The sequence below is a fragment of the Cryobacterium sp. N21 genome (assembly GCF_002929575.1).
Classification (GTDB): Bacteria; Actinomycetota; Actinomycetes; order Actinomycetales; family Microbacteriaceae; genus Cryobacterium; species Cryobacterium flavum.
Map to the genome: position 1 here is coordinate 1 of NZ_PJJQ01000034.1, position 57,671 is coordinate 57,671.

At 66.1% G+C, this 57,671-nt stretch carries 51 protein-coding genes and 1 pseudogene (1 of these 52 running past the window's edge); 28 read left to right on the forward strand and 24 right to left on the reverse strand.

What is annotated here, in order from left to right; genetic code table 11:
- Positions 1–215: 215 nt before the first annotated feature.
- Entirely contained in the window at positions 216–1,070 is an 855-nt protein-coding gene (locus CXY77_RS12175) for an RDD family protein (RefSeq protein WP_104130135.1), read from the reverse strand.
- Between the two features lie 17 nt (positions 1,071–1,087).
- Here CXY77_RS12175 and CXY77_RS12180 point away from each other — a divergent pair, with 17 nt between their 5' ends.
- Positions 1,088–2,083, forward strand: a complete 996-nt coding sequence (locus CXY77_RS12180; RefSeq protein WP_092340539.1) for a stage II sporulation protein M — start codon at positions 1,088–1,090, stop codon at positions 2,081–2,083.
- A 1-nt stretch (position 2,084) separates the two neighbouring features.
- Here the strand turns inward: CXY77_RS12180 and CXY77_RS12185 are convergent, their stop codons facing one another.
- The 5 genes from CXY77_RS12185 to CXY77_RS12205 are packed head-to-tail and all read right to left on the reverse strand — an operon-like array spanning position 2,085 to position 7,582.
- On the reverse strand, positions 2,085–3,392 hold the full coding sequence (locus tag CXY77_RS12185) for a DUF58 domain-containing protein (protein ID WP_104089429.1): 1,308 nt from the start codon (positions 3,390–3,392) through the stop codon (positions 2,085–2,087).
- A gap of 2 nt (positions 3,393–3,394) precedes the next feature.
- A complete protein-coding gene (locus tag CXY77_RS12190; RefSeq protein WP_104130136.1) occupies positions 3,395–4,396 on the reverse strand; it encodes a MoxR family ATPase in 1,002 nt (333 codons plus the stop codon).
- Positions 4,393–5,700, reverse strand: a complete 1,308-nt coding sequence (locus CXY77_RS12195; RefSeq protein ID WP_174774948.1) for a DUF4350 domain-containing protein — start codon at positions 5,698–5,700, stop codon at positions 4,393–4,395. The genes CXY77_RS12190 and CXY77_RS12195 overlap by 4 nt, the downstream gene beginning before the upstream one ends.
- Positions 5,697–6,404, reverse strand: coding sequence for a DUF4129 domain-containing protein (locus tag CXY77_RS12200; RefSeq protein WP_104130137.1), 708 nt, complete (start codon positions 6,402–6,404; stop codon positions 5,697–5,699). The genes CXY77_RS12195 and CXY77_RS12200 overlap by 4 nt, the downstream gene beginning before the upstream one ends.
- Complete coding sequence (locus tag CXY77_RS12205; RefSeq protein WP_104130138.1) at positions 6,401–7,582, reverse strand: hypothetical protein; 1,182 nt, start codon at positions 7,580–7,582, stop codon at positions 6,401–6,403. The genes CXY77_RS12200 and CXY77_RS12205 overlap by 4 nt, the downstream gene beginning before the upstream one ends.
- Before the next feature lie 156 nt (positions 7,583–7,738).
- Here CXY77_RS12205 and mtrA point away from each other — a divergent pair, with 156 nt between their 5' ends.
- The 6 genes from mtrA (at position 7,739) to secA (ending at position 16,360) form a co-directional block, all read left to right on the forward strand.
- On the forward strand, positions 7,739–8,419 hold the full coding sequence (gene mtrA, locus CXY77_RS12210; RefSeq protein ID WP_092340544.1) for an MtrAB system response regulator MtrA: 681 nt from the start codon (positions 7,739–7,741) through the stop codon (positions 8,417–8,419).
- Positions 8,420–8,476: 57 nt separating this feature from the next.
- Positions 8,477–10,117 carry an MtrAB system histidine kinase MtrB gene (mtrB, locus tag CXY77_RS12215; protein WP_199181919.1) on the forward strand — a complete coding sequence of 547 codons (1,641 nt, stop codon included), beginning with the start codon at positions 8,477–8,479 and terminating at the stop codon, positions 10,115–10,117.
- Positions 10,110–11,807, forward strand: coding sequence for an LpqB family beta-propeller domain-containing protein (locus CXY77_RS12220; protein WP_158252829.1), 1,698 nt, complete (start codon positions 10,110–10,112; stop codon positions 11,805–11,807). Before mtrB ends, CXY77_RS12220 begins: the two co-directional genes overlap by 8 nt.
- Positions 11,808–11,897: 90 nt before the next feature.
- The gene (locus CXY77_RS12225) at positions 11,898–12,599 is read left to right on the forward strand and encodes a ComF family protein (protein ID WP_092340546.1); all 702 of its coding nucleotides are present in this window, start codon (positions 11,898–11,900) and stop codon (positions 12,597–12,599) included.
- 111 nt (positions 12,600–12,710) lie between these two features.
- Positions 12,711–13,415 carry a ribosome hibernation-promoting factor, HPF/YfiA family gene (hpf, locus tag CXY77_RS12230; RefSeq protein ID WP_104089423.1) on the forward strand — a complete coding sequence of 235 codons (705 nt, stop codon included), beginning with the start codon at positions 12,711–12,713 and terminating at the stop codon, positions 13,413–13,415.
- Between the two features lie 137 nt (positions 13,416–13,552).
- Positions 13,553–16,360 carry a preprotein translocase subunit SecA gene (secA, locus tag CXY77_RS12235; protein WP_104130139.1) on the forward strand — a complete coding sequence of 936 codons (2,808 nt, stop codon included), beginning with the start codon at positions 13,553–13,555 and terminating at the stop codon, positions 16,358–16,360.
- 93 nt (positions 16,361–16,453) lie between these two features.
- Here the strand turns inward: secA and CXY77_RS12240 are convergent, their stop codons facing one another.
- Positions 16,454–16,909: an Rv3235 family protein gene (locus CXY77_RS12240; protein WP_104130140.1), complete on the reverse strand. Its 456-nt coding sequence runs from the start codon at positions 16,907–16,909 to the stop codon at positions 16,454–16,456.
- A 132-nt stretch (positions 16,910–17,041) separates the two neighbouring features.
- Here CXY77_RS12240 and CXY77_RS12245 point away from each other — a divergent pair, with 132 nt between their 5' ends.
- From CXY77_RS12245 to CXY77_RS12265, 5 genes are all read left to right on the forward strand, one after another.
- Positions 17,042–17,641, forward strand: a complete 600-nt coding sequence (locus CXY77_RS12245; protein ID WP_104130141.1) for a hypothetical protein — start codon at positions 17,042–17,044, stop codon at positions 17,639–17,641.
- Between the two features lie 88 nt (positions 17,642–17,729).
- A complete protein-coding gene (locus tag CXY77_RS12250) occupies positions 17,730–18,365 on the forward strand; it encodes a hypothetical protein (protein WP_092340551.1) in 636 nt (211 codons plus the stop codon).
- Positions 18,365–19,144 (forward strand): hypothetical protein, encoded by a 780-nt coding sequence (locus tag CXY77_RS12255; RefSeq protein ID WP_104130142.1) that lies wholly within the window; start codon positions 18,365–18,367, stop codon positions 19,142–19,144. The genes CXY77_RS12250 and CXY77_RS12255 overlap by 1 nt, the downstream gene beginning before the upstream one ends.
- Positions 19,102–19,605: a hypothetical protein gene (locus CXY77_RS12260; RefSeq protein WP_140425525.1), complete on the forward strand. Its 504-nt coding sequence runs from the start codon at positions 19,102–19,104 to the stop codon at positions 19,603–19,605. Before CXY77_RS12255 ends, CXY77_RS12260 begins: the two co-directional genes overlap by 43 nt.
- A gap of 28 nt (positions 19,606–19,633) precedes the next feature.
- Complete coding sequence (locus tag CXY77_RS12265) at positions 19,634–21,127, forward strand: sensor histidine kinase (protein WP_092340553.1); 1,494 nt, start codon at positions 19,634–19,636, stop codon at positions 21,125–21,127.
- 223 nt (positions 21,128–21,350) lie between these two features.
- Here CXY77_RS12265 and CXY77_RS12270 read toward each other — a convergent pair whose 3' ends face one another.
- On the reverse strand, positions 21,351–21,599 hold the full coding sequence (locus tag CXY77_RS12270) for a WhiB family transcriptional regulator (RefSeq protein WP_035837005.1): 249 nt from the start codon (positions 21,597–21,599) through the stop codon (positions 21,351–21,353).
- A gap of 268 nt (positions 21,600–21,867) precedes the next feature.
- Here CXY77_RS12270 and CXY77_RS12275 point away from each other — a divergent pair, with 268 nt between their 5' ends.
- On the forward strand, positions 21,868–22,242 hold the full coding sequence (locus CXY77_RS12275) for a hypothetical protein (RefSeq protein WP_369831303.1): 375 nt from the start codon (positions 21,868–21,870) through the stop codon (positions 22,240–22,242).
- 41 nt (positions 22,243–22,283) lie between these two features.
- Here the strand turns inward: CXY77_RS12275 and bcp are convergent, their stop codons facing one another.
- From bcp to aroA, 3 genes are read right to left on the reverse strand one after another with little or no spacing between them, the layout of a single operon-like run.
- The gene (gene bcp, locus CXY77_RS12280; RefSeq protein ID WP_104089415.1) at positions 22,284–22,763 is read right to left on the reverse strand and encodes a thioredoxin-dependent thiol peroxidase; all 480 of its coding nucleotides are present in this window, start codon (positions 22,761–22,763) and stop codon (positions 22,284–22,286) included.
- Between the two features lie 25 nt (positions 22,764–22,788).
- The gene (gene rsgA, locus CXY77_RS12285) at positions 22,789–23,931 is read right to left on the reverse strand and encodes a ribosome small subunit-dependent GTPase A (RefSeq protein WP_092340556.1); all 1,143 of its coding nucleotides are present in this window, start codon (positions 23,929–23,931) and stop codon (positions 22,789–22,791) included.
- Positions 23,932–25,293, reverse strand: coding sequence for a 3-phosphoshikimate 1-carboxyvinyltransferase (gene aroA / locus CXY77_RS12290; RefSeq protein WP_092340557.1), 1,362 nt, complete (start codon positions 25,291–25,293; stop codon positions 23,932–23,934).
- A 105-nt stretch (positions 25,294–25,398) separates the two neighbouring features.
- Here aroA and CXY77_RS12295 point away from each other — a divergent pair, with 105 nt between their 5' ends.
- Complete coding sequence (locus tag CXY77_RS12295) at positions 25,399–26,079, forward strand: sigma-70 family RNA polymerase sigma factor (protein ID WP_104089411.1); 681 nt, start codon at positions 25,399–25,401, stop codon at positions 26,077–26,079.
- A complete protein-coding gene (locus tag CXY77_RS12300) occupies positions 26,076–26,318 on the forward strand; it encodes a zf-HC2 domain-containing protein (protein WP_092340559.1) in 243 nt (80 codons plus the stop codon). Before CXY77_RS12295 ends, CXY77_RS12300 begins: the two co-directional genes overlap by 4 nt.
- Positions 26,319–26,337: 19 nt before the next feature.
- Here CXY77_RS12300 and CXY77_RS12305 read toward each other — a convergent pair whose 3' ends face one another.
- Complete coding sequence (locus tag CXY77_RS12305; protein WP_104130145.1) at positions 26,338–27,123, reverse strand: VOC family protein; 786 nt, start codon at positions 27,121–27,123, stop codon at positions 26,338–26,340.
- A gap of 180 nt (positions 27,124–27,303) precedes the next feature.
- Positions 27,304–31,077, reverse strand: coding sequence for a multifunctional oxoglutarate decarboxylase/oxoglutarate dehydrogenase thiamine pyrophosphate-binding subunit/dihydrolipoyllysine-residue succinyltransferase subunit (locus CXY77_RS12310; RefSeq protein WP_092340768.1), 3,774 nt, complete (start codon positions 31,075–31,077; stop codon positions 27,304–27,306).
- 181 nt (positions 31,078–31,258) lie between these two features.
- On the opposite strand from CXY77_RS12310, the gene CXY77_RS12315 reads away from it, so the two are divergent.
- The 8 genes from CXY77_RS12315 (at position 31,259) to CXY77_RS12350 (ending at position 41,516) form a co-directional block, all read left to right on the forward strand.
- Complete coding sequence (locus CXY77_RS12315) at positions 31,259–32,698, forward strand: GuaB1 family IMP dehydrogenase-related protein (protein ID WP_092340561.1); 1,440 nt, start codon at positions 31,259–31,261, stop codon at positions 32,696–32,698.
- Between the two features lie 184 nt (positions 32,699–32,882).
- Positions 32,883–34,220 carry a hemolysin family protein gene (locus CXY77_RS12320; protein ID WP_104130295.1) on the forward strand — a complete coding sequence of 446 codons (1,338 nt, stop codon included), beginning with the start codon at positions 32,883–32,885 and terminating at the stop codon, positions 34,218–34,220.
- Positions 34,217–35,293, forward strand: a complete 1,077-nt coding sequence (locus tag CXY77_RS12325; RefSeq protein ID WP_104089406.1) for a hemolysin family protein — start codon at positions 34,217–34,219, stop codon at positions 35,291–35,293. The genes CXY77_RS12320 and CXY77_RS12325 overlap by 4 nt, the downstream gene beginning before the upstream one ends.
- Positions 35,294–35,434: 141 nt before the next feature.
- A complete protein-coding gene (locus tag CXY77_RS12330; protein ID WP_369831304.1) occupies positions 35,435–35,782 on the forward strand; it encodes a VOC family protein in 348 nt (115 codons plus the stop codon).
- A gap of 48 nt (positions 35,783–35,830) precedes the next feature.
- Positions 35,831–36,697, forward strand: coding sequence for an ADP/ATP-dependent (S)-NAD(P)H-hydrate dehydratase (locus CXY77_RS12335; RefSeq protein WP_104130146.1), 867 nt, complete (start codon positions 35,831–35,833; stop codon positions 36,695–36,697).
- Positions 36,698–36,931: 234 nt separating this feature from the next.
- The gene (locus CXY77_RS12340) at positions 36,932–38,164 is read left to right on the forward strand and encodes a glycosyltransferase 87 family protein (RefSeq protein ID WP_233197381.1); all 1,233 of its coding nucleotides are present in this window, start codon (positions 36,932–36,934) and stop codon (positions 38,162–38,164) included.
- A 247-nt stretch (positions 38,165–38,411) separates the two neighbouring features.
- Entirely contained in the window at positions 38,412–41,192 is a 2,781-nt protein-coding gene (locus CXY77_RS12345; RefSeq protein WP_233197382.1) for a cation-transporting P-type ATPase, read from the forward strand.
- Positions 41,193–41,201: 9 nt separating this feature from the next.
- Complete coding sequence (locus CXY77_RS12350; RefSeq protein WP_092340565.1) at positions 41,202–41,516, forward strand: thiamine-binding protein; 315 nt, start codon at positions 41,202–41,204, stop codon at positions 41,514–41,516.
- A gap of 38 nt (positions 41,517–41,554) precedes the next feature.
- Here CXY77_RS12350 and CXY77_RS12355 read toward each other — a convergent pair whose 3' ends face one another.
- Positions 41,555–41,911: a hypothetical protein gene (locus CXY77_RS12355; RefSeq protein ID WP_104130148.1), complete on the reverse strand. Its 357-nt coding sequence runs from the start codon at positions 41,909–41,911 to the stop codon at positions 41,555–41,557.
- Between the two features lie 302 nt (positions 41,912–42,213).
- Here CXY77_RS12355 and CXY77_RS20670 point away from each other — a divergent pair.
- Positions 42,214–42,519, forward strand: a pseudogene (locus CXY77_RS20670) (universal stress protein); the annotation flags it as partial.
- On the opposite strand, the gene CXY77_RS12365 reads toward CXY77_RS20670, so the two are convergent.
- Positions 42,457–43,248, reverse strand: a complete 792-nt coding sequence (locus tag CXY77_RS12365; protein WP_233197383.1) for a sodium-dependent bicarbonate transport family permease — start codon at positions 43,246–43,248, stop codon at positions 42,457–42,459. The pseudogene CXY77_RS20670 and the gene CXY77_RS12365 sit on opposite strands and share 63 nt — an antisense overlap.
- 140 nt (positions 43,249–43,388) lie before the next feature.
- On the opposite strand from CXY77_RS12365, the gene CXY77_RS12370 reads away from it, so the two are divergent.
- Both CXY77_RS12370 and CXY77_RS12375 read left to right on the forward strand, forming a co-directional pair.
- On the forward strand, positions 43,389–43,667 hold the full coding sequence (locus tag CXY77_RS12370) for a helix-turn-helix domain-containing protein (RefSeq protein ID WP_092340567.1): 279 nt from the start codon (positions 43,389–43,391) through the stop codon (positions 43,665–43,667).
- A gap of 206 nt (positions 43,668–43,873) precedes the next feature.
- Positions 43,874–45,151, forward strand: coding sequence for an MFS transporter (locus CXY77_RS12375; protein ID WP_092340568.1), 1,278 nt, complete (start codon positions 43,874–43,876; stop codon positions 45,149–45,151).
- Positions 45,152–45,227: 76 nt separating this feature from the next.
- Here CXY77_RS12375 and CXY77_RS12380 read toward each other — a convergent pair whose 3' ends face one another.
- The 6 genes from CXY77_RS12380 to CXY77_RS12405 form a co-directional block, all read right to left on the reverse strand.
- On the reverse strand, positions 45,228–45,884 hold the full coding sequence (locus CXY77_RS12380) for a response regulator transcription factor (RefSeq protein WP_092111590.1): 657 nt from the start codon (positions 45,882–45,884) through the stop codon (positions 45,228–45,230).
- A gap of 45 nt (positions 45,885–45,929) precedes the next feature.
- Positions 45,930–47,267, reverse strand: coding sequence for a hypothetical protein (locus CXY77_RS12385; protein ID WP_092340569.1), 1,338 nt, complete (start codon positions 47,265–47,267; stop codon positions 45,930–45,932).
- Positions 47,264–48,433, reverse strand: a complete 1,170-nt coding sequence (locus tag CXY77_RS12390) for a sensor histidine kinase (protein WP_092340570.1) — start codon at positions 48,431–48,433, stop codon at positions 47,264–47,266. The genes CXY77_RS12385 and CXY77_RS12390 overlap by 4 nt, the downstream gene beginning before the upstream one ends.
- 72 nt (positions 48,434–48,505) lie before the next feature.
- Positions 48,506–49,708, reverse strand: a complete 1,203-nt coding sequence (locus CXY77_RS12395) for a homoserine O-acetyltransferase (RefSeq protein ID WP_092340571.1) — start codon at positions 49,706–49,708, stop codon at positions 48,506–48,508.
- Positions 49,709–49,783: 75 nt separating this feature from the next.
- Positions 49,784–51,115, reverse strand: coding sequence for a bifunctional o-acetylhomoserine/o-acetylserine sulfhydrylase (locus tag CXY77_RS12400; RefSeq protein WP_092340572.1), 1,332 nt, complete (start codon positions 51,113–51,115; stop codon positions 49,784–49,786).
- A gap of 113 nt (positions 51,116–51,228) precedes the next feature.
- Complete coding sequence (locus CXY77_RS12405; protein ID WP_233197384.1) at positions 51,229–52,326, reverse strand: acyltransferase family protein; 1,098 nt, start codon at positions 52,324–52,326, stop codon at positions 51,229–51,231.
- Between the two features lie 29 nt (positions 52,327–52,355).
- On the opposite strand from CXY77_RS12405, the gene CXY77_RS12410 reads away from it, so the two are divergent.
- The gene (locus CXY77_RS12410; RefSeq protein ID WP_174774950.1) at positions 52,356–53,138 is read left to right on the forward strand and encodes an SDR family NAD(P)-dependent oxidoreductase; all 783 of its coding nucleotides are present in this window, start codon (positions 52,356–52,358) and stop codon (positions 53,136–53,138) included.
- 213 nt (positions 53,139–53,351) lie between these two features.
- Here the strand turns inward: CXY77_RS12410 and CXY77_RS12415 are convergent, their stop codons facing one another.
- From CXY77_RS12415 to CXY77_RS12425, 3 genes are all read right to left on the reverse strand, one after another.
- Positions 53,352–54,968: a cation acetate symporter gene (locus CXY77_RS12415; RefSeq protein ID WP_092340575.1), complete on the reverse strand. Its 1,617-nt coding sequence runs from the start codon at positions 54,966–54,968 to the stop codon at positions 53,352–53,354.
- A complete protein-coding gene (locus tag CXY77_RS12420; RefSeq protein ID WP_092340576.1) occupies positions 54,965–55,312 on the reverse strand; it encodes a DUF485 domain-containing protein in 348 nt (115 codons plus the stop codon). The genes CXY77_RS12415 and CXY77_RS12420 overlap by 4 nt, the downstream gene beginning before the upstream one ends.
- Before the next feature lie 88 nt (positions 55,313–55,400).
- Positions 55,401–57,320, reverse strand: coding sequence for an AMP-binding protein (locus CXY77_RS12425; RefSeq protein ID WP_104130150.1), 1,920 nt, complete (start codon positions 57,318–57,320; stop codon positions 55,401–55,403).
- A 106-nt stretch (positions 57,321–57,426) separates the two neighbouring features.
- Between CXY77_RS12425 and CXY77_RS12430 the strand changes: the two genes are divergently transcribed.
- Positions 57,427–57,671 carry the beginning of a GntR family transcriptional regulator gene (locus CXY77_RS12430; RefSeq protein ID WP_104130151.1) on the forward strand. 451 nt of this gene lie beyond the right edge of the window, so 245 of the gene's 696 nt are visible here — the first part of the coding sequence; the start codon lies at positions 57,427–57,429; its stop codon lies beyond the right edge, outside the window.

The following is a 57,671-nucleotide window of genomic DNA, read 5'->3' on the forward strand; positions in this document are numbered from 1 at the left end:
CGAATACCCCGACACCCCGCCCACAACGTAGACGCTGTGCGAGCTGCGACGTGCTCCAGCCGCGGTAAGAGCGGGCGTCTGCGAGCCGGGAGCTTACGGGACTGTGGCTATCTAGGAGGTCGTCCATCTGCTTGCTATAGCAAGCATCCTTTGCTTTGGCTCCCCATACTTAATGGGACGGGCCACGCAACCGGTGCTTTGCCCCTGTCGGTGAATCAGCGGTTGGGGAAGCCGTGGGGGAGACCGGTCAGAACGGGCGCGAGCCGGGCCAGACGCTCGCGCTCGAGGATGAGGGCGGTGTACTCACGTTCGCGGCGCACGGCGGCTACGCCGACGAGGAAATACTCGGCCGGAGCGTCAGGCAGCGGCCAGACGAAGGGGGCGACCTCGGCGGCGAGGGACTGAGCCAGATGTTCGCGGGTCACGGGGGTCAGATGGGACGACTGGCGCAGGTACTGGGCAACACGACGGGCGAGGCGGTCGGGCAGGCGCGCGATATCGACCGTCTGCGACCAGGGCAGCAAGGCGTCTGGTAGGGGGCGCGGGACCTCTTTATTGCGCTGCACACGTTCGTGCTGGCTGTAGGTACCGGCCAGCAGGTCGCCGAGGCGCTTGGAACGCCCATTGAGCAGGGCAGTGATGGCGGCGAGACCTCCGACGGTCATGATGATCTCGAGCACGCCGGTCAGGGCGCGAATGAACGCGTGACGCAGGGAGATCGCTCCGCCGTCGTCTCGTACGATGCGGGCGCCGATGGCGAACTTGCCAAGCGAGCGGCCGTGCGTGAGGGTTTCGACCAGGACCGGCACGACCACCAGCGAGAAGACGAGGGCAACAACGTTCAGTGCCTGGGTGAGCGCGGCGTCGGTATAGGCCGCGAAACTCAGATAGAAGCCCAGAAGAATGAGCAGGTACAGGGCCAGATAGGCGATCGCGTCGATGATCGCCCCGGCGCCGCGGAGGATGACGCTGGCCGGCCGCACGTCGAGCGCGACCGCCTCACCGGTGACGAGTTCATCGTCACTGTCAAAATCAGCGGCACGGTCGGTGGGACGCGCGGTCTCCTTCATGTCTACTATTGAACCAGATGGATCTCGACGCATATACGGCCGCGCACCGCGCCGACTGGGACCGCCTGACCGAGCTCGGTGCCCGGCGGGGTCTGTCCGGTGCCCAGTCGGATGAGCTGATCGAGCGATATCAGGCCGGGGCCACTCAGCTCTCCGCGATCAAATCGACCGCCGGCTCTACCCTGGAAGGCGACCGGCTGTCGGTCGGCCTGTCCCGCGCCCGGCTGCGCTTCACCGGCGTGAGCGTCAATGTGTTGGCGCAGCTTCCCCGGTTTTTCGTTGCCCAGCTCCCCGCGGCTTTATATCGGCTCCGCTGGCTCACCCTCGCGGTCGCCGTGGTCACGGTCGTCGTCGCTGGACTGTACGCCGTGTGGGCCTACAACGATCCAAGGGTCTTGGCCAACCTGGGAACAGAGGCGCAACTCGCGCAACTGGCCAACGAGGACTTCGTGGGGTATTACTCCGCGAACCCGGCGGCCTCCTTCGCCGGATTCGTCTCGACCAACAACGCCTGGATCGCCGCGCAGTGCATCGCCTTCGGCATCACCGGGGTCTACGTGCCATTCATCATTCTGCAGAACGCCATGAACCTCGGCACCACGGCCGCCATCATGTTCGCCTACGACAAGGGCGACGTGTTCTTTCTCTACATTGCTCCGCACGGGCTGCTCGAGCTCACGGCGATCTTCGTTGCGGCTGCCGGCGGACTGCTCATTTTCTGGGCCTGGATCGCCCCCGGCGCACGTACCCGAGGTCAGGCACTCGCCGAAGACGGCCGAGCGCTGTTCACCGTGGCGATCGGACTGGTGTTCGTGCTGTTGGTGTCGGGCATTATTGAGGGCTTCGTCACCTCGCAGCCCTGGCCGTGGCCGATCAAGATCGGCATCGGAGCGGTGGCGCTCGGCGCGTTCCTGTTCTACATGATCGTGGTCGGCGGGCGCGCAAGCAGGGCCGGAGAAACCGGCGACCTCAGTGAGTTCGAAGCGGGGAGTACGCGCATTTACAGCGCGTGAGTCAGAGCCGCCCGGCCGCCTTCAGCGCGATGTAGCGGTCAGCCAGGGCGGGCGGAAGCTGCGCGGGGGAGGCGGTGACGACATCCGCTCCCAGCTGGCGGATGGCGGCCGACACGCGCGCCACGTCGAGCAGGGCCCGCTCAGCGGCCGCCGCGCGGTAGATCTCGTCGCGTCCGCCGCGGGTGGCCGCCGCGAGCACGGTAGCTGGGTCGAGCACGGAGGCCACGACCACCGTGTGCCGCTTGGTGAGCTGCGGCAGCACCGACAGCAGCCCGGTCGACGCTCCCGCAGCGTCGATGGAGGTGAGGAGCACGACCAGGGCATGCTGGCTCGTGACCGCGCGCACCTGGCCGGGAACGGCCGCCCAGTCCATTTCGATGAGCTCCGGGTCGATCAGCGCCATGGAATCGACCATCTGCGACAGCAGGGCCGCGCCGGTCGCTCCCTGCACCCGGCCGCGCACCCGGCGGTCGAAGGCGAGAAAGTCAACCCGGTCGCCGGCCACCGAGGTGAGGGCTGCGAGCAGCAGGGCCGCTTCGAAGGCGGTGTCCAGCCGGGGCTCGTTGTCGACGCGGGCTGCGGACGTGCGGCCGGTGTCGAGCAGAATCACGATCCGACGGTCGCGCTCCGGCCGCCAGGTGCGCACCATGACGTCGCCCCGCCGGGCCGTGGCCCGCCAGTCGATCGAGCGCACATCGTCACCGCGCACATATTCGCGCAGCGAGTCGAACTCGGTGCCCTGCCCGCGCACCATCACGCTCGTGCGTCCGTCGAGCTCCTTGAGTCGTGCGATACGGGAGGGCAGGTGTTTGCGGGCGTGAAACGGCGGCAGAACCCGGATGCGCCCCGGCGCGTTCAGTGTCGCCTGACGGTTCCACAAACCCAGCGGCCCCAGGGAGCGCACCGTCACCTGTTCGACCCGGCGCTCCCCCCGCCGAAACGGAGTGAGCGTCAGCGAGACCAGCCGCCGTTCGCCGCGCACAATCACCACCCGGCCGCGCACGAGGCCGGCACCCGCCGACGGCTGCCAGGCATCCCGCACCACGGCGTTCAGGCGCCGACGACCGGTATTCGTCAGGTACAACTCGCTCGTGGCCGATTCGCCGAGGCGAACGCGGGCGGGCAGCATCCGTTCGACCGAAACGGCGCGCGGCGACGCGGCCAGCGCCAGGTCGAGACTGCCGAGCAGAAGCACGAAGACCAGCCAGAGGGCGAGCACGCCGGCCGCCGCCTCCACGGAGGGCCCGAACAGCACGATGGGCACCGCGCCGAGGGCGAGGAGAAGAACGAACCGTCCGCTGAGCGTCATCGTTAGATCGGAACCTGAACCTGCTGCAGCACTCCGCGCAGAATCGCATCGACCGAGACGCCTTCGAGTTCGGCTTCGGGGCGCAGCTGCACACGGTGCCGCCAGACCGGCAGCGCCATGGCCTGCACGTGGTCGGGGGTGATCGAGTCGTAGCCGCTCAGCCAGGCCCACGCCTTGGTAGCGGCGAGCAGGGCGGTCGTGCCGCGAGGGCTGACCCCGAGCTTGACCGAGGGGCTCGTGCGGGTGGCGCGGGCCAGGTCCACGATGTAGGCGAGCACATCGGCGCTCGACCTGACCCGAGCGACGGCATCCTGCGCCGCGGCGAGTTCGGCCGCGCCGAGAACCGCGCTCACACCGGCACCGGCCAGATCGCGCGGATTGAAGCCGGCCGCGTGGCGGCGCAGCACCTCGATCTCATCGACCCGCTGAGGCACTTCGAGCACGAGCTTGAGCAGAAACCGGTCGAGCTGTGCCTCGGGCAGCGTATAAGTGCCCTCGTATTCGATCGGGTTCATGGTCGCCGCCACGATGAACGGCTCTGGCAGCTTCAGCGACTCGCCGTCGACGCTGACCTGACGCTCCTCCATCGCCTCGAGCAGCGCGGACTGCGTCTTCGGCGGCGTGCGGTTGATCTCGTCGGCGAGGCAGATGTTCGTGAATACCGGCCCCTGCCGAAACTCGAATTCGCCGGCCTTGGTGTCGTAAATGAGCGACCCGGTCACGTCGCCGGGCATCAGGTCGGGCGTGAACTGGATTCGTTTGGTGTCGAGACTGAGTGCGTGGCTGAGGGTGCGCACGAGCAGGGTTTTCGCTACGCCCGGCACGCCCTCGAGCAGCACGTGGCCGCGCGCGAGCAGCGCGATGATCAGCCCGGTGACCGCGCCGTCCTGCCCGACGACGGCCTTGCCGACCTCGGTGCGCACCCGGTTGAGGGCGGCCCGCAGCGCGGCGGCATCCGCTGCGTTGGTCGGCGCGGTGTCGATCTGATCAGTGGGAGTCGTCATGGGTCCATTCTCTCGGCTGGAGGGGGGAAGATTTCAGAAGAAGCGGATGCCGGCGCCCCGGCCCGCACGGCCTGGCTGGTCGCCGTTTCGAGGGCCTGCAGGGCGACTCCGAGCTCCATCAGCTGGGCATCGGAGACGGGGATGGCACCCACGAGAACCCGGCGAACCTCGTCGGGGGCGCGGCCGGTGATAAGCGCCACCGTGGCGATGACCTCGTCCAGGTGGGCGAGCCGGCCGAGGCCGACGGTTCGGGCGAGGCGTTGCACGGCGCCCACGCGCAGGGCGTCGATCGCCCGCAGGCGGGCGTTACTGCGCGCATAGAGTCGGGCTCGACCCTCCAAAGTCTCGCTCGCCTTCACCGTGACCGGCAGATTCTCGGCTACGAGCGGCCCGAAGCGCCGGCCGCGCCAGACTGCGGCGGCGACGCCGACGAGCGCGAGCAGCATGAGCACCGGGGTGACCCAGCCGGGCGTCAGGTCGGCGAGTGAGGGTGGCCCCGTGCGGGGCAGGTCGGCCAGGGTCGGCAGGTACCAGACCAGCGAGTCGCTCGGCCCGAGCAGGCCGAGGGCGAACGCCGCATTGCCGTAGCCGGTCACGTTCTCGTTGTTGAACACGCGCGGGTCGGGCACAAGCGAGACGAGGTCGCCGGTTAGTTCGTTCTGCACCTGCACCAGCGAGAAGGTGTCGGTGCCGCTCGGAAAGCAGCCGGTGACCAGCGGATGCTCGCCCTGCGGAATCGACAGGGTGTCGCCGCCCGGCACCAGCTCCCCGGCCCGGCTTGCGGCCGGAACCGAGCAGTCGGCCGTCAGCGTCTCCGCATCGGAGACACCGCCGAAGCCCACGGTGGGCGCCAGCGCCTGCAACGCCAAGAAATCCGGTGCAACGACCACCGTGCGCGCGGCGAGGTCGCCGAGTTCGCTCAGCTGCGACTGGTCGAGGTAGCTGTTCTCGTCATAGAGCAGCACGGTGGAATCCGCGCCGACCGCCCCGCGCACCTCGGCCAGGGAACCGGCCAGAGTCACGGTGACGCCCTGCTGGCGAAGCACTTCGACCAGGGCCATCGACCCGGCCGGAGCCGCGTTGTCCCCGGCCAGTGCCCTGCCGGCAGCCTGGCTGCCACCCGAGACGAGCACGGCGATGATGGCGATGGCCAGTATGCAGGCAGCGGCGATCACCCAGAACGAGGAGCGGCGAAGCAGCGCGCGCAGGGTCGGCGTTGCCACGGTCGTGGCGCTCGCAGGGCCACCACCGGCGCGGGCGCCGGGCGCAGCGGCATCCTCTGGAGACGTCAGCGTCGCGCTCATGACCGACCCGCCTCGGCCAGCGGGGTCAGCACGACGGGCATCGCAGAGCGCAACTCGGCCTCGAGCGCGGCCAGAGCGCGATAGTCGGGCTCGGTGCCGGCCTGCTCCAGATAGCGCACCCGGTCGAAGGTATCGGCGGCGAGAGCCAGGGCCGGGCCATGCACCGGAAAGACCTGCCGGGCTCGGGTGACGAAATCGTGCGCGGTCGTGCCGGGCGAGACAGCGAGCACCGTGCGTTCGGCGAGGCCGCGGGCCAGGGCGCGAAAAATTTCCTCGCAGGCCAGGCTCCAGTCGCCTGCGCTCGCCGCTGCCTCGGCGGCCGTGCGCATCTCGGCGCTGCTGCGCTGGTCGATCGTGCCGAACAGGTCGAGAGCGGCGCGGCGTCGCCTGGCCAACCTGGGGGCGCCGAACAGCAGCCAGCCGGCCACAAGCGCCGCGAGCACAAGCACGACCGCGACAATCGGCAGCCAGTCTTTCAAATTGCCGTCGCCGCTGATGGTCAGGGACTGGAGCCAGTCCAAAAAGGCCTGGGACGCCCGGTCGAACCAGGTGGGCCGGGCGGCGGCGTACGGGGCTTTGGCGAGTTCCTCGCGAAGCCACTGGCGGGCCTCTGGCGCGTCGGGAACCACCGGTACATCACGCGGCACGCCGAACGTGATGCGGTCAACCAGCGATCCGAGCTGCGCCAGGCCCAGAGCCGTCATGCCGCCGGATACCCCGTGCCGGGAGCGGTCGATACCAGATACGGGTCGGGAACATCGCCGCCCTGCGCCGCCGATTCCACGTAGCGCGCCAGCTCGAGGTCGAGCCCCTCCTTGCGCATGCGCAGGTCGAGGTAGATCAGCGCTATGGCCGCCGACTGCACGACGGCCGCCACTGCGGCCACCGGAATAGCGATGATCAGGCTGAGGGCGGTGATGATGTAGGTCGTCTCGTCGGTGAATGCCCCGTTCGGGTCGATCAGCGACGCGCCGATTCCCATGAGCAGTGATACGGGCGTGGTAATGATCTGGGTGATCACCTGCACGATCAGGCCGATTAGCAGCAGTACGCCCAGGGTGCGCCAGAAGTAGCCGCGAGTGAGTGACCAGGATCGAACAACGGATGCCCGCACGCCCAGTTTCTCCAGCACGATCAGGCTCGGCACGACACTGGTTTTGGCGTACAGGAACGCGCTCACGGCCGCGAGCAGCAGGCCGCCGAAGATGCCGACCAGAACGCCGGCCACGAATCCGGCGGTACCGCCGACGCTGATCAGCGCCACGACAATGCCGGCGATCACGGCCACGCCGATGAAGAGTGCCACGGTCAACAGCACGGTCCACAGCACCAGCGGCCAGAGACGGGTCGCCGCTGTGCGCCACAGTGCGCCGAGCCGTAGTTTCTCGCCGAGGGTCGCGCGGGCCACTTCGAGCACGATGACGGCCTGCAGCAGGGCCGAAGCGATGAGTGACAGGGCGATTGGGATGATGGCGGACAGTGCGCCGGCCAGTAACGAGCCGGCGGTGACGGCATCCTTTTGGTCGAGCGGGGCGCTGTCGATGCGGTCGATGGCCCAGAACGTGACGAGCCCGACAATGACCACGGTGATGAGCATGATCGCGGCCTGCACGATCAGACCGCTGCCGAAGGTTGCCTTCGGATTGCGGCGCAAGACCTGGAACGACGCGCCAAGCAGCGTACCGAATCCGATCGGTCTCAGTGGAATCAGCCCCGGCTTGGGCGGGGGCGCCCAGCCCTGCCCGGGGGCGCCGCCCGGGTACGGGCCGCCCGGGTACGAACCGTACGGATGCGGTGCGCTCTGATCGGGCGAGACGGGCGGCGCGAACCCCCCGTAGCGCGGTGCAACGGGGGCGTCGGGGGCTTGCCAGGGGTCTGTCACCATTCAATGCTGGCACAGGTCGATCAAGAAATGCGCTCAGAGGCACTCTGTCAGCGCGCTCAGCTACTCTTATGCCAGACTTTGCCCTACTCATCGGGCAATCTGCTGAGCGAACCACATCAGAACACACGTGACTGACGTTCTGGAAAGAGACCCATGACTGCACGAATTTTGGTTATCGATGACGATACCGCCCTGTCCGAGATGATCGGCATCGTTTTGCACGGCGAAGGCTTCAATCCGGGGTTCTGCGCCGATGGGTCCCTCGCCCTCGAGACGTTTCGCACCGAGAAGCCCGACCTGGTATTGCTCGACCTCATGCTGCCCGGCCTCGACGGGATCGAAGTGTGTCGGCTGATCCGCGCAGAATCGGGGGTCCCGATCATCATGCTCACCGCGCGGTCCGACACCACCGACGTGGTCAAGGGTCTCGAGTCCGGCGCCGACGACTACATGGTGAAGCCGTTCAACCCCAAGGAATTGGTCGCCCGCATTCGCACGCGCCTGCGCCCGCCCGCCGCCGACGGTGCCCTCGCCCTGCACATCGGTGACCTCGTTGTGAACGCGGTCGGCCACGAAGTCACCCGCGGAACGGCCGCGATCAATCTGACCCCGCTCGAATTCGACCTGCTGCTCGCCCTGGCGTCCAAACCCCAGCAGGTTTTCACCCGCGAGATGCTGCTGGAACAGGTCTGGGGCTACCACTACAAGGCGGACACCCGGCTGGTGAACGTGCACGTGCAGCGGCTGCGCGCCAAGGTCGAGCATGACCCCGACAATCCGAAGATCGTCATGACGGTGCGCGGTGTCGGCTATCGCGCCGGCACGGTCAGCTAGAGAACTACAACCGCCCATGTGCGCCCGGCGATTCCCGCAGAAACGGTTTCTCAAACCGTGCCCCAGCTGACCTATTGGAGCAGGCCGCGTAACTGGCCGAGGCTGGTGCGCGCGTCGTGGCGTTCCTCCCTGCAATTTCGTACGGTGACGATCTCGGTCGCGCTGTCCGGGCTGGCGATTCTGGTGGTGGGCGTCTACATGTCGGTCAGCATCGGCAACGACCTGTTTCAATCACGACTCAGCCAGGTGCTGCTCGAATCCGACCGTGCCACCAGCTCCGCGCAGAGCCTGTTCGATTCCTCCGATGCCACCGACCGGGTGCAGGTGCAGAACCTGCTCAGCTCGGCCCGCACCTCGATCTCGGCCGCCTCCTCGAGCCGGCTGGTCGCCGTGCTACGGGTGCCTGGGCAGGATCCGTCGACCGTCGCGCCGCTCGACTCCTCGACGTTCGGGCAATCCACCGGTGTGATCGGCACCGACCTGCGCACCGAGGTGCAGGCCAACGACGGCGATCAGTTCTGGCAGTCGGTCACCCTGACCGGTGAGGATGCCACGACCATTCCCGGCATCGTGGTCGGGTCGCAGATCACGGTTCCGGTGGCCGGCCGCTATGAGCTGTACATCGCGTACAGCCTGCAGGATGCCGAAGCGACGCTCCTGTTCGTACAGCAGACCCTCGGGGTGGCCGGTGTCACCCTCGTGCTGCTGATCGGGGCCGTATCGTGGATCGTCGTGCGCTTCGTCGTCACGCCGCTGCGCGTGGCCGCCGAGACGAGCCAGAAGCTGGCCTCCGGTGACCTGGAAGTACGCATTCCCGAGAAGGGTGAAGACGTCATCGCCACGCTTGCCCGTTCGTTCAACGGTATGGCCGACAGCCTGCAGAGCCAGATTCGTGAGCTCGCCGACCTGTCCGAAGTGCAGCAACGCTTTGTATCGGATGTCTCGCACGAATTGCGAACGCCGCTCACGACCATCCGCTTGGCCGGCGATGTGCTGTACGACCAGCGGGCGACTTTTCCGCCGGCCACCAGCCGCACCGCCGAGCTGCTGCACACCCAGGTCGAACGGTTTGAGCTGCTGCTGAGCGACCTTCTCGAAATCAGCCGCTACGACGCCGGGTCGGTGGAGTTGGAAAGTGAACCGACCAATCTGGTCTACCTCGCCGAGGATGCCATCGACAGCCTCCGCTCCCTCGCCGAGACCAAGGGCAGCGACCTGCGACTTCTCGCCCCCGGCGGGTACCTGAACGCCGACGTCGATCCGCGGCGCATCCGTCGGGTGCTGCACAACCTCATCGGCAACGCCATCGAGCACGGTGAGGGCAAACCCGTCGTGGTCTCGGTCGACAGCGACGCGAACGCGGTGGCGCTCGCCGTGCGTGACTACGGGCTCGGCATGAGCCAGGCCGAGGTCGCGCACGTGTTCGACCGGTTTTGGCGTGCTGATCCCTCACGCCAACGCACGATCGGCGGGACCGGACTGGGGCTGGCCATCTCGCGCGAAGACGCGAGCGTACACAACGGCTGGCTGCAGGTCTGGTCGAGCCCCGGCGACGGGTCGTGTTTTCGCCTGACTCTGCCGCGCACGGCCGGCGCCATGCTCGAATCGTCCCCGATCCCGCTGCCGCCCGACGACGCCACGGCCGCGCTGGGCGAAATCGGGCATGTGCCCGGAATCGGCGGGGGCCAGCATGAGTAGTCGCAGTTCAGCCTGGCGCGTCGTTCCGGCGCTGCTCGTAGCGGTCAGTCTCGCCGTCGGTCTCGGCGGCTGCACCGGCATACCGCGCGACGGCGTGGTGCACGCCGGCAATGACATCGCGCCCGACGACAATCCGGCGCCGGTCTTTCTGCCCGCACTACCGCAAAAGGATGCTTCGGTCGAGTCCATCCTGCGCGGATTCATCGACGCCTCCTCCAGCCCGGAGAACAACTACGACATCGCCCGCCAGTTTCTGGCTCCGGCGTTTCAATCCAGTTGGGATCCTACTGCGGGCGTCACCGTCGACAACGGTTCAGGGCGCACCCTGACCGTCATCGACGACGCCACCACCCTCGTGGCCGTCACGCCGATCGCCGAAGTAGACCAGTCCGGGGAATACCGCGAGGTCGACGCGAGCCCGGTACCGTTGCGCTATGAATTTGCGCAGATCGGCGGCCAGTGGCGCATCAGCGCGGCCCCAAACGGCACCGTGATCGATGAGAACACCTTCAATGACGTGTTCAGCGCCCAGCCGGTCTACTTCTACGACCCGGGATTTCGGTTTCTGGTGCCGGACCTGCGCTGGTTTCCGCGCGGGGCATCCGCTCCGACCAAACTGGTCAATGCCGTCCTGAACGGACCGAGCGCCTGGCTGACCGGCGCCGTGGCCACGGCGTTTCCGGAAGGCTCCAAGCTCACCGCCGACGCCGTGCAGGTCGTCGGGCGGCAGGCCATGGTCGACCTGAACAGCGAAGCCCTCAACGCCGATCGGCAGACCCTGCAGCGTATGAAAGCCCAACTGGCGGCGAGCCTGCCGACGGGCCTGACCGTCGAAATCACCATCGACCAGAACTCCCAGGCCATCACTGATCTGGAGTCCGGCGCTCCGCTCGTGGATCCGCGCGTGGATGCCAGGGCGCTCGTGCTGCGCGGCGACGAGTTCGGTTTTCTCGCCGCGACCGGGCAGAGCGTCACCCCGCTCGACGGTTTGTCTGACGCCATCGCCCAGCTGGCCCCGACCGCCGTGACGCTCGCTTCGGGGCAGGGATCGGCTGCTGTACTGGCCAGCGACGGCGTATACCTCGTGCGGGCCGGCGACGACCCTCAACTGCTCGATACGCGTGCCGGACTGCTCGCACCCTCGATCGACAACGACCGCTTCGTCTGGTCAGTGCCGGCCAACGATCCGAGCGCACTGGTCGTCTATGGCCCGTCGGGGGAGGCGACCGTACTGCCGACGCCGTGGCCGGAGGCCACGTCTATCTCGTCGCTGAAGGTGTCCAGAGACGGCGCCCGACTGATCGCGCTGCTCGGCACCGGTTCCGAGACCCGATTCGTGGTCGCCTCCATCATTCGCACCGGCGTTGTGCCGACCGGCATCGGCGCGCCCGTGCTGCTGGCATCGGGCGGCGGGGTCGGCCAGGGCGCCACCTGGATCAACGAGTTGACCGTCGCATCGCTCAGCCTGCTGCCCAGTGGCGAGGCCCGCATCGTCGCCCAACAGATCGGCGGCGTCAGTACCGTTTTGGAATCCCCGGTCAGCAGCCGGTTCATCGTCGGCAGCAACTCGGTGCGCGACCTGCGAGCCCTCACCGACACCGGCAGCCTCGAGGTGCAACGCGGAGCGGGCTGGCAGGCCCGCATCGGAGACGTGACCCTGCTCGCCACCCAGCAAGGCCTCGGCGGCTAGCTTCTCCTCCCCAGCGGGCGTCCAGGTCCGTTTGTGCACCGCTGGCGAAGTCGCACAGTCCCCACCGGCATCCCGCGGCACACTGAGGCCATGAGTAGACAGCTGCGCGATCGACTGGCCGCCGCCGGCCGCGACGCCTGGGCCACGCTGCTGCCGACCGAGTGCAGCGGCTGCGGTGCCGTCGACCGTGCCCTGTGCGCGAGCTGCCGGCTGGCGCTGGCGCCCGCCGTGCACGCGGTCACCCGCGACGACGCCCTCATCTGGGCCGCTCTGACTTATGCGGGTTCTGCCCGCCACGTGATCGCCGCCTACAAAGACGGCGGTCGAACGGATGCCGCCGCCGCGCTCGCCGCGCCGCTGCGAGCGGCCATCGTGGCCGCGCTCGTCGCCGTGCCAAACCTGACCGAGCCGAATCAGCCCGGGAGCCCGCGCGACATCCACCTGGTCACCATTCCGTCGTCCCGCCTGGCCTGGCGCGTACGCGGCTACCACCCGGTCGACGCCCTGCTGCGCCGGGCCGGCCTGCACTCATCCCCGGTGCTCGTGCAGCGCACCGAGGCCCTCGACCAGGTGGGTCTCGGCCGGGCGGCGAGGGCCTCGAACAAGAACAACAGTCTTGTCGCCCGGCATCCGCTCGACGGGGTGTCGGTGATCCTCGTCGACGACATTGTGACGACCGGCGCGACCCTGCTCGAGGCGCGGCGTGCCGTGTTCGCTGCGGGCGGTATCGTCGTCGGTCTGGCCGCACTGGCGGAAACACGGCGTCTGCTCCCCGCGCACAACCCTCCTTAGGCAAACTGATGGATAAATACTGTGACTTATCTGACCGTCACGGCTACGGTGGAGACAAAGGCGCGTAATGATCGCCCAGTTGTCGGGCGGTCCGCCAAACTGGAGGTCGTCATGGAAACTAACATCGTCGGACGCAACCTTGGGATCACTGATCGCTTCCGGGATTACGCGACGGAGAAGGCCGAGAAAATTGCCCTCCTCGCCGAGAAGGCCGTCGCGCTCGAGATTAAGGTCAGCCGCCACCACGAGAAGAACGGCGCTGCCGTCGGCAACGACCGGGTCGAACTCACCCTGATCGGCAAAGGTCCGCTGGTGCGGGCCGAAGCAGACGGATCCGACAAGTACGCCGCCTTCGACGTGGCGCTGGGTCGTCTGCTCGAACGCGTTCGTCGCGCCAAAGACCGCAAGAAGGTGCACCGCGGCGGGGCCCACCGTCCTACCTCGCTGCACGAGGCATCCGCTGTGGGATTCAGCGTCATCGACATCACCCCCGCCAACCCCGAAACGCTCGAGCGGGTGCGCACCGGCGCGATCCCGATTGTGCAAGCGGATGCCCCAGAAGCCTCCGCCGAGGAGGAATACTGCCCCGTCGTCATCCGTCGCAAGGTGTTCGCGGCTGCTCCCATGTCCGTCGACGATGCCCTCTACTTCATGGAGCTCGTCGGCCATGACTTCTACCTGTTCCAGGACATCGAGACGAAGCGTCCCAGCGTGGTCTACCGCCGCAAGGGCTGGGACTATGGGGTCATTGAGCTCGACGGTTCGTCGAGCGAGTTGCAGGAGGCTGTGCCCGTTGCCAGCGGGCGTGCCAACTGACCAACTAGCATTGCCTTAGCCGCCGACCAGGTCGGTGCTCTGGCATCTGCCAGACGAGAGGTGCAGGCTTGTGCTGCAGAAGTCCGATTGGGCTGCCGCAGTGCGAGCCTGCACCGTTTGACTAGTGGAGTACATTCGTGGCGTCAATTCTTGAAAAGGTTCTTCGTGTTGGTGAAGGCCGCGTTCTGCGCCGCCTCGAAAACTATGCGAAAGCCATCAACGCGCTGGAAGAAGACTTCCATGAGCTCACCGACGACGAGCTGAAAAACGAAACCGTCACCCTGCGGGAACGGTATTCCAACGGCGAATCGCTCGATGACCTGCTGCCGGAGGCCTTCGCCGCCGTGCGCGAGGCCAGCACGCGCACCCTCGGACTGCGTCACTTCGACGTGCAGCTCATGGGCGGAGCAGCCCTGCACCTCGGCAACATCGCCGAGATGAAGACCGGTGAGGGCAAGACCCTCGTCGCCACCACCGCGGCGTATCTCAACGCGATCAGCAGCCGCGGCGTGCACGTCATCACGGTCAACGACTACCTCGCGAGCTACCAGAGCGAGCTCATGGGGCGCGTCTTTCGCGCCCTCGGCATGACGACCGGATGCATCCTCTCCGGCCAGACTCCGGCGCAGCGTCGCGAAATGTATGCCGCCGACATCACCTACGGCACCAACAACGAGTTCGGTTTCGACTACCTGCGCGACAACATGGCGTGGCAGGCCAGCGACATGGTGCAGCGCGGCCACTACTTCGCCATCGTCGACGAGGTCGACTCGATCCTCATCGACGAGGCCCGTACCCCGCTGATCATCTCCGGGCCGGCATCCGGTGAAGCGAACCGCTGGTTCAACGAGTTCGCCAGCCTGGCCAAGCGTCTCATTGCCGACGAAGACTTCGAGGTCGACGAGAAGAAGCGCACCATCGGTGTGCTCGAACCCGGCATCGAAAAGGTCGAGGACTACCTCGGCATCGACAACCTCTACGAGTCGGCCAACACGCCGCTGATCTCCTTCTTGAACAACGCCATCAAGGCGAATGCCCTGTTCAAGAAAGACAAGGACTACGTCGTCATGAACGGCGAGGTGCTCATCGTCGACGAGCACACCGGCCGTATCCTCATGGGCCGCCGCTACAACGAAGGCATCCACCAGGCGATCGAGGCCAAGGAGGGGGTCGCGGTCAAGGCCGAGAACCAGACCCTGGCCACGGTCACCCTGCAGAACTACTTCCGCCTGTACGCGAAGATCTCCGGAATGACCGGAACGGCCGAGACCGAAGCCGCCGAGTTCATGAGCACCTACAAGCTTGGCGTGGTGGCCATCCCCACCAACAAGCCGATGCAGCGCATCGACCAGTCCGACCTGATCTACAAGAACGAAGAGTCCAAGTTTCGTCAGGTCGTCGAGGACATCGTCGAACGACACGAAGCGGGACAGCCGGTTCTGGTCGGCACGACCAGCGTTGAGAAAAGCGAGTACCTGTCGCGCCTGCTCGCCAAGAAGGGCGTGCGTCACGAGGTGCTCAACGCGAAGAACCACGCCCGTGAAGCTGCGATCGTCGCGCAGGCCGGTCGACTCGGTTCGGTGACCGTCGCCACCAACATGGCCGGTCGTGGTACCGACGTGATGCTCGGCGGCAACGCCGAATTCCTCGCCGTTGCCGAGATGAACGCCAAGGGCCTCAGCCCGGTCGAAACCCCCGACGAGTACGAACTCGCCTGGGACGACGTGTTCACCGCGGTCAAGACCAACGTCACCGAAGAGGCCGAGAAGGTGATCGCCGCCGGCGGTCTTTACGTGCTCGGTACCGAACGGCACGAATCACGCCGCATCGACAACCAGCTGCGCGGGCGCAGCGGACGTCAGGGAGACCCGGGCGAGAGCCGCTTCTACCTCTCGCTCACCGACGACCTCATGCGCCTGTTCAACGCCGGTGCCGCCGAGGCCCTCATGGGCCGCCAGGGCGTGCCAGACGACATGGCGATCGAATCCAAGGTGGTCAGCCGCGCCATCCGCAGTGCCCAGTCCCAGGTCGAGGGTCGCAACGCCGAGATCCGCAAGAACGTGCTCAAGTACGACGACGTTCTCAACCGTCAGCGCGAGGCCATCTACGGAGACCGCAGGCACATCCTCGAGGGTGACGACCTGCACGAACGCACCCAGACCTTCCTCACCAACGTCATCGACGAGGTGCTCGATGTGCACGCCGGCGACGGCAACGGTGACGACTGGGACTTCGATGCAATGTGGACCGAGCTCAAAACGCTCTACCCGGTGGGACTGACCATCGATGAGGTCGTCTCCGAGGCCGGCGACAAGGGCAAGATCAACCGCGACTTCATGCGCCGGGAGATTCTCTCTGATGCCAAGCTGGCCTATTCGCGCCGGGAAGTGAGCCTCGGAGCCCCGGCCATGCGCGAACTGGAGCGCCGTGTCGTTCTCTCGGTGATCGACCGTCGCTGGCGGGACCACCTCTACGAGATGGACTACCTGAAAGACGGTATCGGACTGCGCGCCATGGCTCAGCGCGACCCGCTGGTGGAATACCAGCGCGAAGGTTTCGCCATGTTCCAGCAGATGATGGGTCAGATTCGCGAGGAGACCGTCGGGTTCCTGTTCAACCTCGACGTTGAGGTGACTGCTGGGGCCGGTGCTGTCGCCGGGCCGGTCGTCGCTGCCAAGGGACTCACACCGGCCGACGCTCCGGAGGAGAAGCTCAGCTACACCGCACCGAGTGACTCAGGCGGAGTCGAGGTGCGCAACCAGCGCGGCCAGATTCAGCAGGCAGCCACTGACCGGGCCCGGCGCTCGGCCACCGTCGGGGCCAGCGACGACGAACCGGCCGAAGCAGCTGGCCCTCCTCAGCGCGGAGCGTTCGGGCAGAAAACCGAGGGTGCAGCCCCGGTGAACCGGGCCGAACGCCGATCGCAGGGTAAGAAGAACAGCTAGACCCCACGCCAGCACATCGACGTGCGCCCGTCCGGCGGCGCGCGGCGATGTGCGTGGGTGGGGCATCCGTCTGCTGGCCGGGCGGTCCTGGCCTCACAGGACGACGAGTACAGTAGCTCTCCAGCGCTGGTCCAGGGCTTCCAGCTGCAAGGAGACGACGTGCGCGCGGCGTTTGTCGTACACCACGATCACCGCGTTGAAACCGCCGGTCTCGGTCGGCCAGGTTTTGACCTGATCGATCCACAGTCTCGGCCGCTCCGCGACGATTCCCGTGATGGCTCTGGCACGAGAGGCGATCGTCACACGGATGTGAAGATGGGCGTAGACGTCGTCGGTGACCCATCGCGCGAGCTGCTCGAGGTCTCTGGCTCCGGCGATGGCCTCGATGGCCCGCAGTGCGAGGGCGCGCAGGAGCTGTTCTGTTTCGTGCCCGTGCGCTGGCCCGATTGGTCTCGGGCCGGCACCGCGCGGGCTGACTGCGCGCTGGTCGACGCGGGGCGCCAACGGGTTGACCTGCAGACGGGCAGACCCGGAACCAGATGACGTCATTGTTCCTCCTGATATCGAACGTGCAACTCTTGTGGCGCAAAACCTAAGCAGTTTGATCGCTGCACTGTCGAGCGCTTAAAGAGCCTGTGCACAACCCGAGCGAGAACGCTCGGCGTCGGCTACTTTCAACGTGTGCGCTGGGATGATCTGTTTGACGACCTCGAAGGGCAACTCGAACGCGAGCTGCACGCCGAGGCCACTGACCTGCGCCTGCAGGAGGAACGTACGCGGTTGGAAAAGCTCTCCCTGCGCACCCGGTTGAGTAACGTGGTGCGATCGGCCGGCCTCGGAGGCACACTGCAACTGCGAATCGTACTGGTGTCCGGTGAGACCCTCTCGGTTCGACCGACGACGCTGGGCCGGGACTGGCTCGCGGCGGACCTGCCCGGCACCGCCAATGGGCGGGCTCAGTGCGTGATCCCGCTTTCGGCCGTCGCCGGGGTAGTGCTCAGCGCGGAGCAGAGCCTGGTCTCGCTCGCGGTCGAGTCAGAATCCACCGGAAAGCTCATCGAACGCGTCGGTTTTCCCTTTGTGCTGCGGGACCTGTGCCGGCGGCGGCGCTTCGTGGAACTCGACACTCGCGGTGGTGTCCTGGCCGGAACCATCGACCGGGTGGCGCGTGACCATCTCGATCTGGCGGTGCATCCGCTCGGAACGCTGCGCCGCGCGCCGGAGATTCTGCACTACCGTCTCGTGCCGTTCTGGCAGATTCACGTTATTCGGCTCTGCTAGTTGTGGATAACTTTTTCACGACTTAGCGAAGTCGGGCACGATAGGGCCAATGCACCATCGGAATCGATTCAGAGAAGCGAGGTAACGGATGAAAACACCCCGTCCCACACGCACGCGCCGCCGCTTCTGGGTTGACCCCCGATTCATCATCGGGCTGGTGCTGGTCGCTGCTTCGATAGCGGGGGTCGGCGCGATTGTCGCCGGCACTGATCGCACTACGGCGGTCTATACCGCACGGCACACACTGACCGTCGGTGACCAGCTGAGGGCGGCCGACCTCGTTGAAACTCGGGTGCAGCTCGGCGGCGCGGCCGACCTGTATCTGGTTCCGTCGACCGGCTTGAAGGGTGGGCTGCTCGTCACGCAGACGATCCTGACCGGTGAACTGGTGGCCCGGTCAGCGGTCGGGGAATCGTCGGGGAGCGATGTGACCAGTGTCGTCGTCGACGTTCCCGGTCGACTGGCCGCCTCGATCGCGGCAGGTTCGGTCGTCGACATCTGGTCGGCGCGGGCGACCGGGCCGAGTGAGTACGCGCCGCCGACGATTCTCGTGGGGCAGGCTGTCGTCGTGCGGATCGTCGAACCGACCGGCATCATTGCCGCCTCCAGTGGGCAATCCGTGGAAATGCTCGTGCCGAAGGCCAACGTGGGCGCGGTGCTGGAGGCCATCATGAACGGCGATGCCCTCGCGATCGTTCCCGTGAACACCCCGGTGGTGCCCTGATGGCCCGGCTCGCGCTCGTGCTCGACCGAGCGACCGAGCAGCGCATGCTGGCCGACATCATTGATTGTGGGCACAGCGTGGTCACTCGCGTGGATACCGCCCGGGAGTTCCTTGAGACGCTGTCCCATGGGCAACCCCACGTCGTGGTCGTCAGTGGTCGCCGGGAATCCCTGACCGGCCAGTTGATCGCCGCCTGCGACGAGCGCGGCATTCGCGTTGTCGCCCTGACCGCGACGGAATTGGAGCGGCGGCACGCCGGCACCCTGGGCCTCTACGAAACTGTCGCGATACCCTGCGATTGGTCGGAGATTGAAGATTTGCTGGTGTCGGGGGTTGTCGTTCCGTTGCGGGTGGGGGAGCGGCACTTCACCGGCGGCGCACTCAATACCGGCTCGGTGATCGCGGTGTGGGGCCCGGCCGGCGCGCCGGGGCGCACGACACTGGCCATCAACATCGCGGCCGAAATCGCAGCGGCCGGTCACACCGTCGTGTTGGCCGACGTCGATACCTACAGCGCCTCGATCGCTCCGAGCCTGGGCATGCTCGACGAAGCGCCCGGCTTTGCCGCTGCCTGTCGTTTGGCCGGCAGCGACAGTTTGAACCAATCAGAGCTTGAACGTATCGCGCAACGCTACAACTCGCCCAAGGGTGCCTTCTGGGTGCTCACCGGCCGGAACTGTCGACCGAACGGGTCACCCGCACCATCGACGCCTTGCGGCACTGGGTGGACTACGTCGTGCTGGACACCGGGTTCAGTCTGGAAAGCGATGAAGAGCTGACCAGCGACATGTTGGCACCCCGGCGCAACGCGGCCACCGTCACGGCCCTGCGGGTGGCCGACCACGTCGTGGCCTGTGGGCTGGCCGACCCGGTCGGGATGGCCCGGTTTCTGCGCGCTTGGAGTGACCTCACCGAGGTGATCGGCAGCAGCACGGTCAGCGTCGTGATGAACCAGGTGCGGGCGAGCGCGGTCGGGCTGAATCCGCGCGGGCAGGTCGCGGCAATGCTGCTGCGCTTTGGCGGCATCGAATCGCCCATTCTGGTGCCGCACGATCAGGGCGCCCTCGACGCTGCGGTCTTGACCGGCCGCAGCCTGCGGGACGCGAGCCCGAAGTCGTCAGCTCGAGCGAGCATCCGTCGGTTTGTACTGGAGGACCTCATCGTGGTTCCAGCCAGGGAATCAGAACGGATGCCGCGGCGGGTCAGGTGGCGCGGCCGTAAGGCCGCCCCGGCCACGTAACCCGTTGGATACACCTAGGCTATGGAGAGTGTCGACGCTCAGTGATCTCGTACTTGCCCAGGGCCGCAGCAGCGCGGAAGATGTGGACTGGCTCCACATGCTGGTCGCGGATGGCCAGCTGCTGGCCGACCTCGCCTTCGCGGATATCGTCGTGTGGGTTCCGACAACGTCTGAGAGTTTCGTCGCGGTCGCACACGCGCGCCCGTCGAGTGCCGCCACGCTGTTCTACCGGGACTTCGTCGGCCAGCACATCAAAGCGGAGTGGCGCAACCAGGTCACCGAAGCCTTTGAGACGGCGAAGATCGTCGACCGCGACGCTCCGGACTGGTACGAGGAGACTCCCACCCGGGTGCGGGCCATCCCGGTGTTGCGCCGGCTGAGCACGACCGGTGCTGAAGTGACCGCTGCTCCGGTTGCGGTGCTCACCCGCCACACCAACCTGAGTGAAGCGCGCACGCCGAGCCGTCAGGAGCTCACCTTCAACGACTGCGCGAACGACCTGTTCGCCATGATCGCCTCTGGCGATTTTCCCGACCTCGGTGCCCCGACCGGGCCGCGCCGTGGCGCGCCGCGCGCGTCGGACGGCCTGCTGCGACTCGATGTCGACGGCCTCACCACCTTTGCCAGCCCGAACGCGCTCTCCGCATTCAACCGGATGGGTTTCGCGGAGGAACTCGAGGGAGAGTCGCTCGCCGAGGTCACTACGAGTCTGCTCACCGGCACCGCTGTGGTCGACGAGTCCCTGCCGCTCGTCGTGACCGGGCGGGCGCCCTGGCGCACCGACATCGAGGCGCGCGGGGTCACCGTGTCGCTCCGAGCCATTCCCATTCGCAACCGGGGCGAACGCATCGGCGCGATCATTTTGTCCAGGGACGTGACCGAGCTGCGGCACCAGGAACGTGAGCTCATCACCAAGGATGCCACCATCCGGGAGATCCACCACCGGGTGAAGAACAACCTGCAGACCGTGGCCTCGCTGCTGCGCATCCAGGCCCGGCGTACCCAATCCGACCGGGCACGCGAGGCGCTGACCCAGGCGATGCGGCGGGTTGCGGCCATCGCCGTGGTGCACGACACCCTGTCGGAGGGGCTCAGCCAGATCGTCGACTTCGACGCCGTCTTTGAACGGGTGCTGCTGTTGACGGTGGAGGTGGCATCCGCTCACAACACCACGGTGCACCCGAAGTCGTTCGGCAGCTTCGGAACCCTGCCGAGCGCGTACGCGACGCCGCTCGCGCTCGTGCTCACCGAACTCGTCACGAACGCGGTCGAGCACGGCCTCGCCGGGCGGGAGGGCGAGGTCTCGATCGAGGCGCAGCGCAGCGACGAGACCCTCACGGTGATGGTGCGCGACACCGGTGCCGGGCTTCCGGAGGGCAAGGTCGGCTCCGGGCTCGGCACGCAGATCGTGCGCACCCTCATTCAGGGCGAGCTGGGCGGCACCATCGACTGGCACACCATGATGGGCAGCGGCACCGAGGTCACGATCGAGATCCCCCTGCGCTTCATGCAGGAGGGCTAGCTCCCTCCTGTCGCGCGGGTTTCTGCGCGAATTTCTGGACGGGGCCCAGGCCCCGTCCATGGGCCCAGTTTATAAACTGGGACCATGTTCATAAGGTGGGCCCGGCGAGCGGATGCACCGGGGCGCGGCGCGCGACGGCTCGCCGGGCACAAAAAAGCGAGCCCTCGGCCTTCCGGGAGTACCGGATGGCCGCAGGCTCGCGTTCTGTAGTTGTGCTGGCTCGCTAGGAAGCGCGGCGCGCGCGTGCGGCGCGACGCTTGAGTGCGCGGCGCTCGTCTTCGCTCAGGCCGCCCCAGACTCCCGAGTCCTGGCCGGTCTCGAGTGCGTACTGAAGGCACACCTCGGTGACGTTGCATCGGGCGCACACCGACTTTGCCTTCTCGATCTGGTCCACAGCGGGTCCAGTGTTGCCGACCGGAAAGAAAAGTTCCGGGTCAGCGGTGAGGCAGGCAGCTTTATCGCGCCAGTCCATAGGGATGCTCCTTTTATTACATGGGTGCACGGCCGATTGGCCAGAGTTGCAGGGGTGATAGCCGGTTGCAGGAAAGTGGGATCTGCGCGATAACCGCGTTGAAACAGCTCACGTCCCTGTGAGCGTCAACCGGGCCTCAAATATCGTCCCATAATAGAGGTATCAAATCAATAGTTTTGTATGGCTTTTCGCTGTGAACAGCGGCTCTGGTGCAGGGCGCCCAGCCTGGATTAACCTCCGGGCACTTCGACGCGCCCCAATGTTGGGGGTGCTGATCGCGCTCCTCGCCGCGGAAGCACTCGCCCTGTGGGCCTTCAGCGCCTGGTGGGTGCTCGAACTGCTCATCGCCACCCCGAACTCCGTCGGAGCCTCGCTGGCCCTGTTAGCCCTCACCGTGGTCGCTGCCGTATGGGTCAGCGCGATCACCGTCGGGGCGCTCCGCCGCCGTCCGTGGATTCGCGGCGCCGCCGTGACCTGGCAGCTCGTGCAGGTCATGATCGCTATCGGCTGTTTTCAGGGCATCTACGCCCGACCCGACGTCGGCTGGGCGCTGCTGGCCCCCTCGGTCGTCGTGCTCGTGCTGGTTTTCAACCCGCGTGTGGTCGCCGCCACCAGTCACGAACCCGAGCCCGAAGCCGACTGACACCGCTCAAGCTGCAGCAGCCTCGGGCCGTGACGACCAGATCAGGCGTCGATGCCGAGCTTTTTGCGCAGGCTCGCGACGTGGCCGGTGGCCTTGACGTTGTAGAGGGCGTGGGTGATGATTCCGGCCTCATCGAGCACGAAGGTAGACCGCAGCACGCCGGTCACGAGCTTGCCGTAGAGGTTCTTCTCTCCCCAGGCACCGTAGGCGCGGTGAACCTCAAGGTCGGTGTCACTTAGCAGCGGAAAATTCACCGCGTCGTGCTCCTGAAACTTCTTGAGCTTGGCCGGAGCATCCTTCGACAGGCCGAGCACCTGGTAGCCGGCTGATTTGAGCGACCCGAGGTTATCGCGAAAGTCGCAGGCCTGGGTGGTGCAGCCGGGGGTCATGGCGGCCGGATAAAAATACACGACGATCTTGCTGCCGGCGAAGTCCGCCAGCGAAACGGATGCCCCGTCCTGGTCGGTCAGGGTGAACTGGGGGGCTGTGTCGCCGACTGCAAGGCGTGCTGAATCCGTCATGCCTCCATCGTATCGATGTCGTATCTCAGCGGGCGGGGGCGAAGGTGGCGAGCAGGCGTTGCAGGGAATCCAGGCGCACTCGGCCGGTGTCGCCGAGCTCGCCAGCTTCAACGGCTTCGATGATGGCGCAATCCGGCGACCCGGGTAGGTGCGTGCAGCCGCGCGGGCAACGCTCGGCGATGGTGGCAAGGTCGGTGAACGCCTTCAAAATGTTGTCGGTGTTGATATGGCCCAGGCCAAAGGACCGCACGCCGGGTGTGTCGATAACCCACCCGCGGCCGGCATCCGTTTGTAGGCGCAGCGACACGGTCGACGACGACGTGTGGCGGCCGCGACCGGTGACGGTGTTGACGACGCCGATGGCCCGGTTGGTGCCGGGAACGAGCGCGTTCACCAGGGTGGACTTGCCCACGCCGGAGTGTCCGACGAAGACGGTGTCGTGGCCGACCAGCGCCGCCGAGATCTCCTCGATCGGCATGCCGCCCTCGCCGCTTTGGAACACCGGCAGGTCGAGTCCGGCGAAGTTGGCCAGAAAGGCTGACGGGTCGGCGAGGTCGGTCTTGGTGATACACAGGATGGGCTTCACGCCGGCGTCGTAGGCCGCGACCAGATAGCGATCCACCAAGCGGATGCGCGGCTCCGGGTTGGCCGCAGCGACCACGATCAGCATCTGGTCGGCGTTGGCCACGATCACACGCTCGACGGCGTCGGTGTCGTCGGCGCTGCGCCGCAGCAGGGTGTCCCGCGGCACGATGCGCACGATGCGGGCCAGGCTGCCCTCGGCACCGGTGGTGTCGCCGACGATGTCGACCCGGTCGCCGTTGACGACGGCGTTCTTGCGCAGCTCGCTGGCCCTGGCGGTCGTGATGCGCCGCTCGGTGGGCAGGTTCTCGTCGAGCATGACCGTGTAGCGTCCGCGATCGACAGAGAGGATGCGTCCGGTCAAGGCGTTCTCGTGGCTCGGGCGGGTCTTGGAGCGCGGTTTAGAGCCCTTGCGGCCGGGACGCACGCGCACGCTCGACTCGTCGAATTCGGGCTCGTCGTCGTCGGCGGAAGCCCACCAGGTGTCGCCGGGGTCGCCGGAGAGCTCGCCGGAATCGGCCAAGTCGTGAGGCCGGCCACGATCGTCATCCCAGGTGGGGTCGCCGGCGGGCGGCTCCACTGCCATCTACAGCGCCGCTTCGGTGAGCATCGCGTGCCACAGCTCGGGAAACTGGGGGAGGGTCTTGGCGGTCGTGCCGATGTTCTCGACGTCGACGCCCTCAATGCGCAGGCCGATCAGCGCTCCGGCGGTGGCCATGCGGTGGTCGTCGTAGCTGAGCCACTGGCCGCCGTGCAGGGGAGCGGGCTCAATCCTGAGGCCGTCGGGCAGCTCGGTGACCTTTCCGCCGAGCCGGTTGATCTCCGTGGCCAGCGCAGTGAGGCGGTCGGTCTCGTGGTTGCGAATGTGCCCGATGCCGGTGATCGTGCTGGGCGACTCGGCGAGGGCTGCCAGGGCCACGAGGGTGCAGGCGAGTTCACCGCCGGTGGACAGATCGAGCTCGACGCCGACAATACGCTCGCCGCCGGTGACGGTGAGGCGGTCGCCGGTGCGGGTGACGCTCGCACCGAATAGGGGAAGCAGCTGTTCGAGGTCGGCGCCGACCTGGGTGGTCTCGGCCGGCCAGCCGGTGATCGTGACGCTGCCGCCGGCCACAAGCGCGGCGCAGAGGAACGGCGCGGCGTTGGAGAGATCGGGTTCGACGTCGACCGTGCGGCCCGCGATCGGCCCGGGCGGGATGATCCACTCGCCGACGGCAGGAGTGGCCACGTCGACTCCGCGGGCGCGCAGCACCTCGATGGTCATCTCGATGTGCGGCAGACTGGGCAGTCGTTCGCCCGAGTGAGTCAGGTGCAGCCCCTGGTCGAACCGGGCGCCGGCCAGCAGCAGCCCGGAGACGAACTGGCTGGAGCTGCCAGCATCGATGGTCACCGCGCCGCCGGTGACCGCTCCACGGCCGTGCACGGTGAACGGCAGGGCGCGCTTGCCATCGTCGTTGATATCGCCGCCGAGGTCGCGCAACGCGCCGATGATGGGGCCCATCGGGCGGCGGCGTGCACCGGCATCCCCGTCGAATGTGGTCGGGCCGAGGGCGAGGGCGGCCAGCGGCGGCAGGAAACGCATCACCGTGCCGGCCAGCCCGCAGTCGATCGTGGTCGAGCCGAGCAGCTCGGACGGCGGGGTCACACGCAGGTCCGTGCCGAAGGCGCCGGTGCCGGGAACAGCCTCAATGGTGGCGCCGAGCTGACGCAGCGCGTCGACCATAAGGTCGCTGTCCCGTGAGTGCAGTGGCGAACGCAGCAGGGACGGTTCGCTGGCCAGAGCGGATGCGACCAGCTCCCGGTTGGTCAGCGACTTCGAGCCCGGCAGGGCCAGCACCGCCTGCAGCGGTGCGTCCGTGGTCGGCGCGGGCCACCAGGCATCCTCTTCGGTCGGCGAATTATCGCCGTACGGATCGAACTCCGGCTTGGAATATCTCGAGATCAACATCGGTTATCAGAATAGTCGGTGATAACAATCTGAGGGAGATCCGTAACGGTGTCAATGTTGTTGGAACGACCCCTGGCTGTGGGTAACAGCTTAGAATTGCGCGTGATGACTTCAGACACGCCCGTTTCCGCGGAAGACCTTTCCAGCAGCGACCCAGAACTCACAACCCTTGCCCCGACCAAGGCCGAACTGCGCGAGCAGACCCGCGGACTGTTCGAAGAGCAGGCGTTGCCTTTTCTCGACCAGTTGTACGCGGCGGCCATGCGCATGACCCGCAACCCCTCCGATGCGCAGGACCTCGTGCAGGAAACCTTCGTGAAGGCGTTCGCCGCGTTCGCGCAGTACGAGCAGGGCACCAACCTCAAGGCGTGGTTGTACCGCATTCTCACCAACACCTTCATCAACCAATACCGCAAGAAGCAGCGCGAGCCCTACCAGGGCACCATCGACGAGCTTGAAGACTGGCAGCTCGGCGGCGCCGAATCGACCACCGCCATGTCGGGGCGTTCGGCCGAGGCCGAGGCCATCGACCACCTGCCGGACAGCGCTGTCAAAGACGCCCTGCAGTCCATTCCCGAAGACTTCCGACTCGCCGTGTACTTCGCCGACGTCGAAGGGTTCTCCTACCAGGAGATCGCCGAAATCATGAAAACCCCCATTGGCACCGTAATGAGCCGCCTGCACCGTGGCCGGCGACTCCTGCGCGAGCTCTTGGCCGGCTATGCGGTTGAGCGCGGGCTGGGCATGGGCCAGGGCCAGAAGACATCCAGGAGCGCAGACAAATGACCGATTGTGGTTGCGAGAAGGCCAAGGCCGAACTCGAGGAATACCTGCACAACGAACTTCGCAAGAATGATGCGGCCGATATTCGGGAGCACCTCGCGAGTTGCACCGACTGCAGCAGCGAGCACCTGGTTGGGCGCACGCTGACCGAGGTCATGCAGCGCGCCTGCAAGGAGACCGCGCCGGAAGACCTGCGCGACCAGGTTCTGCTGAAGCTCCGCGCGCTGCAGGCCTCGCACTAGAGCACCTGAGGCGCGCGTCTCAGGCACGCGGTGACGGTTCCACCTGCCCGAGCAGGAAGACGGCACCTGTCGCATCCGCTATCTGGGCGAAGGTTCCGAAGTCGGAATCCCACGGCTCCCGCAGCACGGCGCCACCGAGCTCCGTCGCCCGTGCCGCGGATGCCCGCACATCGGCGACGCCGAGATAGACCTGCCAGTTCGACGGTACTCCCGGGGGCAGCATGGCGTCGGCGTCGTACACCCCGCCGGTCATCGATTCGTCGTGGCCGAAGGTGCTGTACCGAAAGTCGGTTGTGTCGCTGAGCGGAATCGGCGTCCAGCCGAAAACCTCCTCGTAGAAGGCGATCGCGGCCGTGAAATCGCGGGTGATCAGCTCGTGCCAGACCGGCGTTCCAATCTCATTGTCGGCACCGAAGCCCCGGTGGCCGGCGGCCTCCCAGACTCCGACGGCCGCGCCGGCCGGGTCGGTCAGCACCGCCAGGCGTCCCTGGTCACCGACCGTCTGCGGCGGGGCGAGCACGGCAGCTCCCGCAGCCCGCGCGGCCCGAACCGTTTCGTCGACGCTGTCGGTCGCGAGGTACGTGGTCCAGAAATCCCGGTTGCCGCTCGAGGGGTCCTGGGCGGTCAAACCGGCGATGGCGGCATCGCCGTGAAAGAACATCGTGTGCCGGCCGCTCCCAGCGCCGGTCTCGACAGCCCGCCAGTCGAGCAGCGCGGCGTAGAACGCAATCGACTTGGCCGGGTCGCGCGTCACAAGGTCGATCCAGCACGGCTCCCCGAGCCGGTTTTCGGTGCGAAGGGGCATGATCTCTCCTCGGGTTGCCTGCGAGCCTAGAACCGTCGGCGGACAATCGCAACGCCAGCCGACCCGCATCCGCTCGAACGCGGCAAGCGGATGCTGCCATCTGCGACCACAGACAGCCGCGCAGACAGCAATGGAGGGTGACAACGTCACCCTCCATTGCTGTCTAAGTTGCTGTGACCGTTACAGCGTCAGGGCGTCGCGCTGCAGCTTGGCCTGCTCGATCGCGTGACGCTTGGCCGACCCGGCAGCCGGCGAGGCCGACGCGGGGCGGGAGAACAGCCGCATGGCGCGCGGGCCGAGCTTGTTGGTCTCGAGGTAGAAGAACGGCCAGGCTCCCTGGTTCTCCGGCTCGTCCTGCACCCAGGCGAGTTCGGCGTTCGGGTACTGGGCGGCCACGCTCTTCAGTTCAACGGCGGGCAGCGGGTAGTACTGCTCGACGCGCACGAGGGCGATCTCGGGGTTCGGGTTCTTCTCGAGTTCGTTCAGCAGGTCGTAGTAGATCTTGCCGGCCATGAACAAGACGCGCTTCACGGCGTTCTTGTCCTGGATGCGGGCATCGTCGATGACCGTCTCGAACTTGCCGCTGGTGAGCTCGGCCACGGCGCTGGTCGCTCCACGCAGGCGCAGCATCGACTTGGGCGTGAACACGATCAGCGGGCGGCGCGGGCGCATGTACGCCTGGCGGCGCAGCAGGTGGAAGTACGATGCGGGCGTCGACGGGCGCGCCACGGTCATGTTCTCTTCGGCACACAGCTGCAGGAACCGCTCGATCCGGGCCGACGAGTGGTCGGGGCCCTGACCCTCGTAACCGTGCGGAAGCAGCAGCACAACGGATGACCGCTGGCCCCACTTCTGCTCGGCGGAGGAGACGAACTGGTCGATGATGGTCTGCGCGCCGTTGGCGAAGTCACCGAACTGCGCCTCCCAGAGCACGAGGGCGTCGGCGCGTTCCACCGAGTAGCCGTACTCGAAGCCCATGGCGGCGTATTCGCTCAGCAGCGAGTCGTAGATCCAGAACCGGGCCTGGTTGTCCTTGAGGTTGGCCAGCGGCAGCCATTCCTGGCCGTTCACCCGGTCGTGCAGAACGGCGTGACGCTGCACGAACGTGCCGCGTCGGGCATCCTGTCCGGCGAAGCGCACCGGGGTGCCCTCGACCAGCAGTGAGCCGAGAGCGAGCAGTTCGCCAAAGCTCCAATCGATGTTGCCGTTGCGGCTCATGTCGAGGCGCTTCTGCAGAAGCTGCTGCAGCTTGTTGTGCACGGTGAAACCGGCCGGCTTGTTGTTGAACGCGTCGCCAATGAGCTGGATGACGCTTTCGGGAACACCGGTCGTCTCCGGCTCGCCGGCAGCGTCCTCGCGGGCCTGTGCGTCGGCGTCGGCCTTGGCTGTGGCGGCCATTTCCGGGGTGATGATCGGAATCGAAGCGGTCTGCGCGGCGTGCGTCTCCATGAAGGCGCGCTCGAGGCGGTCCTGGAAGTCGCGGTGGGCGGCTTCGTATTCTTCCTCTGTAATGTCACCACGGCCGACAAGCGCTTCGGTGTAGAGCTTGCGCACGCTGCGCTTGGCTTCGACCAGGTTGTACATCAGCGGCTGGGTCATCGAGGGATCGTCGCCCTCGTTGTGGCCACGACGGCGGTAGCAGATGAGGTCGACGACGACATCCTTCTTGAACTCCTGGCGGTAGGCGAACGCGAGCTCGCCGGCCCGAACCACGGCCTCCGGGTCATCCCCGTTGACGTGAAAGATCGGCGCCTGGATGGTCTTGGCGACGTCGGTCGCGTAGACGCTGGTGCGGGCATCCTGCGGCAGGGTCGTGAAACCGAGCTGGTTGTTGACCACGATGTGCACGGTGCCGCCGGTGCGGTAGCCGCGCAGCTGGCTCATCTGCAGGGTTTCGAGCACAACGCCCTGGCCCGCCATCGCGGCGTCGCCGTGAATGAGGATGGGTAGGGTGGAGAAGGTGCCGATCGGCTTGCGGTCTTGCTTGGCCCGCACGATGCCCTCGAGCACGCCGTCGCCGGCCTCGAGGTGCGAGGGGTTCGCGGCGAGCGACACCGGAATCTCGGCGCCGTCTTCACCGCGGAAGGTTCCCATGGTGCCGAGGTGGTACTTCACGTCACCGGAACCGTGCACGGTGCGCGGATCCTGCGTGCCCTCGAACTCGCGGAAGATCTCACCGTAGGTCTTGCCGGCGATGTTGGTGAGCACGTTCAGGCGGCCACGGTGGGCCATGCCGATCGCGACCTCGTCGAGGCCCTGCTCTGCGGCGCCCTGCAAAATGGTGTCGAGCAGCGGAATGGTGCACTCGCCGCCCTCGAGGCTGAACCGCTTCTGACCGACGTACTTGGTCTGCAGGAACGTCTCGAAGGCTTCGGCCTCGTTGAGCTTGGCGAGAATGCGCATCTGCTCGTGGTGTGTGGGTTTGACGTAGGACTTCTCGATCTTCTCCTGCACCCACTTGCGCTGGGCCGGGTCCTGAATGTGCATGTACTCGATGCCCGTGGTGCGACAGTAGGAGTCGCGGAGCACACCGAGGATGTCGCGCAGCAGCATCTGGCGCTGGGATCCGAAACCGCCGGTCACGAAGGACCGGTCGAGGTCCCAGAAAGTGAGGCCGTGGGTGGCGATGTCGAGGTCGGGGTGACTGCGCTGCGAGTACTCGAGCGGGTCGATGTCGGCCATCAGGTGGCCGCGCACGCGGAACGAGTTGATCAGTTCCTGCACGCGTGCGGTCTTGTCGACGGCGCTGGCGAGGTCGACGCTGATGTCCGGTGCCCAGTGGATCGGGTCGTACGGGATGCGCAGGGCCGAGAAGATCTCTTCGTAGAAGTTGTGCTGGCCGATGAGCAGCTCGTGCACGATCTTGAGGAACTCGCCCGAACCGGCACCCTGGATGACGCGGTGGTCGTAGGTGCTGGTCAGGGTGATGGTCTTGGAGATGGCCAGGCCGGTGAGCGTCTTCACACTCGAACCCTGGAACTCGGCCGGGTAGTCGAGGGCGCCGGCGCCGATGATGCAGCCCTGGCCTTTCATGAGGCGGGGCACCGAGTGCACGGTGCCGATGCCGCCCGGGTTGGTCAGCGACAGGGTCGCGCCGGCGAAGTCGTCGGCGGTGAGCTTGTTCTGGCGTGCGCGCGTGACGAGGTCTTCGTAGGCGGCGAGGTACTCGCCGAAGGTCATCGTGTCAGCGCGCTTGATGGCCGGAACCAGCAGGGCGCGGGTGCCGTCGGGCTTGGGCATGTCGATGGCCAGCCCCATGCCGACGTGGGCGGGGGCGACGACGGAGGGCTTGCCGTCGACCTCGTTGTAGTAGACGTTCTGGCTGGGGAACATCTTGAGCGCGCGAATCAGCGCCCAACCGATCAGGTGGGTGAAGGAGACCTTGCCGCCGCGAGCTCGCTTCATGTGGTTGTTCATGACGATGCGGTTGTCGATGAGCAGCTTGGCCGGAATGGTACGCACGCTCGTGGCGGTCGGCACGGTGAGGCTGGTGACCATGTTGGTCGCGAGCGACTTCGCCATGCCGCGCAGCGGAACGACCTTGTCCTGCTTGACCGGCTCCGAGTCGTCGACGACGACGGCCTGCGGGCTGGTCACGGGAGCGTCGGCGGGAACCGGGGCCGGCTTGGGCGCACTCGAGGTGGTGCGGGCCGTCGGCTGGTTCTCGGTGACGGGTACGGGGGCTGCGGTCGGCGTTGCAGCGGGCGCCGCTGCAACGGGTGCGACCGGTGCCGGTGTGGCCGGGGGAGCGGATGCTGCCGGCGCCGCCGACTGCGCTGCCGCCGGGGCGTTCGCGGTTTGGTGGTAGCTCTCGAGCACCGGCCACCACGATTCATCCACCGACTGCTTGTCGATCAAATATCGTTCGTACAATTCGTCAACGAGCCACTCGTTTGCTCCGAATTCGCCTGACGTTGTCTCGTCAGAAGCTCCACCGGTTACCTGGCCTGACACCGTGGGATCGCCCACTCTCTGCTTTGAATTTGGATGCCCTCGGCGGGTCAATCGCCGGGTCAATCTGCGTTTTCAGTGAGTCTGTCGCTGACGATGTCGACCGCCAGGTCAGTCTGCCCATCTAGCCTAATCCCATCCCGCCGGGCCATAAACACCCCACTGAGCGGCTAGCGTTCTTGGTATGCAGTTCTATGGAACGACGCCCAGCCACGATTTGACCTACTCTGACGTGTTCCTGGTGCCCGGCCAATCGGCCGTCACCAGCCGTTTAGATGTCTCGCTGGCCCCGGATGACGGCACAGGCGCCACGATACCTATCGTCTCGGCCAATATGAACTCGGTCACCGGGCCGCGTCTGGCGGCCTCTCTGGCGCGGCGTGGCGGGCTCGGGGTGCTGCCGCAGGACATGCACCTGCAGGACCTGGATGCGGCCATCCGCTGGGTAAAAGACCAATCGGTTCGTTTCGACACGCCGTTCGTGTTCGCGCCCGACGACACCGTCGAGCGGGCGTTGCGGCAGGTTCCGGCCGTTCCCGGGCAGGGAATCGTGATCCACTCCGGTACCGGTGACTACCTCGGCTGCATCGCCGCCAGCCGACTGGCCACCGCACTGCCCGACGCTCGCCTGGGCGATCTGCTGCACGGTGAACTAACCGCGCTCGACGCCGATGACGTCGACGGGCCGCGTCGCGCGTTCGACCTGATGACCGAGGCCGACATCGACTTCGCCCCGGTACTGCACCACGGCGTCGTGGTCGGAACCCTCAGCCGCAAGAGCGCGTTGCGCTCCACGCTCTACCAGAGCACCCTCGATGGCCACGGACGGCTCAAGGTGGCTGCGGCGATCGGGATCAACGGTGACGTCGCGGCGAAAGCCCGCGCGCTCGCCGCGGCCGGCGTCGACATTCTGGTGATCGACACCGCCCACGGCCACCAGGACGGCATGCTGCGCGCGCTCGGCATCGTCGCCGACCTGAACCTCGGACTGCCGATCGTAGCCGGCAACGTCGTGACCAAGGACGCCGTGCGCGACCTGGTCGGCGCCGGCGCCACCATCGTCAAGGTCGGTGTCGGCCCCGGCGCCATGTGCACCACCCGCATGATGACGGCCGTCGGTCGGCCCCAGTTCTCGGCCGTGCTCGAAACGGCCACCGCCGCCCGCGAACTCGGCGCTCACGTCTGGGCCGACGGTGGGGTGCGCTACCCGCGGGACGTGGCGCTGGCACTCGCCGCCGGCGCGGCATCCGTCATGATCGGTTCCTGGTTCGCCGGAACCGCCGAAGCGCCAGGCACACTCAATACGGATGCCCATGGCGCGCTCTACAAGGAAAGCTGGGGAATGGCCTCGACCAAGGCCGTACAGGCCCGGTTCGAACGCCTCGACGCGTACGACCTCGCCCGCAAGACCCTGTTCGCCGAGGGAATCTCGAGCTCGAAGATTTACCTTGATCCGCTGCGGCCGTCGATCGAGGACCTGCTCGACATGATTACTTCGGGCGTGCGCTCCTCGTTCACCTACGCCGGGGCCACCACCGTGGCCGAATTTCACGAGAAGGCTCTCGTGGGCATTCAGTCGGCGGCCGGCTACGAAGAGGGCAAGGCGCTTCCCGTTTCCTGGTAGGGCTGCGATAGCGCTGGTAGGGCCGCCGGTATTTCGCGGGGGCAGCATCCGCTGGTCGCCGGACGAGTGTCAGATGCGCCCGGTATACTCGGATGAATAATGGATGACCCTCCCACCGCTGAACCGTCTTCTCATAAACCCTCGCCCGTAGTCGCTGGCGGTGTTGCCTGTGTCTGAGCTGATCATGCTCGGGTTCGGCCTCATCCTCACCGTCGGAACGGGCCTTTTCGTCGCCAGTGAGTTCGCCCTGGTGAATCTCGACCGCGCCGACCTCGAAGCGCGACAGGGTCGCGGGGAGACCCGCCTCGCACTGACCATCTCCGCGCTGAAAATCACCTCGACGCACCTCTCGAGCGCGCAGCTGGGGATCACCCTCACCACCCTGCTCACCGGGTACACCATCGAGCCGGCCCTGTCGTCGCTGCTGCGCGCCCCGCTCACCGCGATCGGGCTTCCCGGCGATGTGGTTCCGCTGTTCGGCACCACGATCGCCATTGTCACCGCGACCCTGGTGTCGATGGTCATCGGCGAGTTGGTTCCCAAGAACTTCGCGCTCGCCCTGCCCATCCAGACCGCGCGCCTGGTGATCCCGTTCCAGACCGTATTCACGACAGTGTTCAAACCGGCCGTGCTGGTGCTGAACAACAGCGCCAACGGTCTGCTGCGCGCCATCGGCATTGAACCCAAGGAAGAACTCTCCGGCGCCCGCACCGCCGAGGAACTCTCCTCGCTGGTGCGCCGCTCGGCCAGCGCCGGACTGCTCGAAAAGGACACCGCGACCCTGCTGCACCGCACGCTGCTGTTCTCCGGACACGATGCCTCCGACGTTATGTCGCCGCGGCCGCGGGTGGCGAGCATCCACCGCACCGATTCGGCGCAGGCCGTCATCGACCTCGCCCGCTCCACCGGTTACTCGCGGTTTCCGGTCGTCGACGAAAGCGTCGACGACGTCGTGGGCATCGTGCACGTCAAGCAGGCGGTAGCCGTGCCGCGCGCCCGGCGAGCGGATGTCCCGGTGTCGGCCCTGCAGACCGACCCGGTTCGCGTGCCGGAGACCATGAAGCTCGACGACCTGCTCAGCGAACTCCGAGGCCGCAGCTACCAGATGGCGATCGTTGTCGACGAGTACGGCGGAACAGCCGGTGTCGTCACCCTCGAAGACCTGGTCGAGGAACTGGTCGGCGAGGTGGCCGACGAGCACGACCGGGCTCGCGCCGGCGTGGTGCGCTCGCCCGATTCCCTGACCTTTCCCGGCATGCTCCGGCCAGACGAACTGCTCGAACGCACGAACGTCGTCGTGCCGGAGCAGGGCCCGTACGAGACCGTCGCCGGTTTCGTCATGAGCGAACTGGGCCGGCTGCCGGTGATCGGTGATCGGGTTCCGGTCAACGGCGGCTTCCTCACCGTTGAGCGACTGGAGGGGCGCCGCATCGACCGGCTACGCTTCACGCCGGCGGCTGTGCCGGAACCCGCATTGGCCGTTGACACCAAATCCGATCGAAAGAAAGTGAGCGACAAATGAGCGACGGGGCCGGACTTGCCTGGTTGGTCGTGCTCCTCGCAGCCAATGCCTTCTTCGTCGGGGCGGAATTCGCCGTCATCTCGGCCCGCCGCTCGCAGATCGAACCGCTCGCCGAAGCCGGCAAGCGCAGCGCGAAGACCGCGCTGTGGGCGATGGAACACGCGACACTGATGCTCGCAACCTCGCAGCTGGGCATCACCGTGTGCTCGCTGCTCATTTTGAACGTGTCCGAACCCGCGATCCACCATCTGCTCGAGGTGCCGCTGGGCCTGACCGGTCTGCCGGACGGCGCAATCGGCACCATCGCGTTCGTCGTTGCGCTGCTGCTGGTCTCCTACCTGCACGTCGTGTTCGGTGAGATGGTGCCGAAGAACCTGTCCTTCTCGGTGCCGGACCGCGCCGTGCTGCTGCTCGCGCCGCCGCTGGTGTTCGTGGCCCGGGTATTCAAGCCCCTGATCGTGACACTCAACGCCTGTGCCAACGGTGTGTTGCGTCTGTTCGGAGTGCAGCCGAAGAACGAGGCGACGAGCGCGTACACCCTCGACGAGGTTGCCACGATCGTCACCCAGTCCACCCGCGAGGGCGTGCTGAGCGATGGAACCGGAGCGCTCAGCGCCGCGTTCGAGTTCACCAACCTCAAGGTGCGCGATGTGGCGGTCTCTCTCGGCAAGCTGGTTAGCTTGCCGGAATCGGCCACGCCGGCCGACGTCGAGAAGGCCGTGACGCGCCACGGATTCTCCCGCTACGTGCTCGCCGATACTGAGGGCTATCTCACCGGCTACGTGCACTTGAAGGACGTGCTCGACCTCGATGTTGCCGCGGCTTCGGCCGATGCCGCAACGCTGGCCGTGCCAGACAGTTACGCGGGAAGGATCCCGGCCAAGCGCATCCGTGCCCTGATCTCGATCTTCGAAGACACCGACCTTGAAGACGCCCTCGCCACCATGCGGCGTTCGGGCGCGCACCTCGCGCGGTCCTTCACCGCCGAGGGCGAGACCACCGGGGTGCTCTTTCTGGAGGACATCATCGAGGAGCTGGTCGGCGAAGTGCAGGACGCCACGCGTCGCGACTAGCCCCGCAGCTTCTGACCGCCTAGACGTGCTCGCGTCAACGGCAAGCGGATGCTGCTCCCGCCTTGCCAAGACGTCGACGCGGGCGTAAATGTTCCCTGAAAAATGCACATTCACCTATGAAACTGCAGAAAGGGAAAGCTCGTGTTAAACCAATTGGAAACCTACTCGGTGCTTCCCGCGCGCGATCTGGCGCGTGCCTGGCGCTTCTACAGAGACGTGCTCGGCATGGAACCCGATGAGGAACGCGTGGAAGGGTTGCTCTACCGCACCCCGAAGGGCGCCGCTATCGTGGTGTACGAAACCGAGAACGGCATCGCCACGACCAGCGCGGATCGCGCGGCCTGGTTCAAGGACACCGAGGGCAACATCATCTGCGTGTCGCAGACCGTCGCCTTCGGCCGCAGCGAAGCCGGGAGCGGGAGGGCTCGCAGAGCTCCACGATCAGCGACTGACTCGCCATCGCCCGTGCCGGGGCGAACGAGCGGATGACCGGGCGGTGGGCCCGCGAGCAGACCGAAAACGACCTATCGTGGAGGCATGGTGAAACCGCGCGGCTGGCTTGAATGGGAGGCCGAACAGGCCCGCGACTGGGTCTACCGGCCCCAGGCCGGCGACGACAAGTATTCGCGCGGCGTCCTCGGCGTGCGCACCGGCTCCAAGGACTACCCGGGCGCCGCGGTGCTCGGCGTCGACGCGGCCGTGCGCACCGGCCTTGGCATGGTGCGCTACCTCGGGCCGCGCCGCGCCGCCACCCTCGTGCTGCAGCGCCGCCCCGAGATCGTGACCGTGCCCGGTCGGGTGCAGGCCTGGCTGCTCGGCTCCGGTATCAACGCCAGCACCAGAACGGATGCCGTCACCACAGCCCTGACGGAAGCCCTTGCGGAGGGCCTGCCCACCATTCTCGACGCCGGCGCCCTCGATCTGGTCTCCCGGGCGATCGGTCCGACCGTGATCACCCCGCACGCTGGGGAGCTGGCCGTTATGCTCGCGCACGAGGCCAAGCCCGGTTCGGCCTCCCAGATCGCCGCCAACCCGGGGGAGTGGGCCATTCGCGCCGCGCGCCTGTTCGACGTGACGGTGCTGCTCAAGGGTGCCGTCACCCACGTAGCGTCGCCGTCGGGCGCCCGCCTGACCGTGTCGACCGGGCCGGCCTGGCTGGCTACGGCCGGCTCCGGCGATGTCCTCGGCGGCATTCTCGGTGCGCTCCTGGCCACCCACTCCGACCAGCTCGAAACTGATGCCGCCTCCCTCGCCCCGCTCGCCGCCACCGCCGCGCTCCTGCACGCCGAAGCGGCGATGCTCGCCTCCGCCGGCGGCCCGATTGCAGCCCTCGACATCGCCGATGCCGTGCCGCGTGCCGTCGCCGCGCTGCTCGATCACTGGGCCGACCCCGGCGCGCGCTAGGCGACCCGCAGCCTCAGTCGCTAAAGCGGAATGCGGGCGAGAAAGTCCCGGGTGCGGCACTGGGGTGTGGCCGCCCTGGCCAACCGCTGTTCGGCATGAACCGCTAACCTGCAGTCGGACCGCAGGGCGTCGAGCGTCGCAGCGACCTTTTAGGCCGACTGACCGCCAATTCGACGAAATATGACGGATGCGCCGGCTGGTCCCGCACGACGGCCGGCTGTGCGAAAGTAAAGCGTGCGAATTCACGACGAGACCGGTAGCGGTCAGCGACCCCGGCGGCATCCCCTCGCCGCACTGTGGTCGGCCTTCGCTCTCGTGCACCTGCTGCTGATTCTTCTGGCCGTGTTCGGGCCGGGGTATCCGCTCGGTGACGTCGAGGTGGTCTACCGCGGCTGGGCCGAGAACGCGGCCGCCGGCAGCATCGTGGGAATCACCGAAAACTTCGTCTACCCGCTGCTCGCCCTCCTGCCGATCTTCGCCGCGTTCGCGTTCGGCGGCCCGGCCTACCTCGCCACCTGGTTCGCGCTGGTGACGGCGCTGAACGCGGGGGCGTTTGTCGTGCTCGTGCGCGAACACCGCAGCGCGGCCTGGTGGTGGCTGCTCTTTCTGGCGCTGCTCGGCCCCATCGCGCTCGTGCGCATCGACGCGATCACGGTGCCCCTCGTCATCGTGGCCCTGCTCTGGCTGCGCCGGCGCCCGTTCTGGGGCACGGCCCTGCTCACGATCGCGACCTGGATCAAGATCTGGCCGGTCGCCGTGCTCGCCGCCCTGTTCGTGGCGTCGAAACAACGCTGGCGGATGCTCGGGGTCGCCGCCGCCGTCACCGCGGCGGTCGTGGCCATGGCCGCGGCGCTCAGCCTTGCCCGCGGCAGCGGAATTCACGTGCTGAGTTTCGTGGCGGAGCAGGCCGGCCGGGGGATCCAGATCGAATCGCCCGTCGCCGTGCCCTGGCTCTGGCAGGCCGCGCTCGGCGTGCCGGGCAGTTTCGTCTACTACGACCATCAGATTCTTACCTTTCAGGTCGCCGGCACCGGCACCACCGCCCTGAGCGTCCTGATGACCCCGCTGCTGGCGGTCGCTGCCGCTGCCGTGCTGCTCCTCGGCGTACGCGCCCAACGCATGGGCGCTGGATGGCTCGCGGTGCTGCCGCCGCTGACGCTCGCGCTGACGGTGACCCTGATCGCGTTCAACAAGGTGGGGTCGCCGCAGTTCATCAGCTGGCTGGCCGCACCGATCATTCTGGGACTCGCGCAGAGCGGCCGGGCCTGGCGTACACCGGCGCTGCTCGGGCTCGCGCTCGCCGCCCTCACCCAGGTCGTCTACCCCTACCTGTATGACTGGCTGCTCGTGGCCAACCCGCTTATGGTGCTCGTATTGACCCTGCGCAACCTGCTAGAGTTCGTGCTGCTCGGCTGGGCGATCGGGGCGCTCTACCGGCCGAGGCCCGCGCGAATCCGGCCTGGCTAACCACCCCGACTCCAGGTGCACCCCTCGAAGCCGGATCAGGCGTCGATCAGGCGAGGAGCCTCATAGACCTCTGACGAGACGCTCGTATACTCGTTGTTGGATTCCACGGTCGTGGTGGCTTGCGGGGCTGCTGATCTCAATGGCGCACCCGCAGTGCTGCTATCGACCTCCACCGGTATTCAGGAGCATTCTTGTGAGTTCTCGATCCCGCCCGTCACCGGCCGTTGGTGTCAGTGCTGAGCCCGCAGTGAAGCCCGTGGCGTGGCATACCCTCTCTGCCACGGTCGTCGCCACGATGTTGGACGTTGATCCCGGTGCCGGTCTGCAGGACGGCTCGGTTGAGGCGCGACAGGAAGAGTACGGACCCAATGTCCTGGCCGAGCCCAGAAGGGTACCGGCCTGGCGCAAAATCATCCGTTTATTGGCGGAGAAAATGACGCTCGTGCTGGTGATCGCCGCGGTGGTGAGTGCCGTCGTCTCACGCGAATGGGAGACGCCTGTCGTTATCCTCGCGGTGATCATCCTGAACACGGCATTGAATTATCTGCAGGAACGACGGGCCGAAAACAGCCTCCAGGCGTTGCGAACTATGTCTGCGGGAACGGCGGTGGTTCGCCGTAACGGCACCGAGCTGGAGGTTCCTCGGTCCGCACTGGTGCCCGGAGATATTGTTCTGCTCGACGCCGGGGACTCCATTCCGGCCGACGGCCGCATCGTTGAAGAATCGCGGTTGCAGGTGGCCGAGGCCACACTGACCGGAGAATCCGAACCCGTCGGCAAGACGACGCGTGCACTCACGACTGCGAGCCTGCCGCCTGGCGACCGCGACAACATGGTCTTCATGAACACCGAGGTCACCCGTGGCCGGGCCACCATGGTCGTCACCGCTACCGGTATGCGCACAGAGGTCGGTGCAATTGCGGCTTTGCTCAGCGAGGTGAAAGGCGAACGTACCCCCCTCCAAAAGAGGATCGACCAGTTGGCACAGATGCTGACCGTGGTGGCCCTGCTCGTGGTATCCGTTGTCTTTGTGCTGGGTCTCATCCGTGGGCAGTCGTGGTCCGACCTGCTGATCACCGCGGTGTCGCTGGCCGTGGCGACAATTCCAGAGGGACTCACGGCGGTCGTCGCCTTCACTCTGGCGATGGGAGCAGCTCGGCTAGCGGGCCGTGGGGCCATTCTCAAGCAGCTCTCGGCGGTGGAAACCCTGGGCAGCGTCACCCATATCGCCACGGACAAGACCGGCACGCTGACCATGAACGAGATGACGGCACACCGCCTACACATTCACGGACACGATTTTCTGGTTACCGGCGAGGGCTATGCGACGGACGGAAAAATTTTGACCCCGGAGGACCTGCCGGTGCCCGACCTGACCGAGGCGTTACTGGCGATGGCGCTGTGCAACGATGCCGTCATCCGTGACGGCAGGCTGGTGGGAGATCCGACGGAAGGTGCGTTGCTCGTGTTGGCCGAAAAGGGCGGTCTCGATGTTGAAGCAGCCCGGCAAGCTCACCCGCGCGTGGCGGAGGTCCCGTTCGATTCTGAGTACAAATACATGGCCACCTTCCACCGTCTGGCGTCGACAACGCCCAACTCGAACCCGTCCGCGCCGCTGACCGTCGACCAGTGTCTGGCAAAAGGGGCCCCGGTCGCGCTGATGCAGCTGGCCGATTCGGTACTCACCGCGCAAGGAATCCGGCCGATCACCGAGGAACATCGCCGACGGATCCACGCTGCCGTCCAGAAACTGGCCGGGGAGGGCCTGCGCACACTCATGATCGCCGGGCGGCGGCTTGACGCCGTTCTCCCAGACGACGAGAAATCGTTGCAAGCCATGGTCACCGGTTTGACGATCTACGCAATCGTGGGAATTGTCGATCCTGCCCGTGCCGAGGCTGCCGAGGCCATCGCCGTGGCGCGGAGAGCTGGCATCCAAGTCCACATGATCACGGGTGATCACCTGATCACGGCTTCGGCCATCGCCAAGAATTTGGGCATTCCCGGCGACGCCGCGTCCGGTCCGGACCTGGACGAACTGGACGACGGCGAGCTTGGCCGACGTGCTGCCGGTTACGGCGTGTTGGCGCGGGTCACCCCGGCACACAAGATTCGAATGGTCAAGGCTCTGCAGCAGGGGGGCAATATCGTGGCGATGACCGGGGACGGTGTCAACGATGCCCCGGCCCTGAAGCAGGCCGACATCGGTATCGCAATGGGCATCACCGGGACGGATGTGTCCAAAGGCGCAGCGAATATGATCATCACCGATGACAACTTCGCCACCATCGTGGCGGCGGTCAGAGAAGGCCGCGGCATCTATGCCAACATCCTGAAGTTCGTGAGATTCCAGCTCACCACAGCGTGGGGGTTCGTGCTCATCTTTTTGATCGCGGGCATCACCGGGCTGGCCGGCGGTGCGCCGTTCACCGCCCTGCAGATCCTCTGGGTCAATATCATCATGGACGGCCCGCCCGCGCTCGCCCTCGGCGTGGATGCGGCAGAACCGGGCACGATGTTGGAACAGCCTCGCCCGGCCAATGAACGGCTGCTGACCCGAGGTCGGCTCGTCCGAATCCTCGGGTTGGGGATCGTCATGGCCGCTGGCACCATCGCCGTCCTGACCCTTGCGCCGGTCGTGTTCCCGGACAGGGCCGATGATGCGGCATTCGCCAGCACCCTGGCGTTTACCACGTTCGTGTTTTACCAGGTGTTCAATCTGCTTAACGTGCGTTCGGACACGCACTCCGTATTCTCGATCCAGACCTTGACGAACCGGAGCATCTGGGTCGCCCTGGCGGCCGTGATCATCCTGCAGATCTGTGTGGTGCAGCTCCAGGTTCTGCAGGGGCTCTTCGACACCACAGAACTCACTGCATCCCACTGGGGCCTGGCCGTGCTGGTGGGGTCTTCCGCGCTCTGGGTCGAGGAAATCGGTAAGTTCCTGGTGCGGTCGCGGGTCCGCCATCGGCGCGGTCCGGCCCCGAGTAGCAGTGCGCGCAATCCCAGCTCAGACCATCACATCTAAGGAGTCACAATGCTTGTAGCCTTTTCCGTTGCACCGTCCGTCGCCGCCGACTCGCAGGGGTCGGTGCACGACGCGGTCGCCGCCGCCGTGCGCATCGTGCGCGACTCCGGGCTGCCTAACCACACCGATTCCATGTTCACCACCATCGAGGGCGACTGGGACGAAGTCTTTGCCGTGATCAAGGCGGCGACCGAGGCAGTGGGAGCCTTCGGGCCGCGCGTTTCCCTCGTGCTGAAGGCCGACATCCGCCCAGGACACACGGGCGAGCTGACCGGCAAGCTCCAGCGACTCGAGAGTGCGTTAGGGCAAGGGAAATCCGACTGAGCAAACCGCCACACGGGCTTCACGTCCTGATTGGGCGGTTAGCTTGTCCGTTCGGAGTCGGGCGGATCATCGGCAGTCAGCGAGCCGGCGTGGGCGCGTATGGTCGGGTCCAGACGAACCTTGATCAGGCTGGCGATTGTGGTCACCGTCAAGACGACAGCGATGACGACAAGACTCAGGTTGGTGCTGATCTCCGGGACGCGGTCGTCGCTAACGTGTCCCCAGTGCAGAACGAGTTTCACGCCGATGAAAGCGAGGATGAGCGCCAGACCGGTGGAGAGGTACACCAACTCGTCCAGGAGTCCCTTGACGAGAAAGAAAAGCGCACGCAGCCCGAGCAGGGCGAAGGCGTTGGCGGTGAAGACGATGCACGGTTCCTCGGTGATACCGAAGATCGCCTGTCGTCGTGAGCGAGTGCATCCGGGGTTCTTCCATCAAGGATAGACACATGAAGCATAATTCGGTAATCTGAGGGCGTATTTTAGAACTGTCATTTCACAGGATTTGCCGCTAGCAAAGCCAACTGGGTGCCACCCATCGGCCTGCGGGCCGGCATCGCTGTCACCCCCGTTACCGATAAGGAGAACTACCAATGAGCGTTGACGGCGCGATCGACACTGTTGAACTGGTGCCAGCCCCGAGCAATAGCATCGTGGTCGGACACGATGGCTCAGACTGTGCCGATTACGCACTAGCCATGGCCCTTGAACTCGCCGACCAGTTGCACGTTCCCGTCGTTGTTGTGCGGGCGTGGTCCATCGCGACAGCTCCGCGGCCATCAAGTTGGGAGTTCGGATATGTCTCTTCGTTCGAGGAGTACCTCTCAGCGGTCCACGATGAACTGGTGCGGGACGCGCGGACCAGCGTCGAGAATCATCTCGCGGTCGTGGTGAGTTACCGGGCGGTTCATGCCAGCCCTGCGAAGAGCCTCATTGCCGTCTCACGAGACGCTCGTATTCTCGTTGTTGGATCTCGCGGTCGTGGCGGCCTCACGGGGATGCTGCTCGGTTCCGTGAGTGAGCAGTGCGTGCGGCACGCGGCATGCCCCGTCCTGGTCGTGCGGCAGCGGGGACGCAAGGTGGAACACGAGTGAACGTGACCGACACCAGATTTTAATCAAGCCCATCTCCAGCAGAAAAAGAGCGAGAATTCCCTTGAATAGATCCACGAACAGCGCTTCGATGGACGACAACCCGTCCGGGCCAGCTACCCCGCCGATGAGGAGTCCGGCCAGGAGCAGCACGATGCCTTTCCTCAGAAACACTTCATGGGCGATCGACTTCCACCGCGTCTTGCGCGAGATGCCTCGCGCAAGAACAATTCCCACCAGAATTGCGGGCACTTCCAGCATGTCCAGAAGCAGCGGCATGTGTTCTTCGAACGAGATCTGCTGGCTGCCGAGGTAGGCGACGGCCACGGCGTAGGTGCCCACGCTCACGGATCCGTAATGGGCGGCGATAGAGGCCGCATCCGCTCGCTTGAACCGGCCCAGATAGCGCAGCACGGGGAACGCGAGCAGGGTGAGGCCAAAACCCATGGTCACCACGGCCAGCATCTGCGGCAACAGGTTGGCGAAGGGCTGCTTAGCGAGTTCCACGCCGTCTTTGAGGCCAATGGCCAGCAACAGCACGATGCTCACAAACTCGTACATCGCCGCCGGAAGACGCAACTCTGAACGCAGAAGACCGGCCACTGCTCCGAGCAGAAAGAAAAGAATGATGGGATCGATCACATTGTGGCTCTCTGATTTACTCTGCTCGAAGTTCGAAGAAGCGGCGCGACTCCATGGTGACCAACCCCGTCAATGCACGCTGAGCAAAACGTGCTAACACTAGCGTGTATTGCGGAGCGTGTGTCGTCTATGATCAGACGATGGCCGCCTGGACCTTTCTTACTAATCACGCACACGTGCTGCTCTGCGTTTCTCAAGACCCCGGGATGCGATTGCGCGATATCGCAGTAGAAGTGGGAATCACCGAACGCGCCGCCCAACGCATCATCGCCGAACTCGTCGCAGATGGCTATCTCACGCGTCACCGCGACGGACGGCGCAACAGCTATCAGCTCTACCCCGAGCTTCCTCTTCGGCATCCCCTGGAACGACACCACAAAATTGGTGAGCTTCTTGGAGCGCTTGGATTGGATCCATAGATCGTGAGTAGCCACCGCAGTCGACCCTGCCAGTCGCCGTTGCCCGCATCGCTGCACTCGTGAGTTCACCGACCGAAGCTACGCCGACCCACTAATTTGCGATAACTCAAATGGTGACGCTGCTCACACCGCGACACGCTGGTCGCGCAGATGATGTGCGGCGGGCAGACGGGCCACGAGAGCGCCATGGGGCTTAGGCTTGACGCATGCCCCTCACTCCTGACGGGTCGACGCAGCTGTCGTCGACCCGTATTCGTCTTGCCCTGTTAGCCCTGGCCCTGGGCGGATTCGGCATCGGCGCGACCGAATTCGTCGCCATGGGTCTGCTGCCAAACCTCGCCGCCGACCTGCTGCCCGGCCTGTACGCCAACGCACCGGATGCCGCCAACGCGCAGGCCGGCTGGCTCATCTCGGCCTACGCCCTCGGAGTCGTCGTCGGTGCGCCCACGATCGCTGCGGCCGCCGCGCGCTGGCCGCGCAAGCAGTTGCTGCTCGCGCTGCTCACCGCATTCACCCTCGGAACCATCGCCTCGGCCCTACTGCCGACCTTTGAGACCGTACTCGCGGCACGCTTTGTGGCCGGACTGCCGCACGGCGCCTACTTTGGCATCGCCTCGCTCGTCGCCGCCCACCTGATGGGCCCGGGCAAGCGGGCCCGCGGCATCGCGATCGTGCTCAGCGGCCTCACCATCTCCAACGTGATCGGGGTGCCGACCATCACCTGGATCGGCCAGATGAGCGGATGGCGCGTCGCCTACCTCGTCGTCGCCGCCATTTTCGCGCTCACCTTCGCGGCCGTCGCCGTGTTCGTACCGTTCCAGAACGGCAACCCGAAAGCCACCATGCGGGCCGAACTTCAGGCGTTTGGCAAACTGCAGGTGTGGATCACCCTGTCGATCGGTGCGATCGGCTTCGGCGGGCTGTTCGCCGTGTACACCTACGTCGCCCCGCTGGTGACCCTGATCACCGGGCTGAAAGCCGCGGCGGTGCCGCTCATTCTGGTGGTCGTCGGTCTCGGCATGACGGTCGGCAACTTCGCCGGGGGAGCGCTGGCCGATTGGAGCGTGCGCCGCACCATGTACATCTCGTTCGGCGTGCTCATCATCGCGCTCGTCACGCTCGGCCTGTCGGCGCAGGTCCTGGCCGGGCTGCTGGTGGGCATGTTCCTGGTGGGGGCGGCAGCATCCGCTTTGTCACCGACCATTCAGGCCCGGCTGATGGACGTCGCGCACGAGAGCCAGTCGCTCGCCGCGGCGCTCAACCACTCCTCGCTCAACGTAGGCAACGCGCTCGGCGCGGCCCTCGGCGGTGTGGCCATCGCGGCGGGGCTCGGCTATCTCGCCCCGGTGTGGATCGGCGTGGGGCTGAGCGGGCTCGGCGTGCTGCTGACCCTGCTCACCTTCAGCATCGACCGTCGGCGTCGTCGGCGCGGCCACCATGTGCCCTACGGGACGCAGCTGATCCCGGTCGTGCGCGAGCACTGACGCCGTCTGACCGTGCCCGCCTTAAACGACACTGACCGGCCCTCATCGAGAAGGCCGGTCAAGTTCAGACGAACAATCAGTCGGTCTGCAGCAGGATGCCGTCGTGGATGGCACGCTTGCGCAGCGCGACCTTGGTTCCCACGTCGTATCCGGCGAGGCGGTACTTTTCGCGAATGCGTTTGAGGTAGCTCTTGGCGGTCTCCTCGGAGATGCCGAGCTGGTAGGCGACGGCCTTGACCGGCTCGCCGGCACCGTAGAGCGCCATGACCCGGCGTTCCTGGGCGCTGAGGCGGGGACCTTCGACGTTCTCGGTGGAGTTGAGCGCGTAGTCGAGCTCGGCCGAGATGTACGACTTGCCATTGTAGGCGGCGCGAATGGCGTCGACGATCATGCTGGCTTCCTCGCTCTTCACGAGGTAGCCGAGCGCGCCTGCCGCGAGGGCTTCGCGCACCAGTGCCGGTTCGGAATAGGTGCTCATGAGTACCGTCTTCACACCGGTCGTCTTGAGTGTGGAGATCTTCAGCGACACCGGAATGTTGTCCTTGAGATCGAGGTCGAGCAGCACGACATCCACCGGAAACTCGGGATGCGTCAGCAGCTCGGGCCAGGTGGTCACCGCCGCTACCATCTCGATGTCATCAGCGGCGCTGCGGATCCACTCGGTGAGGGCACCCAGGAGCATCCTGTGGTCATCGACCAGGGCTAAACGGATGGGACGGTCTGTTGTCGTCATTTTCTGCCTCCTACTGGTTGCACCCTATCGCCTAAATCCCCAATACTAGGCATCCGCTGGATTGTCGACACTGCACTCGATGTCTACCCGCAGGCTCCCGGCCCGATTTGAGTCCACATGCGGGCCAACCGCACGAATCGCCTGCCAGGTTTCGGGATCGACACGCCGCCGGGCGACCCCCGTTGTAGTCAATTCGATGGGGAAACGCACCTTGCGGTGCGGACCCGCCCCATGTGTGGGGGCAATCGGTCCAAGGCGCAGCGAAACGGATGTCCCCGACCTGGCCGTATCCCCGATCAGCAGCCAAATTGTCAGCAGCAGCCCATCGCGTTGCGGCGGGGAGAGCAGTCCGGCCAGACCGGCCGGATCGCTGAGCGCGACGACCGGACCGAGAAATTCGCTCTCGGTGATGGCGTGGTGCAGCCAGGTTTCGGTGCGCCCCTCGATCAGGTGCAAGCGCAGTTGGGTAGCCAGGGAGGCCGCCGTGGTCGCCGTCGACGGCGTCAGTGGCAGTGCGGTGCGGCCCTGGGCAACATCGTCGAGCAGGGTCTCGGCGTCGAGGTCGAGCCGGGCCAGCTGCTCGGAGGCGAGCATCCCGACCGCGAATCGTGGCTGGGAGACCGTGCTCTGCACCAGAACGAGGTCGAGTTCGCGCTGCACCATGCGCCGGAACGCCTGCACGATGCTCGCACCGACCAGCGGTGGTGCGACAGCGAGGGCAATGGAGAGGATGTCGGGGCCGAGGGTGAGCAGGTCGGCGCGCGTTTCGAACAGTGTCGCCGCGCTCATCGCCAGACCGAGGGCCACGGTGGCCATGGTGATTTCGCCGGTCTCGCGTAGGGTCACGATCGACAGTAGAAAAGCGCCGACGGCGGGTGCCGCGGTCGAAAAGTTTCCCGCGCCGGTCGCGCCCGAGGATCCGGCCAGATCGAGCGCCACCACGACCGCACAGGCGCCCAGGGCCGCCAGGAACAACCAGAGCGGCAGGAGGGAGGCCAGTTTGTGTACCGCGAGGTGAACGGCCACCGCGGTGGCCAGCAGAATGACCCAGGCCAGAATGCTCAGCACCGGAATGTGCGCCGGGTCCCACTCAATGATCAGGCGCGCGAGCAGGAACACCGCGATGAAGGCCCCGCTGATGCTCATGCCGATACCGAGGTGACGGGCACCCAAACCGTTCTGGTCCGACCGAAAGACGGTGATGCGGCCGTCACCGCGCAGAATCGTGCGGGGAAACCGCAGCGGCAACAGGTCGGCGCGGGTGCGATGCGCGGCGGATGCCGGTGGCCAGCTGCGTTCGGATGATCCGCCGAGCAGACGCGAACCCACACCGCGGGCCCGCGGGTGGGTGGCGATGGGCGCGGTGTCGCTAAACTGGCTCACTTGGGAACCTCCAGCACAACCGTGGTTCCGGCGCCGGGCGAGGAGAACAGGCGGGCGTTGCCGCCGACATCCCGAAGCCGGGCAATCACCGATTCGGCCACACCGAGGCGCTCCGTTCCCACCTGGCCGAGGTCGAAGCCGACCCCGGTATCGGTGACCATCGCGCGAACAGTGCGGGCGTCATCTGTTATGGTCACGTCGGCGTGGTCGACACCGGAGTGACGGCGCACGTTTTCGAGGCATTCGGAGAGGGCCAGCAGAAAGGAATCGAGTACGTTGCTGGATAGCTGCACCTGCCCGCTGCCGTGCCAGTTGACGGTGAGGCCCATGCGTTCAAAGCGTTGGCGCACGGCGTCGAGGGTATCGCCGAGGGAGAGCACCGACGCCGGTTCCAGGCTGTAGACCCCGGAGCGACGGGGCGTCGGCAGGCCGCCGAGGCGCAGCTGGCGTAGGAGTCGTGCGTCATCACCGGCCTGCTTCTGCAGGGCGATCGGGCTCACCCCCACGCCGGAGTGGGCCAGCAGGGTGAGGGTGGCGAGCACCGTGTCGTGCAGCAGACGGGCGTCCTGACGGCGTTGCGCTTCCAGCTCGCTCGCGTACCGCTCGGCCCGGTGGGCGCGGCCGATCGCGGCGATGCGGTGCATCACCCGGGGCACGCTCTGCGCGATCCACCAGGCAGCGAGCGTGAACGCCAGCCACATGCTCACGGTCAGCGCCAGCAGCACCGTGCGGTCGGGCGCATCGACGGTCACGACGGCCACACTCGCGATGGTGACTGCGAAACTCGCCACGAGCAGCAGTATCCGGCGGGGGCTGGTCAGCAGCACGGCCGCGACCGCGCACATCGGCGCGGTGGAAACCATGCCGATGACGCTCTCCTCGATCAGGTTCAGGGGAACACCCGGATGGCTGGCGAAGCCCACGATGAATATGATCGCTTCTCCGCTGAGCACGGTCAGAACGGCCCAGCGCAGCGCCCCGGTGCTGCCGAGCAAGTATTGTCCAACGGCCAGAAACAGCACGAGCACGAGACACCAGAGGCGTGCGTCGGCCTCCAGCCCGCCCGGCACCAGCAGGCAGGCCAGCGTCGTGGCCGTACCCACGAGCCCGGCTGCCTGCACCGCTCTGCGCAGGAGGCGGTCGCGCTCCTTGAGGATGCGTTGCATGGGGGCCTGTCCGGTTTGGAAATGAACGTGTTCTATCAGCACCATACCGGGCGACACGCGCGCGGGTTCGCCCTAGTGCAGCACCCGTCGAATCTGGGCGCCGATTGCCTCGTTCTCAATGAGGAAACCATCGTGACCATAGCCGGATTCCAGCACGACCGCGGTGGGTCCATCAATATTGTTGGTCAGATGCGCGGCGATGGTGCGCTGGCCATCCACCGGAAAGAGACGGTCGCTGTCGATTCCGACGACGACCGAGCGGGCGCTGATCCGGCCCAGGGCGGTCGCGACGCCGCCGCGACCGCGACCGACATCGTGGGAGTTCATGGCTTCGACCAGCACGATGTAGCTGTTGGCGTCGAAGCGTCGGGTGAATTTGTTGCCGTGAAAGTCGAGGTACGACTCAACGGCGAAGCGGCCGTTGGCGCCGAGCGGACTGATGCCGCTCTGCCAGCCCCGGTCGAAGCGGGCGTTCAGCTCGGCCGGGCTTCGGTAGTTGAGCAGGGCCATTCTGCGGGCCAGGGCCAGCCCGCGGGTCGGGCCGTCGCCATCCGCTTCGTCGTAGTAGTCGCCGGCTCGAAAGGCCGGGTCGGTGCGGATGGCCTCGATCTGCACCGAGTTGAGGGCGATCTGGTCGGCGGTCGTGACGGGCGGCGCCGCCAGAATGATCAGGCGTTCGACCCGGGCGGGGGTCTCGATCGCCCATTCGAGGGCGTGCATGCCGCCCATGGAACCGCCGATGACGGCCGCCCAGCGTTCGATGCCGAGCCGGTCGCTGAACACGCGCTGGGCGCTGACCTGATCGCGAATGGTGAGATAGGGAAAGCGGATGCCCCACTCCAGCGCGTCGGGTGCGAGCGAGGCCGGCCCGGTGCTGCCTTGGCAGCCGCCGAGCATGTTCGGCGCCACGACGAACCACCGGTCGGTGTCGATGGCCAGTCCGGGGCCGACGATACCGTCCCACCAGCCGCCGGTCTCCTGGCCGGGTCCGGGAGCGCCGACCACGTGGCTGTCACCGGTGAGGGCGTGCAGCACGAGTACGGCGTTGTCGGCGGCCGGGTTCAGGGTTCCCCAGGTTTCGTAAGCGAGGCGGGCTGCCGGAAGGCTGCCGCCGGCCTCGAAGCTGAGCGGGCCGAGGTTTTGAAACTGGCGGTGGCCCACTGGGTCGCCGTCACGCCAGGCTCCGGTCGCCGGAGGCTTGCCGAGTACCGAGCGCGCCTGGGCTTCGGTAATGAAGCTCGACGGGACCGTGTCTGCTGACGATTGCCATTCCATACAGGTCCATTCTGTCGGTCGAATGAACCGCCCGGGCGCATGTTACGTCGTACGCCCGGGCTGGGCCGATTTGGTTTAGGCGTCGGCGCGGTCGCGCTTGACGACGGCGCGGGCGGCGGCCAGACCGGCCTCGAGGTCGGCCTTGAGGTCGACGACGTTCTCGATACCCACCGAGAGGCGCACCAGGCCGGGGGTGACGCCGGCGGTGAGCTGCTGCTCCGGGGTGAGCTGGGCGTGCGTGGTCGACGCCGGGTGGATCACCAGGGAGCGTACATCACCGATGTTGGCGAGGTGGCTGAACAGGCTCAGGTTGTCGACCAGGGCGCGGCCGGCCGAGACACCGCCCTTGAGTTCGAACGAGAGCACAGCACCGACGCCGAGCGGGGCGTACTTGTTGGCGTTGGCATACCAGGGGCTCGACGGCAGTCCGGCGTAGTTCACCGAGGCGATGTCGTCGTGGTTGTCGAGCCACTCGGCGATGTCCTGCGCGTTCTGCACGTGGCGTTCGATGCGCAGGCTGAGGGTCTCAATGCCCTGGATGAGCTGCCAGGCGCTCGCCGGGGCGATAGCGCTGCCGAGGTCGCGCAGCAGCTGCACACGCGCCTTGATGACGTAGGCGATGCCGTCGCCGACCGCGGTGGTGTAGCTGGCGCCGTGGTACGACGGGTCGGGTTCGGTCAGGCCTGGGAACTTCTCGACGTTCTTCGACCACTCGAACTTGCCGCCGTCGACCAGCACGCCGCCGATGATGGTGCCGTGGCCGCCGAGAAACTTCGTGGCCGAGTGCACGATGATGTCGGCGCCGTGCTCGAACGGGCGAATCAGATACGGGGTGGCGATAGTGTTATCGACGATCAGCGGAATACCGGCGGCGTGGGCGACATCCGCTACCAGGGAAATGTCAAGAACGTTGATGCGCGGGTTGCCGATGGTCTCGGCGAAGAACAGCTTGGTGTTCGGGCGCACCGCGCGCTGCCATTCGGCCGCGTCATCCTGGTCTTCGACGAAGGTGACCTCGATGCCGAGCTTGGCCAGGGTGTACTTGAACAGGTTGTAGGTTCCGCCGTAGATCGAGCTCGACGACACGATGTGGTCACCGGCCTGCGCAATGTTCAACACCGCAAAAGTGGATGCCGACTGGCCGGAAGACAGCAGCAGCGCCGCGGTACCGCCCTCGAGCGCCGCGACGCGCTCCTCGACGACGGCCTGCGTGGGGTTCTGGATGCGAGTGTAGATGTTGCCGAACTCGGCCAGCGCGAACAGATTCTGCGCGTGCTCCGCACTGTTGAACACGTACGACGTGGTCTGGTAGATCGGGGTGGCTCGCGCGTTCGTAACCGGGTCGGGACGCGCGCCTGAATGAACCTGCTTGGTCTCAAACTTCCACGATGAAGAATTGTCGGTCACGATAGCCTCCGCGTCATTCAGCGCGGACTCTCCAGCGCTCTGGCCCCGAGCCTAAAGATGCCCGAATGGCCGTGCAAGAGCCGGCGAAACACAACGTCATGTTGTGCGAGCGCTTACGTGCGATTGTCATGCGGCAACACGATCGTGCCGGTCGGCGTCGTCGCCGTCTCCCGGAACAGCCACCGTACTTTCGGCTGGACCAGGGGCTGAACCAGCCGTCGAACGACGGGCAGCGACAGCACGATGGAGGTAATCACGCTCAGCACGATCATGCCCGGCAACACCCACGCGGGCTGTGGACCGTCGAGCACACCCGTCTCCCGTAGCGGGTAAAGCACGAAGGTGTGCAGCAGGTAGATGTACATTGTCGCCGCGCCCAGCTCGGTGAACCAGGTCGTGCGCCGCGGAATCAGCATAAGGAATGCCACGATGAGCGCAAACGCGAGCAGCATGACGGCCAAACGGATGCCGCCGGCCCACCACGCGGAATAGTCAAACGTCGCGTACCCCTCGTCATAGAGCAGGAATCGGCGCACCTGCAGGGTGCGGAGGGCGTTGATATTGAACGCGATCACCAGGTAGAGCAAGGCGAATAGCCCGATCGCGCCGGCCCGCCAGCGCCAGACCAGGCCGTTGCGGAGCTCGAGCCAGGTGTCGGTCAGCAGCCACTGGCGCAGTTTCCAGCCGAAAACAAAGAACGGCAGCAGCCCGAGGGTGCGGGACAGGGCGAACGTACCGTCTATATTCGGCAGGTAGCCGACCCCGATCGAGATAATAATGCTGATGATGAGGGGATAGCGCAGGAACACGAGGTACGGCAGGACAATCCGCCACATCACCAGGGCGAGCAGAAACCACAGCGTCCAGCTCGCTGTGGAGTAATCCAGCACGAACTTACCGCCGAGGATCCAGCGCAGCACCGTCCAGATCGTCTCGAAGATGAGGTACGGAAAGACGATGTCGGTGAGCAGCCGGTGCATCTGCCGTGCGTTTGGCGGTCCCGACTTGGCGAAGTAGCCGCTCACGGCCACGAAAACCGGCACGTGGAAGGCGTAGATGAACAGATACAGCGTGTAGGCGACATCGGCTTCGCCGATGAGTTTGAGAATCGCGTGGCCGATCAGCACGAGGGTGACGGCCACCCAGCGCGCGTTGTCCCAGAGGGGTACGCGACGCTTCTGTGGTGGAGTGGTGGTGTCCAGTGCGCTCATTGACACCATTCTCCCGCCACAATGGAGAAATGAGTATTCGACGAGTGGTTGTGACCGGAGCAAGTTCAGGAATTGGAGCGGCGACGGCACGCCTGTTCCGGGAGCATGGTTGGAACGTGGTGGGGGTCGCACGGCGGGCCGACCGTCTCAAAGCGCTGCAGGCCGAAACCGGAGCGGATGTCTTCACCGCCGACCTCACGGTGCAGGCGGATGTCGACGCCTTGCGCGACTACCTCGCCGCCAGCGGCCCGGTGCACGCCCTCGTCAACAATGCCGGCGGCGCCAAGGGTCTTGACTCGGTCGAGGCCGGAAGCATCGAAGACTGGGCCTGGATGTTCGAGATCAACGTGCTCGCCGTCAAGCGGGTCACCACGGCCATTCTGCCGCTGCTGCGCGCCGGTATGGCCTCCGGGGCCGGATCGGCCGATATCGTGAACGTCACCTCGATTGCCGGGCACGTGGCTTACCTCGGCGGTGGCGGCTACAACGCGGCGAAGTTCGCCGCGCACGCCATGACCGAGGTGCTGCGCCTCGAACTGTCGGGGGAGCCGATTCGGGTGATCGAGATCGCGCCGGGCATGGTCAGAACGGATGAGTTCGGCCTGGTTCGCTTCGACGGCGACGCCGACAAGGCCTTCGCGGCCTACGAGAACGTTCCCGATCCGCTCTCGGCGGAGGACATCGCCGAGACGATCGTGTCGAGCGTTGAGCGCCCCGCGCACGTGAACCTCGACCTGATCGTGATCAAGCCGGTCGCCCAGGCATCGTCGACCCGCGTCGCCCGCGGCCCCCTAATGGTGCGCGAGGACTAACCGGGGGCCGCGGGTTCCGGCGCGGCCCGGCTGCGCGGGACCAGCGCCAATTCGCGCCCGGAGCGAGAGAGAGTTCTGGCCTGGCCACAACTCCCACGCGACGCGCCGCGCTGGACCTGAGCCAGTGCGCGGGAGTTCCGCCTCCCGCGGGGCACAGCAAACGGGCCGGACAGGATGTGCATCCTGGCCGGCCCGTTCGTTGCACTGCGGGGGTTAGTGCTCGACAGCCTTCTCGGCGCCATGCCCGGTGAGCGAACGCACCGACATCTCGGCGGCGAGCTTCGGGCTCTCCTTCACCGTGCTGGTGACCGATCCGAGCCAGCCCAGGAAGAATCCGAGCGGGATCGAGACGATGCCGGGGTTGCTCAGTGGGAAGATCGCGAAGTTCACGTCAGCACCGAACATGGAGGTCTCCGTACCGGAGAACACCGGCGAGAAGATGATCAGCAGCACGGCCGAGGCGAGTCCGCCGTACATGCTCCAGACCGCGCCCCGGGTGGTGAACCCACGCCAGAACAGGGAGTAGAGGATGGTCGGCAGGTTGGCGCTCGCCGCGACGGCGAAGGCCAGGGCCACCAGGAAGGCAATGTTCTGCCCCTGCACGCCGATACCACCGGCGATGGCCAGGATGCCGATCACGATCACGGTGCGACGAGCGACCTTGACCTCGTCGTCGGGGTTTCCCTTGCCCTTCTTGATGACGGAGCCGTAGATGTCGTGCGCGAAGCTGGTTGCAGCCGTGATGGTGATGCCGGCCACAACGGCCAGGATCGTCGCGAACGCGATGGCCGAGATGAAGCCGAGCAGCAGCGGACCACCGAGAGCGAGCGCGAGCAGCGGGGCTGCCGAGTTCACTCCACCGGGAGCGGCGAGAACGGTGTCAGCACCAACGAGAGACGCGGCACCGAAGCCGAGCACCAGCGTGAAGATGTAGAACGCGCCGATGAGCCAGATTGCCCAGACCACCGAGCGACGAGCTTCCTTCGCGGTCGGAACCGTATAAAAGCGCATGAGCACGTGCGGCAGGCCGGCGGTTCCAAGAACGAGGGCCAGAGCCAGGGAGATGAAGTCCAGCGGGTTGGCGCCGTACTTCAACCCCGGAGCCAGAATGTCGGCGCCCGAGGCGGAGATTGCGACGGCGCTGTCGAGCAGGTTCGACAGGCTGAAGCCGTTGATCGCCAGCACCCAGATGGTCATGGCGAACGCACCGATGATGAGCAGGAACGCCTTGACGATCTGCACCCAGGTGGTGCCCTTCATGCCGCCGACCAGTACGTAGACGATCATGAGCGCGCCGACGACGGTGACCACGATGGATTGGCCGAGCTTGTCGTTGATGCCGAGAAGCAGCGACACGAGTCCGCCGGCTCCCGCCATCTGGGCGAGCAGGTAGAAGAAGCAGACGGCCAGGGTAGTCGTCGCCGCTGCCACGCGCACGGGGCCCTGGTTCAACCGGAAGGAGAGCACGTCGGCCATGGTGAACTTGCCGGTGTTGCGCATGAGCTCCGCAACCAGCAGCAGGGCCACGAGCCAGGCGACGAGGAATCCGATCGAGTACATGAATCCGTCGTAGCCGCTGACGGCAATTGCGCCGACGATGCCCAGGAACGATGCCGCCGACAGGTAATCGCCGGCGATGGCGAACCCGTTCTGCGGTCCGGTGAACGAGCGGCCACCCGTGTAGTAATCAGCCGCCGTCTTGTTGTTGCGGCCGGAGCGGATGACGATGATCAGGGTCACCGCCACGAAGGCCAGGAAAATCGAGATGTTCAGGACCGGGTTGTTCTCAACCGGTTTGACCGCGGTGGCCAGTAAGTGCAGTGCGTTCATCGCTGTTCCATCCGCTCGAGTTCAAGGCGAAGTTCTTCGGTGCGGGGGTCGATCTTGCGGTTGGCGAAGGTCACGTACGTCATGGTGATGGCGAAGGTCGTGACGAACTGGCCGAGGCCGAGGAGCAGACCGATGTTGATGCTGCCGAAGACCGGCGTGGCCATGAAGTCGTGCAGGTAGGCCGCTGCGAGAACGTAGGCGATGTACCAGACGAAGAAGAAGATGGCCATTGGTACGACGAACTTGTTGCGGGTGCGCTTCAACTCGAGAAAACGGGGGGTCTTCTCAAACGCCTCGTAGTCGATACGGGACTTCGGTGGGGCGTCTTTCACTGCTTCACTCATGGGGCCTCCTTGCCTCAGGGACGGAAAATTTGGGTTTTGCGGAAAAAGTGTGGGTGCGCGGTGGGGGTGGGGAGTGGTCGTGACCGGGTTAGGAAACGGATGCTGACAACGCTCGTTTCAGATCGTCAAGAACGGTGGGGTCTTCGATGGTGGGGGGAACGGAATATTCTTCACCATCGACGATTTGCCGAATGGTTTTGCGAAGAATCTTGCCCGACCGCGTTTTGGGCAGTCGGTCGAGTATGGTGACGTCGCGAAACGCTGCGACCGGGCCGACATGCTCCCGGACGAGGGCGACGAGTTCTGCGGCGAGTACGTCGTGTTGCACCGTACTGCCGGCTTTGAGGGTAACGAATCCAGCGGCACGCTGACCCTTGAGCGGGTCGTGCACGCCGAGCACGGCGCACTCGGCGACGGCCGGGTGCAGCGTGAGAACCTCTTCGAGAGAGCCGGTCGACAGTCGGTGCCCGGCCACGTTGATGACGTCGTCGGTGCGGCCCATCACGAACAGGTAGCCGTCCGCGTCGAAATGACCGGAGTCACCGGTGGCGTAGTAACCCGGAAAAGCGGTGAGGTAGGAACTTTCGAATCGTTCCTCACTGCCCCAGACCCCGAGCAGGGTCCCGGGTGGCAGCGGAAGGCGGATGGCGATGTTGCCGTCCTTGCCGATCTTTTCGATCGGCTTGCCCTTGGAATCCAGAATGGCGATGTCATACCCGGGAACCGGAACGGTGGCCGAACCCGGCTTCGTGGGCAACTCCTCGATGCCGAGCAGGTTGGCGCAGATCGGCCAGCCGGTTTCGGTCTGCCACCAGTGGTCGACCACCGGGCAGTGCAGCCCGTTATTGGCCCAGTGGAAGGTTTCGGGGTCGAGGCGCTCGCCGGCCAGGAACAGGCTGGTCAGGCTGGACACGTCGTGATTCTTCAGCTCGAGCAGGTCGGGATCGACGCGGCGGATGGCCCGAATGGCGGTCGGCGCGGTGAACAGCACCTTCACCTTGTGCTCGTCGACGACGCGCCAGAACGCACCGGCGTCGGGCGTTCCGATCGGTTTGCCCTCGTAGATGACCGTGGTCGCGCCCGCCAGTAGCGGTGCGTAGACGATGTAGGAGTGCCCGACCACCCAGCCGACATCGGACGCAGCCCAGTAGACGTCGCCGGGGCCTACGTTGTAGACATTGCGCATCGACCAGTTCAGGGCGACGGCGTGGCCGCCGTTGTCGCGGATGATGCCCTTGGGCTTGCCGGTCGTGCCGGAGGTATAGAGGATGTACAGCGGGTCGTCGGAGCGCAGGGCCACCGGGTCGGCCGGTGCCGCCGTGGCCTCTTCGTCGGCCCAGTCGAGCCAGACGGCATCCGCTTTCTGGTAGTCGGCGGCCGACCCGGGAATGCTGTCCCGGTTGCGTACGATCACCGTGTGCACCGAGCCCTGGCTGAGGGCGAGCGCTTTCTCGACCAGCGGCAGATATTCCACCCCGCGGCCGGGTTCCAGACCGCCGGATGCCGTGACGATGACACTCGGGCGGGCGTCATCAATGCGTACGGCCAGTTCGGTCGCGGCGAAACCTCCGAACACGACCGAGTGCACAGCCCCGATGCGCGCGCAGGCGAGCATGGCGACGACGGCCTCGGGGATCATCGGCAGGTAGATGATGACGCGGTCTCCGGTGCCGACGCCGTTGGCGCGGAGCACGCCGGCGAATCTGGCGACGCGGCCGAGCAGCTCGAGGTAGCTCAGCTGAACCCGGGTGCCGGTCATGGCGGAGTCGTAGATGAGCGCCGTGTGGGCGCCCCGGCCAGCCAGAACGTGCCGATCGAGGGCGTTGTAGCTCGTGTTGAGCATTCCCCCGGGAAACCAGCTTCCGGTAGCTTTGCCGTTGACGGCGAGTGCACTTGTCGGCTGCGTGATCCAGTCGATACCCTCGGCGGCCTCAAGCCAGAAGTCCTCCGGCGACGAAATGCTGCGTCGCCAGGCCTCCCGGTAGCCCCCACCTGATTCGCCGTTCATGTCTACCTTCTCCATCGAAGTGCCTCTGTATACAAAGAGTGGTTGAAGTATTGCATATAACCCAGCTATGTGGAATAGGATCGCTATTGTGTATACAGAAACCGCAATGTTGGGGTTAGACGTACCGCTTCGAGCTAGCGAGCGGGCGTACCGTCAGCTGCGCGGGGAGATTCTCAACGGCCTCCTCGCCCCCGGCGCTGCCCTGCTCGAAGTAGAACAAGCCGAGCGCATCGGCGTCTCCCGCACCCCGCTGCGCGAAGCGGTCGCCCGGTTGATCGCCGACGGTCTCGTTGTCGGCCGTCGCGGCCGCGGTTTCGAAGTGACCGACATCTCCGTCGACAGCATCTCCGA

Coding starts and splice junctions, on each gene's coding strand:
- CXY77_RS12175 (WP_104130135.1), bottom strand. CDS start 1,070: ATGAAGGAGACCGCGCGTCCCACCGACCGTGCCGCTGATTTTGACAGT.
- CXY77_RS12180 (WP_092340539.1), top strand. CDS start 1,088: ATGGATCTCGACGCATATACGGCCGCGCACCGCGCCGACTGGGACCGC.
- CXY77_RS12185 (WP_104089429.1), bottom strand. CDS start 3,392: ATGACGCTCAGCGGACGGTTCGTTCTTCTCCTCGCCCTCGGCGCGGTG.
- CXY77_RS12190 (WP_104130136.1), bottom strand. CDS start 4,396: ATGACGACTCCCACTGATCAGATCGACACCGCGCCGACCAACGCAGCG.
- CXY77_RS12195 (WP_174774948.1), bottom strand. CDS start 5,700: ATGAGCGCGACGCTGACGTCTCCAGAGGATGCCGCTGCGCCCGGCGCC.
- CXY77_RS12200 (WP_104130137.1), bottom strand. CDS start 6,404: ATGACGGCTCTGGGCCTGGCGCAGCTCGGATCGCTGGTTGACCGCATC.
- mtrA (WP_092340544.1), top strand. CDS start 7,739: ATGACTGCACGAATTTTGGTTATCGATGACGATACCGCCCTGTCCGAG.
- CXY77_RS12220 (WP_158252829.1), top strand. CDS start 10,110: ATGAGTAGTCGCAGTTCAGCCTGGCGCGTCGTTCCGGCGCTGCTCGTA.
- CXY77_RS12225 (WP_092340546.1), top strand. CDS start 11,898: ATGAGTAGACAGCTGCGCGATCGACTGGCCGCCGCCGGCCGCGACGCC.
- hpf (WP_104089423.1), top strand. CDS start 12,711: ATGGAAACTAACATCGTCGGACGCAACCTTGGGATCACTGATCGCTTC.
- CXY77_RS12240 (WP_104130140.1), bottom strand. CDS start 16,909: ATGACGTCATCTGGTTCCGGGTCTGCCCGTCTGCAGGTCAACCCGTTG.
- CXY77_RS12250 (WP_092340551.1), top strand. CDS start 17,730: ATGAAAACACCCCGTCCCACACGCACGCGCCGCCGCTTCTGGGTTGAC.
- CXY77_RS12255 (WP_104130142.1), top strand. CDS start 18,365: ATGGCCCGGCTCGCGCTCGTGCTCGACCGAGCGACCGAGCAGCGCATG.
- CXY77_RS12270 (WP_035837005.1), bottom strand. CDS start 21,599: ATGGACTGGCGCGATAAAGCTGCCTGCCTCACCGCTGACCCGGAACTT.
- bcp (WP_104089415.1), bottom strand. CDS start 22,763: ATGACGGATTCAGCACGCCTTGCAGTCGGCGACACAGCCCCCCAGTTC.
- rsgA (WP_092340556.1), bottom strand. CDS start 23,931: ATGGCAGTGGAGCCGCCCGCCGGCGACCCCACCTGGGATGACGATCGT.
- aroA (WP_092340557.1), bottom strand. CDS start 25,293: ATGTTGATCTCGAGATATTCCAAGCCGGAGTTCGATCCGTACGGCGAT.
- CXY77_RS12295 (WP_104089411.1), top strand. CDS start 25,399: ATGACTTCAGACACGCCCGTTTCCGCGGAAGACCTTTCCAGCAGCGAC.
- CXY77_RS12300 (WP_092340559.1), top strand. CDS start 26,076: ATGACCGATTGTGGTTGCGAGAAGGCCAAGGCCGAACTCGAGGAATAC.
- CXY77_RS12305 (WP_104130145.1), bottom strand. CDS start 27,123: ATGCCCCTTCGCACCGAAAACCGGCTCGGGGAGCCGTGCTGGATCGAC.
- CXY77_RS12315 (WP_092340561.1), top strand. CDS start 31,259: ATGCAGTTCTATGGAACGACGCCCAGCCACGATTTGACCTACTCTGAC.
- CXY77_RS12320 (WP_104130295.1), top strand. CDS start 32,883: ATGCTCGGGTTCGGCCTCATCCTCACCGTCGGAACGGGCCTTTTCGTC.
- CXY77_RS12325 (WP_104089406.1), top strand. CDS start 34,217: ATGAGCGACGGGGCCGGACTTGCCTGGTTGGTCGTGCTCCTCGCAGCC.
- CXY77_RS12335 (WP_104130146.1), top strand. CDS start 35,831: ATGGTGAAACCGCGCGGCTGGCTTGAATGGGAGGCCGAACAGGCCCGC.
- CXY77_RS12350 (WP_092340565.1), top strand. CDS start 41,202: ATGCTTGTAGCCTTTTCCGTTGCACCGTCCGTCGCCGCCGACTCGCAG.
- CXY77_RS12370 (WP_092340567.1), top strand. CDS start 43,389: ATGGCCGCCTGGACCTTTCTTACTAATCACGCACACGTGCTGCTCTGC.
- CXY77_RS12375 (WP_092340568.1), top strand. CDS start 43,874: ATGCCCCTCACTCCTGACGGGTCGACGCAGCTGTCGTCGACCCGTATT.
- CXY77_RS12380 (WP_092111590.1), bottom strand. CDS start 45,884: ATGACGACAACAGACCGTCCCATCCGTTTAGCCCTGGTCGATGACCAC.
- CXY77_RS12390 (WP_092340570.1), bottom strand. CDS start 48,433: ATGCAACGCATCCTCAAGGAGCGCGACCGCCTCCTGCGCAGAGCGGTG.
- CXY77_RS12395 (WP_092340571.1), bottom strand. CDS start 49,708: ATGGAATGGCAATCGTCAGCAGACACGGTCCCGTCGAGCTTCATTACC.
- CXY77_RS12405 (WP_233197384.1), bottom strand. CDS start 52,326: ATGAGCGCACTGGACACCACCACTCCACCACAGAAGCGTCGCGTACCC.
- CXY77_RS12410 (WP_174774950.1), top strand. CDS start 52,356: ATGAGTATTCGACGAGTGGTTGTGACCGGAGCAAGTTCAGGAATTGGA.
- CXY77_RS12415 (WP_092340575.1), bottom strand. CDS start 54,968: ATGAACGCACTGCACTTACTGGCCACCGCGGTCAAACCGGTTGAGAAC.
- CXY77_RS12420 (WP_092340576.1), bottom strand. CDS start 55,312: ATGAGTGAAGCAGTGAAAGACGCCCCACCGAAGTCCCGTATCGACTAC.
- CXY77_RS12425 (WP_104130150.1), bottom strand. CDS start 57,320: ATGAACGGCGAATCAGGTGGGGGCTACCGGGAGGCCTGGCGACGCAGC.